62 protein-coding genes (1 of these 62 running past the window's edge) are annotated in these 55,910 nt (G+C 60.2%); 37 read left to right on the top strand and 25 right to left on the bottom strand.

Annotation, left to right across the window (positions count from 1 at the left end):
* The 3 genes in view from NCN06_RS05055 to NCN06_RS05045 are tightly spaced (at most 5 nt apart) and all read left to right on the top strand, a layout consistent with a single transcriptional unit that may run on beyond the window.
* Positions 1–221: the end of a Ycf66 family protein gene (locus NCN06_RS05055; RefSeq protein WP_226398625.1), read on the top strand. Its footprint begins 694 nt before the window's first position; the window shows 221 of its 915 coding nt (coding positions 695–915); its start codon lies off the left edge, out of view; the stop codon is at positions 219–221.
* A gap of 5 nt (positions 222–226) precedes the next feature.
* Positions 227–757, top strand: coding sequence for a TolB family protein (locus tag NCN06_RS05050; protein ID WP_115022505.1), 531 nt, complete (start codon positions 227–229; stop codon positions 755–757).
* Positions 754–1,230 carry a TolB family protein gene (locus tag NCN06_RS05045; protein ID WP_226398626.1) on the top strand — a complete coding sequence of 159 codons (477 nt, stop codon included), beginning with the start codon at positions 754–756 and terminating at the stop codon, positions 1,228–1,230. Before NCN06_RS05050 ends, NCN06_RS05045 begins: the two co-directional genes overlap by 4 nt.
* On the opposite strand, the gene NCN06_RS05040 is transcribed toward NCN06_RS05045, so the two are convergent.
* From NCN06_RS05040 to NCN06_RS05030, 3 genes are read right to left on the bottom strand one after another with little or no spacing between them, the layout of a single operon-like run.
* Positions 1,231–1,431, bottom strand: coding sequence for a CAB/ELIP/HLIP family chlorophyll-binding protein (locus NCN06_RS05040; protein WP_115022509.1), 201 nt, complete (start codon positions 1,429–1,431; stop codon positions 1,231–1,233).
* Positions 1,432–1,440: 9 nt separating this feature from the next.
* A complete protein-coding gene (locus tag NCN06_RS05035) occupies positions 1,441–3,417 on the bottom strand; it encodes an ABC transporter ATP-binding protein/permease (protein WP_115022511.1) in 1,977 nt (658 codons plus the stop codon).
* A 55-nt stretch (positions 3,418–3,472) separates the two neighbouring features.
* Positions 3,473–3,814 carry a histidine triad nucleotide-binding protein gene (locus NCN06_RS05030; RefSeq protein ID WP_115022512.1) on the bottom strand — a complete coding sequence of 114 codons (342 nt, stop codon included), beginning with the start codon at positions 3,812–3,814 and terminating at the stop codon, positions 3,473–3,475.
* 75 nt (positions 3,815–3,889) lie between these two features.
* Here NCN06_RS05030 and NCN06_RS05025 point away from each other — a divergent pair, with 75 nt between their 5' ends.
* Entirely contained in the window at positions 3,890–5,437 is a 1,548-nt protein-coding gene (locus NCN06_RS05025) for a YifB family Mg chelatase-like AAA ATPase (protein ID WP_226398627.1), read from the top strand.
* On the opposite strand, the gene NCN06_RS05020 is transcribed toward NCN06_RS05025, so the two are convergent.
* The 4 genes from NCN06_RS05020 to def all read right to left on the bottom strand — a co-directional run bounded on the left by NCN06_RS05020 (position 5,431) and on the right by def (position 7,086).
* Positions 5,431–5,580 carry a hypothetical protein gene (locus NCN06_RS05020; RefSeq protein WP_166017731.1) on the bottom strand — a complete coding sequence of 50 codons (150 nt, stop codon included), beginning with the start codon at positions 5,578–5,580 and terminating at the stop codon, positions 5,431–5,433. The genes NCN06_RS05025 and NCN06_RS05020 overlap by 7 nt on opposite strands.
* 85 nt (positions 5,581–5,665) lie before the next feature.
* On the bottom strand, positions 5,666–6,229 hold the full coding sequence (locus NCN06_RS05015) for a DUF3747 domain-containing protein (RefSeq protein ID WP_226398628.1): 564 nt from the start codon (positions 6,227–6,229) through the stop codon (positions 5,666–5,668).
* A 50-nt stretch (positions 6,230–6,279) separates the two neighbouring features.
* Entirely contained in the window at positions 6,280–6,477 is a 198-nt protein-coding gene (locus NCN06_RS05010) for a hypothetical protein (RefSeq protein ID WP_115022517.1), read from the bottom strand.
* 3 nt (positions 6,478–6,480) lie between these two features.
* On the bottom strand, positions 6,481–7,086 hold the full coding sequence (gene def / locus NCN06_RS05005; protein WP_250398716.1) for a peptide deformylase: 606 nt from the start codon (positions 7,084–7,086) through the stop codon (positions 6,481–6,483).
* A 49-nt stretch (positions 7,087–7,135) separates the two neighbouring features.
* Here def and NCN06_RS05000 point away from each other — a divergent pair, with 49 nt between their 5' ends.
* The 3 genes from NCN06_RS05000 to NCN06_RS04990 all read left to right on the top strand — a co-directional run bounded on the left by NCN06_RS05000 (position 7,136) and on the right by NCN06_RS04990 (position 9,798).
* Positions 7,136–9,049 (top strand): S9 family peptidase, encoded by a 1,914-nt coding sequence (locus tag NCN06_RS05000; protein WP_226398630.1) that lies wholly within the window; start codon positions 7,136–7,138, stop codon positions 9,047–9,049.
* Positions 9,050–9,143: 94 nt separating this feature from the next.
* Positions 9,144–9,482, top strand: coding sequence for an MscL family protein (locus NCN06_RS04995; protein ID WP_166018066.1), 339 nt, complete (start codon positions 9,144–9,146; stop codon positions 9,480–9,482).
* A gap of 142 nt (positions 9,483–9,624) precedes the next feature.
* On the top strand, positions 9,625–9,798 hold the full coding sequence (locus NCN06_RS04990; protein WP_166017727.1) for a hypothetical protein: 174 nt from the start codon (positions 9,625–9,627) through the stop codon (positions 9,796–9,798).
* Between the two features lie 6 nt (positions 9,799–9,804).
* Here the strand turns inward: NCN06_RS04990 and NCN06_RS04985 are convergent, their stop codons facing one another.
* From NCN06_RS04985 to NCN06_RS04965, 5 genes are read right to left on the bottom strand one after another with little or no spacing between them, the layout of a single operon-like run.
* Positions 9,805–11,085, bottom strand: coding sequence for a SufS family cysteine desulfurase (locus NCN06_RS04985; RefSeq protein WP_166017726.1), 1,281 nt, complete (start codon positions 11,083–11,085; stop codon positions 9,805–9,807).
* Positions 11,082–12,260, bottom strand: coding sequence for a Fe-S cluster assembly protein SufD (gene sufD, locus NCN06_RS04980; protein WP_166017725.1), 1,179 nt, complete (start codon positions 12,258–12,260; stop codon positions 11,082–11,084). Before sufD ends, NCN06_RS04985 begins: the two co-directional genes overlap by 4 nt.
* Before the next feature lie 2 nt (positions 12,261–12,262).
* A complete protein-coding gene (sufC, locus tag NCN06_RS04975; RefSeq protein WP_166017724.1) occupies positions 12,263–13,051 on the bottom strand; it encodes a Fe-S cluster assembly ATPase SufC in 789 nt (262 codons plus the stop codon).
* A 42-nt stretch (positions 13,052–13,093) separates the two neighbouring features.
* Complete coding sequence (gene sufB, locus NCN06_RS04970; RefSeq protein WP_115022526.1) at positions 13,094–14,533, bottom strand: Fe-S cluster assembly protein SufB; 1,440 nt, start codon at positions 14,531–14,533, stop codon at positions 13,094–13,096.
* Between the two features lie 5 nt (positions 14,534–14,538).
* Positions 14,539–14,895, bottom strand: coding sequence for a ferredoxin-thioredoxin reductase catalytic domain-containing protein (locus NCN06_RS04965; RefSeq protein WP_115022527.1), 357 nt, complete (start codon positions 14,893–14,895; stop codon positions 14,539–14,541).
* 158 nt (positions 14,896–15,053) lie between these two features.
* Here NCN06_RS04965 and NCN06_RS04960 point away from each other — a divergent pair, with 158 nt between their 5' ends.
* The 9 genes from NCN06_RS04960 (at position 15,054) to NCN06_RS04920 (ending at position 23,162) form a co-directional block, all read left to right on the top strand.
* Positions 15,054–15,698: a helix-turn-helix transcriptional regulator gene (locus NCN06_RS04960; RefSeq protein WP_226398632.1), complete on the top strand. Its 645-nt coding sequence runs from the start codon at positions 15,054–15,056 to the stop codon at positions 15,696–15,698.
* Positions 15,698–16,036 (top strand): NDH complex assembly factor CRR9, encoded by a 339-nt coding sequence (locus tag NCN06_RS04955; protein WP_166017722.1) that lies wholly within the window; start codon positions 15,698–15,700, stop codon positions 16,034–16,036. Before NCN06_RS04960 ends, NCN06_RS04955 begins: the two co-directional genes overlap by 1 nt.
* A gap of 62 nt (positions 16,037–16,098) precedes the next feature.
* Positions 16,099–16,698: a phycobiliprotein lyase gene (locus NCN06_RS04950; protein WP_226398633.1), complete on the top strand. Its 600-nt coding sequence runs from the start codon at positions 16,099–16,101 to the stop codon at positions 16,696–16,698.
* A 108-nt stretch (positions 16,699–16,806) separates the two neighbouring features.
* Entirely contained in the window at positions 16,807–17,577 is a 771-nt protein-coding gene (locus NCN06_RS04945) for a phycobilisome rod-core linker polypeptide (protein WP_502988827.1), read from the top strand.
* A 184-nt stretch (positions 17,578–17,761) separates the two neighbouring features.
* Complete coding sequence (locus NCN06_RS04940) at positions 17,762–18,841, top strand: DUF4912 domain-containing protein (protein WP_166017719.1); 1,080 nt, start codon at positions 17,762–17,764, stop codon at positions 18,839–18,841.
* A gap of 41 nt (positions 18,842–18,882) precedes the next feature.
* Positions 18,883–19,038: a DUF8677 family protein gene (locus NCN06_RS04935; RefSeq protein ID WP_255606307.1), complete on the top strand. Its 156-nt coding sequence runs from the start codon at positions 18,883–18,885 to the stop codon at positions 19,036–19,038.
* Positions 19,039–19,078: 40 nt separating this feature from the next.
* Positions 19,079–20,479: a phospholipase D-like domain-containing protein gene (locus tag NCN06_RS04930; RefSeq protein WP_226398635.1), complete on the top strand. Its 1,401-nt coding sequence runs from the start codon at positions 19,079–19,081 to the stop codon at positions 20,477–20,479.
* Positions 20,480–20,510: 31 nt separating this feature from the next.
* Entirely contained in the window at positions 20,511–22,565 is a 2,055-nt protein-coding gene (locus NCN06_RS04925; protein ID WP_250398715.1) for a tetratricopeptide repeat protein, read from the top strand.
* A gap of 225 nt (positions 22,566–22,790) precedes the next feature.
* The gene (locus NCN06_RS04920) at positions 22,791–23,162 is read left to right on the top strand and encodes a hypothetical protein (RefSeq protein ID WP_226398637.1); all 372 of its coding nucleotides are present in this window, start codon (positions 22,791–22,793) and stop codon (positions 23,160–23,162) included.
* A gap of 270 nt (positions 23,163–23,432) precedes the next feature.
* Here the strand turns inward: NCN06_RS04920 and NCN06_RS04915 are convergent, their stop codons facing one another.
* Entirely contained in the window at positions 23,433–23,903 is a 471-nt protein-coding gene (locus NCN06_RS04915; RefSeq protein WP_250398714.1) for a hypothetical protein, read from the bottom strand.
* On the opposite strand from NCN06_RS04915, the gene NCN06_RS04910 reads away from it, so the two are divergent.
* Complete coding sequence (locus NCN06_RS04910) at positions 23,896–25,554, top strand: alpha-D-glucose phosphate-specific phosphoglucomutase (RefSeq protein WP_226398640.1); 1,659 nt, start codon at positions 23,896–23,898, stop codon at positions 25,552–25,554. The genes NCN06_RS04915 and NCN06_RS04910 overlap by 8 nt on opposite strands.
* Positions 25,555–25,647: 93 nt before the next feature.
* Here NCN06_RS04910 and NCN06_RS04905 read toward each other — a convergent pair whose 3' ends face one another.
* The 3 genes from NCN06_RS04905 to NCN06_RS04895 are packed head-to-tail and all read right to left on the bottom strand — an operon-like array spanning position 25,648 to position 30,455.
* Positions 25,648–25,941 (bottom strand): hypothetical protein, encoded by a 294-nt coding sequence (locus NCN06_RS04905; RefSeq protein ID WP_226398641.1) that lies wholly within the window; start codon positions 25,939–25,941, stop codon positions 25,648–25,650.
* A complete protein-coding gene (locus NCN06_RS04900; RefSeq protein ID WP_226398642.1) occupies positions 25,941–29,372 on the bottom strand; it encodes an efflux RND transporter permease subunit in 3,432 nt (1,143 codons plus the stop codon). The genes NCN06_RS04905 and NCN06_RS04900 overlap by 1 nt, the downstream gene beginning before the upstream one ends.
* A gap of 9 nt (positions 29,373–29,381) precedes the next feature.
* Positions 29,382–30,455: an efflux RND transporter periplasmic adaptor subunit gene (locus NCN06_RS04895; RefSeq protein ID WP_226398643.1), complete on the bottom strand. Its 1,074-nt coding sequence runs from the start codon at positions 30,453–30,455 to the stop codon at positions 29,382–29,384.
* Positions 30,456–30,611: 156 nt separating this feature from the next.
* On the opposite strand from NCN06_RS04895, the gene NCN06_RS04890 reads away from it, so the two are divergent.
* Complete coding sequence (locus NCN06_RS04890; RefSeq protein ID WP_166017710.1) at positions 30,612–32,777, top strand: AAA family ATPase; 2,166 nt, start codon at positions 30,612–30,614, stop codon at positions 32,775–32,777.
* A gap of 48 nt (positions 32,778–32,825) precedes the next feature.
* On the opposite strand, the gene NCN06_RS04885 is transcribed toward NCN06_RS04890, so the two are convergent.
* Both NCN06_RS04885 and NCN06_RS04880 read right to left on the bottom strand, forming a co-directional pair.
* A complete protein-coding gene (locus tag NCN06_RS04885; RefSeq protein WP_226398644.1) occupies positions 32,826–33,467 on the bottom strand; it encodes an alpha/beta hydrolase in 642 nt (213 codons plus the stop codon).
* A 185-nt stretch (positions 33,468–33,652) separates the two neighbouring features.
* A complete protein-coding gene (locus NCN06_RS04880) occupies positions 33,653–34,150 on the bottom strand; it encodes a thymidylate synthase (RefSeq protein ID WP_226398645.1) in 498 nt (165 codons plus the stop codon).
* A gap of 108 nt (positions 34,151–34,258) precedes the next feature.
* Here NCN06_RS04880 and bcp point away from each other — a divergent pair, with 108 nt between their 5' ends.
* The gene (gene bcp / locus NCN06_RS04875; RefSeq protein ID WP_226398646.1) at positions 34,259–34,726 is read left to right on the top strand and encodes a thioredoxin-dependent thiol peroxidase; all 468 of its coding nucleotides are present in this window, start codon (positions 34,259–34,261) and stop codon (positions 34,724–34,726) included.
* On the opposite strand, the gene NCN06_RS04870 is transcribed toward bcp, so the two are convergent.
* Complete coding sequence (locus NCN06_RS04870) at positions 34,704–35,429, bottom strand: type III pantothenate kinase (protein ID WP_226398647.1); 726 nt, start codon at positions 35,427–35,429, stop codon at positions 34,704–34,706. The two genes, bcp and NCN06_RS04870, sit on opposite strands and share 23 nt — an antisense overlap.
* Positions 35,430–36,197, bottom strand: a complete 768-nt coding sequence (locus tag NCN06_RS04865; protein WP_115022657.1) for a phosphoadenylyl-sulfate reductase — start codon at positions 36,195–36,197, stop codon at positions 35,430–35,432.
* A gap of 67 nt (positions 36,198–36,264) precedes the next feature.
* Between NCN06_RS04865 and NCN06_RS04860 the strand changes: the two genes are divergently transcribed.
* Genes NCN06_RS04860 through NCN06_RS04835 form a run of 6 tightly spaced genes read left to right on the top strand, consistent with a single transcriptional unit; the run spans position 36,265 to position 44,206 of the window.
* On the top strand, positions 36,265–37,410 hold the full coding sequence (locus NCN06_RS04860; protein ID WP_226398648.1) for an NAD(P)/FAD-dependent oxidoreductase: 1,146 nt from the start codon (positions 36,265–36,267) through the stop codon (positions 37,408–37,410).
* Positions 37,407–39,083 (top strand): GTPase HflX, encoded by a 1,677-nt coding sequence (gene hflX / locus NCN06_RS04855; RefSeq protein WP_226423350.1) that lies wholly within the window; start codon positions 37,407–37,409, stop codon positions 39,081–39,083. Before NCN06_RS04860 ends, hflX begins: the two co-directional genes overlap by 4 nt.
* Positions 39,071–40,888 carry an SLC13 family permease gene (locus NCN06_RS04850; protein ID WP_226423352.1) on the top strand — a complete coding sequence of 606 codons (1,818 nt, stop codon included), beginning with the start codon at positions 39,071–39,073 and terminating at the stop codon, positions 40,886–40,888. The genes hflX and NCN06_RS04850 overlap by 13 nt, the downstream gene beginning before the upstream one ends.
* Positions 40,889–40,917: 29 nt before the next feature.
* Complete coding sequence (locus tag NCN06_RS04845; RefSeq protein WP_226423353.1) at positions 40,918–42,333, top strand: TrkH family potassium uptake protein; 1,416 nt, start codon at positions 40,918–40,920, stop codon at positions 42,331–42,333.
* A 24-nt stretch (positions 42,334–42,357) separates the two neighbouring features.
* Positions 42,358–43,062: a potassium channel family protein gene (locus tag NCN06_RS04840; protein ID WP_115022567.1), complete on the top strand. Its 705-nt coding sequence runs from the start codon at positions 42,358–42,360 to the stop codon at positions 43,060–43,062.
* 4 nt (positions 43,063–43,066) lie between these two features.
* Complete coding sequence (locus NCN06_RS04835; RefSeq protein ID WP_226398650.1) at positions 43,067–44,206, top strand: anhydro-N-acetylmuramic acid kinase; 1,140 nt, start codon at positions 43,067–43,069, stop codon at positions 44,204–44,206.
* 16 nt (positions 44,207–44,222) lie between these two features.
* On the opposite strand, the gene NCN06_RS04830 is transcribed toward NCN06_RS04835, so the two are convergent.
* The gene (locus NCN06_RS04830) at positions 44,223–44,516 is read right to left on the bottom strand and encodes a ribbon-helix-helix domain-containing protein (protein WP_115022570.1); all 294 of its coding nucleotides are present in this window, start codon (positions 44,514–44,516) and stop codon (positions 44,223–44,225) included.
* Positions 44,517–44,621: 105 nt separating this feature from the next.
* Between NCN06_RS04830 and NCN06_RS04825 the strand changes: the two genes are divergently transcribed.
* Together NCN06_RS04825 and NCN06_RS04820 are read left to right on the top strand one after the other, a co-directional pair.
* Positions 44,622–44,921, top strand: a complete 300-nt coding sequence (locus NCN06_RS04825) for a DUF8682 family protein (protein ID WP_226423355.1) — start codon at positions 44,622–44,624, stop codon at positions 44,919–44,921.
* A 47-nt stretch (positions 44,922–44,968) separates the two neighbouring features.
* Entirely contained in the window at positions 44,969–45,199 is a 231-nt protein-coding gene (locus NCN06_RS04820) for a DUF8665 family protein (protein ID WP_226398651.1), read from the top strand.
* On the opposite strand, the gene NCN06_RS04815 is transcribed toward NCN06_RS04820, so the two are convergent.
* Positions 45,177–45,353 carry a hypothetical protein gene (locus tag NCN06_RS04815; protein ID WP_226398652.1) on the bottom strand — a complete coding sequence of 59 codons (177 nt, stop codon included), beginning with the start codon at positions 45,351–45,353 and terminating at the stop codon, positions 45,177–45,179. The two genes, NCN06_RS04820 and NCN06_RS04815, sit on opposite strands and share 23 nt — an antisense overlap.
* 70 nt (positions 45,354–45,423) lie before the next feature.
* On the opposite strand from NCN06_RS04815, the gene NCN06_RS04810 reads away from it, so the two are divergent.
* Both NCN06_RS04810 and NCN06_RS04805 read left to right on the top strand, forming a co-directional pair.
* Positions 45,424–47,148, top strand: a complete 1,725-nt coding sequence (locus NCN06_RS04810; protein WP_350223180.1) for an ABC-F family ATP-binding cassette domain-containing protein — start codon at positions 45,424–45,426, stop codon at positions 47,146–47,148.
* 119 nt (positions 47,149–47,267) lie between these two features.
* Positions 47,268–47,450: a DUF8642 family protein gene (locus tag NCN06_RS04805; protein WP_502988826.1), complete on the top strand. Its 183-nt coding sequence runs from the start codon at positions 47,268–47,270 to the stop codon at positions 47,448–47,450.
* A 10-nt stretch (positions 47,451–47,460) separates the two neighbouring features.
* Here the strand turns inward: NCN06_RS04805 and NCN06_RS04800 are convergent, their stop codons facing one another.
* Positions 47,461–48,594: a trypsin-like peptidase domain-containing protein gene (locus NCN06_RS04800; RefSeq protein WP_250398712.1), complete on the bottom strand. Its 1,134-nt coding sequence runs from the start codon at positions 48,592–48,594 to the stop codon at positions 47,461–47,463.
* Positions 48,595–48,734: 140 nt separating this feature from the next.
* Between NCN06_RS04800 and NCN06_RS04795 the strand changes: the two genes are divergently transcribed.
* From NCN06_RS04795 to NCN06_RS04760, 8 genes are all read left to right on the top strand, one after another.
* A complete protein-coding gene (locus tag NCN06_RS04795) occupies positions 48,735–49,007 on the top strand; it encodes a DUF2973 domain-containing protein (RefSeq protein ID WP_115022579.1) in 273 nt (90 codons plus the stop codon).
* 33 nt (positions 49,008–49,040) lie between these two features.
* Positions 49,041–49,424, top strand: coding sequence for a DUF8663 family protein (locus tag NCN06_RS04790; RefSeq protein WP_115022581.1), 384 nt, complete (start codon positions 49,041–49,043; stop codon positions 49,422–49,424).
* 220 nt (positions 49,425–49,644) lie between these two features.
* Positions 49,645–52,149, top strand: a complete 2,505-nt coding sequence (gene hrpB / locus NCN06_RS04785; RefSeq protein ID WP_250398711.1) for an ATP-dependent helicase HrpB — start codon at positions 49,645–49,647, stop codon at positions 52,147–52,149.
* Between the two features lie 96 nt (positions 52,150–52,245).
* On the top strand, positions 52,246–52,386 hold the full coding sequence (locus NCN06_RS04780; RefSeq protein ID WP_115022585.1) for a CAB/ELIP/HLIP family chlorophyll-binding protein: 141 nt from the start codon (positions 52,246–52,248) through the stop codon (positions 52,384–52,386).
* A 111-nt stretch (positions 52,387–52,497) separates the two neighbouring features.
* A complete protein-coding gene (locus NCN06_RS04775; protein ID WP_170952086.1) occupies positions 52,498–52,674 on the top strand; it encodes a hypothetical protein in 177 nt (58 codons plus the stop codon).
* A complete protein-coding gene (gene xseA / locus NCN06_RS04770) occupies positions 52,664–53,827 on the top strand; it encodes an exodeoxyribonuclease VII large subunit (RefSeq protein ID WP_226423361.1) in 1,164 nt (387 codons plus the stop codon). Before NCN06_RS04775 ends, xseA begins: the two co-directional genes overlap by 11 nt.
* Positions 53,827–54,096 (top strand): exodeoxyribonuclease VII small subunit, encoded by a 270-nt coding sequence (gene xseB / locus NCN06_RS04765; protein WP_226398659.1) that lies wholly within the window; start codon positions 53,827–53,829, stop codon positions 54,094–54,096. Before xseA ends, xseB begins: the two co-directional genes overlap by 1 nt.
* Positions 54,089–54,442, top strand: a complete 354-nt coding sequence (locus tag NCN06_RS04760) for a DUF2834 domain-containing protein (RefSeq protein ID WP_226398660.1) — start codon at positions 54,089–54,091, stop codon at positions 54,440–54,442. Before xseB ends, NCN06_RS04760 begins: the two co-directional genes overlap by 8 nt.
* Here the strand turns inward: NCN06_RS04760 and NCN06_RS04755 are convergent.
* Together NCN06_RS04755 and NCN06_RS04750 are read right to left on the bottom strand one after the other, a co-directional pair.
* Positions 54,418–54,768, bottom strand: coding sequence for a hypothetical protein (locus NCN06_RS04755; protein ID WP_166017687.1), 351 nt, complete (start codon positions 54,766–54,768; stop codon positions 54,418–54,420). The genes NCN06_RS04760 and NCN06_RS04755 overlap by 25 nt on opposite strands.
* 53 nt (positions 54,769–54,821) lie before the next feature.
* Positions 54,822–55,754, bottom strand: a complete 933-nt coding sequence (locus NCN06_RS04750) for a YihY/virulence factor BrkB family protein (protein ID WP_226398664.1) — start codon at positions 55,752–55,754, stop codon at positions 54,822–54,824.
* Positions 55,755–55,910 lie beyond the last annotated feature (156 nt).

The raw sequence follows: 55,910 nt of genomic DNA, 5'->3' as shown, positions 1-55,910 counted from the left end.
CCGCCCCGTCCGGCGCTGAGGATGCCGCCTTCAGTCCCAGCCGCAGCGCATCACTGAACCGGGGACGTCCCGGAGCCAACCCGGTTGCGACAACAGAGTCGAGGCGTTCTGCTGAACCGCCGCTGGCCTCGAATCGCCCGACCAGTAGCCGTCAACCCCCCCGCAGCTCAAGGCCGTCTTCCGGCAGCCCTCGGGACAACAGCTCCCGCTTTGACGACTGAGCCACTTGCGTCGCCCGCTGCTCCTTCTCCTGGCCAGCCTGGCGCTGATGGGCTGCAACGGTCGCCAAGAACGGGCCGGTGGAGCCCTGTTCGGCAGCAGTCAGCAGGCACCCGCCCTGAGTGGCAGTGGTGAATGGTTGGCGGTCGTGAGCGATCGCCGCGGCAGACCCACGGTGCAGCTGCGCCGCCTCAGCGACGGATCCGTGGTGTCCGTTCCGCAGCTGAGCCGTCATCAGCCCCACAGCTCCCCCTCCCTCAGCTGGAACGGTCGCTACCTGGCCGTCATCACCCAGCGTGGTCGCCGCAGACTCGCGGTGGTGACCGACCGCCTGAATGGACGAATGCATCCCCTGCCGCTGCCGGGGGGACGGGACCCGGTGCTGCTCAGCCTCGCGCCAGATGCACAGCAAATCGCTCTCCAGGTGACAGATCAGGGCCGGTGGCGCGTGGAACTGCTGGATCTGAGTGAAGTACTCGAACCAGACCGTCCACCGGGCCAGAGCCTCTCCACGCCAACACTGTCGTCAGAGCCATGATCCGCGTTGCTCTGATCTGCAGCCTGGTGCTGATGACGGGCTGCAGCAGTCCCAGACCCACACCCCGGCCCGATCTCAACGGCCTTCTGCGCCAGTCGGTGAACAGTCGCCGGGATCCATCCCTGGGGGGACGCTGGTTAGCCAGCCTTGGCCAACGCAATGGGCGGGAACGGGTCGAACTGATCGACCTTCGCAACCGCAGCCCTGTCCCGCTGCCAGGCCTCAACCGTGCTGACGCCCAACCCATCAGCGTCAGCGTCAGTGCGGATGGGCAGCGCTTGGCCGTCGTCCAGCAACGCGATGGCCGCACGGAACTGGTGCTCTATCGCCGCAACGTGGGCGCAACACAACGGCTGCCTCTGGATCCACCGGGCGTGCCCCGCAGTGTCAGCCTGGACGGAGCAGGCCGGCGTCTGGCGGTGCAGGTGAGCCGAAACGGACGCTGGGATGTGGATCTGATTCGTCTGCCCTGATCAGGGCAGCAACCCCGCCCAGTGCAGAAAGGTGTCGCGGCTGAGGGCCTCGATCAAGAGCACCGCGACAAAACCGACCATGGCGAAACGGCCGTTCACGCGCTCGGCATACCCACTCCAACCGAATGCCGGTACGTCGTTGGTGGTGGCGGACGTCTCCGGAACAGACGTGGAATCAGGCGTCTCGCTTGTGGAGGTCATCCGGCCGGTTCAGGAACGTTCGAAGTCATAGCTGGTCGCCGGGATCAGCCGCCAGTCGCGATCTCCACTCAACTCGAGAACGGTGTCATGGAACTCCTTCAAGGTCGGCCGGTGACCAACGCTGATGAAAGCCACCTCGCGTTCGCGCAGCAGCGCATAAAGACGGGATTCAGTGTCAACATCCAAGGCACTGGTGGCTTCATCAAGCACCACGACCTTGGGGGAATTCAGCAACAACCTGGCAAACGCCAGCCGCTGCTGTTCTCCCAGAGAGAGCAACCGCGGCCAGTCCTGCTTGATATCGAGGTCGGGGTAACGCTGCAGCAATTTCGCGAGCATCACCTGATCCAGAACGGCCCGCAGCTGTTCATCGCTGAAACGAGCCTGATCCAATGGGTAACAGAGCTGTTCGCGGAGCGATCCCAGAGCCATATAAGGCTTCTGCGGAATGAACAGAAGGTCCCCCTGCCCTGGGGAATACACAGTGCCTGTCGGTGATCCCCATAACCCACTCACAACCCGCAGCAATGAGGTCTTGCCACAGCCAGAGGGCCCGACCACAAGCAAGCCTTCAGAAGTGTCGAGCGAAAAGCTGAGATCGCGCACCAGCACGTTGTCGGTCCGCGGTGTTTTGACCGTGACCCCTTGAAGCGCCAAACGGTCGGACGGCACAATCCGCGGAGCGAAATCACTCCACTCCTCACGATCCAGGTTCGAGATATTCGACTGGAAACCTTCCAGCCGGTTAATTGATGCCGAGAATCGGGCCAGCGCTTCGATATTGTAGACAATGAAGAAGAGCGATCCCTCAACCAGGTTGTAAGCAACATTCGCCTGAGCGAAGCCGCCGTAATCCATCTCACCCGCCAGAATCGGCGCAGCAAGAATCAGATAAGGGATGAAATTACTGGCGTAGATGCTGGAACGCTGCAGCACACGCAGCAACACCTCCCAGACGATCAGAAGATTGAAGTTCTCAACAACAGTGGCCAAGCGACGCGTCACCTCCTTGGCTTCCTGCTGTTCACCTGCATAGAAAGCAATCGATTCGGCGTTATCCCTTACCCGAACAAGGCCATAGCGGTAATCCGCTTCGAAACGCAACTGAAAATTGTTCAGACGCACCAGCTTACGACCGGCAACAATCATCAAGACCGAAATAGCAGCGGCATAGGCCAACAGAGCGAAAGTCAAGCCCTCACTCACCGAATAAAGGATGAGGATATTGAGAGAAAAGGTGAGAATCGAATCAAAGATATTGAGTGCGAAGCCAAGGGCTTGAGCCGTGAAATCACGAACATCCTCTGAAATGCGCTGATCAGGGTTATCGACGTTGGTGGCCGCCTCATCGTTGGGGTTGAGGACGTAATACGCCCGATCCCGGAGGTAGTCGTCCACCAAACTCAGCGACAACCATTCCCGCCAGAACAGACCCAGCTTCTGGGTGAAATAAAACTGCAGACTGCGAATCGGCAGGGCAACCGCAAAACAAGCGCCATAGACCCAGAGATTGCGGTAGGACGCATCCCCGTCCTTGGAGATCAACGCATTGGTGAGATCCCTAGCGATGAATGTGATGCCGGCATTGATGCCGTTCACACTCAACAGCATCAGGATGATCAAACCGAGAAACAGCCAAGGCAGCCAGCGGCGGTGCCGCAGCTGGCCCCGCACGGAGGCGAACACCACAGCCCCCAGCACGAACAGGGCACTGATGCCCGTCCCCCATCCACGGGACCAGAGCATGGCCAGGGAGGACTGGACGCCACCGAGGTACTGACCGGTCAACTGCGGCAGCAGCCACGACAGGCCGTTCATCAGCCCGGTGACCAGGAACAGCACGATCCCGGCCACACAGAACAGCAGGCTCACCAGAAGTCCGATGAACTGCCAACCGTTGTCTTCGGTGTATGGAAAGAAGTAGGGCTGCGAAAGTCGACGCAGCTTGGCGGCCTGATCCCGCAGGTTCTGAAGCTGGTGGGTCATGCCACTGCTGAACTGTGCTCAGTCTGGCGGCCATTGCGCTGCTTCGCCGTCAGCATCAGCCGGGGGGCCAAGCCAGAGAACGCCCACCGATCACATGCACATGAAGGTGAAACACCGTCTGACCAGCACCGGCACCGCTGTTGATCACCGTGCGGAAGTCGTCCAGCCCCTCCTGTTTGGCGACCCGAGCAGCGACCAGCAGCAGATGGCCCAGCAGGGGAGCATCCTCTGCAGCACCGGAGCGCAGGCTCTCAATCGGCTTGCGGGGAATCACCAGCACATGAACCGGTGCCTGGGGGGCGACATCCCGAAAGGCCAGGCACTGCTCATCGCTATAGACCTCATCGCACGGGATCTCGCCGCGAAGGATCTTCCCGAAGATCGTGTCGTCTGCCATGGGCCTTAAGAACGAAGGAACAGCCATACCGGTGTGACAGCAAGGGCATGAATCTCCTGCGTCACCCACTTCAGAATGCTGGCACGTTGTCTCAGTGCATCCCTACAAGGTCTGGAGGCCAGGCCTGTGGTGGTGGAAGTGGATCTCGCCCCAGGCCTGCCGGGCGTCCAGCTGGTGGGCCTGCCAGACAAGGCCATTCAGGAGTCGCGGGAGCGCGTCCGCTCCGCCCTGCGCAACAGCGGCTTCCGCGGCCCCCTGGTTCGCGTGGTGATCAACCTGGCTCCGGCCGATCTACGCAAGGAAGGCCCCTCCTTTGATCTCCCGATTGCCTTGGCGCTGTTGGTGGCCAGCGGGCAGCTCGCCCGCCCTCAGCTGGAAGGCCTCTGGTGTGCTGGCGAATTGGGTCTCGACGGCAGCCTCAGGCCCTGTCGCGGGGTGATCGCCCTCGCCGACCAGGCCCATCAGCAGCAGGCCCGAGCCCTGGTGATCCCTCCCGCCAATGCCAGCGAAGCCAGCTTGATTGAGGGGCTGCCAATCCACACCGCGCCCAACCTGCGGGAGCTGGTTCTGCAACTCAAAGGAGAGCAACCCTGGCCCGTCATCGGTTGCAGCGGCTCCCGAGCATCAGGCCGCATCAACAGCCCGGAGCCCTTGCCATCCATTGAGACAAGCCTGGCTTCACGGGGCTTGGCCCTTTCCGCTGCAGGCGGCCACCATCTCCTTCTGGTGGGTCCCCCCGGCTGCGGCAAGACCCGCCTGGCCCATCACTTGCCACACCTGCTGCCGCCCCTGAGCCGGAAGGAAGCGCTCACCATCACACGCATCCATTCGATCGCCGGACATCTCCATGACATCGATCAACTGAAGCAGCAACGCCCCTTTCGATCGCCCCATCACAGTTGCTCCGCAGCCGCCTTGCTGGGGGGAGGACGCTCGCCCCGTCCCGGCGAACTCAGCCTGGCCCACGGTGGTGTGCTCTTTCTCGATGAGCTAGCGGAATTTCCGCGAACAGTGCTGGATCAGTTGCGGCAGCCCCTGGAGGAAGGCGCCGTACAGATCAGCCGCTCCCAGCACAGCACTGTCTTCCCCGCCTTGATCACCTTGGTGGCAGCCACCAATCCCTGCCCCTGCGGATGGCATGGCGATCGCGACCATGGCTGTCGCTGCAGCATCAGCCAGCGCCAGCGGTACTGGCAGCGGCTCTCAGGCCCGCTCCTGGATCGGCTCGACCTACAACTGCGGCTCGAACGGCGCTCCGCCAAGGAGATGGCGAACGTGCTGAATCCTCACGGCCCGTCGAAAGTCACCGAGTCCTGGTGCAGCCCAACACGGATTCAACGGGCCCGCCAGCGGATGCAGAGCCGCAATCCCGCCGGCTGCCGCAATGGCCGACTGTCGGCAAAAGCGCTGCGGCAGAGCGGAGCAATCGAGACTGCGGCGCTGGATCTATGGGAACAATTGATCCAACAACGCGGCCTGAGCACCCGCAGCAGTCTTCAGCTGTTGCGGGTGGCACGGACCATTGCTGATCTGAACGATCAGTCATCTGTTAACCGCAATGCCGTGGCGGAAGCGAGCTGCTACCGCTGCACCGATCTGCTGAGGGGACCTGAACCTCAGTAGTTGCGCGCCCGCTTGTCCGGTGTATCCCGGTAGGGCTGGGTGCCGATCGGCGGGGGCTGGAGATGGCGGTCGTTGAGCGACCCCAGCGCATGGGTCATCGCTTCACCAAACCACTCAAACCATTGCACAACTGTGGTTTTCATCACGGCCTCCTGGGTCTTCCTTCAGTGTGAATTCACTGACAGGTCTCGACAACAGGTGTTTTGACCGGTTTAGTCCCCTCTCAGCTCAGGGAGTCGGTGCGCTGTCTCGATAGACGTAGAGATGGCCCAGGCTTTTCTTGCCGTAGGCCCGTCGCTTCAGGGTCCACCCCGGCTCAAGCTTCAGCTGAACAAAGCCACTGGCGGCCCCGCCGGCCCGGGCGACGAGCAGGGTTGGCTGGGAGGGATTGCGGGTCGGTGTCGCCAGCAACTCAATATCACTGCCGCTGTTCACCACGCTGAGCCGATAACGGGTGCCAAGGTCATCACCACCGATGCGCAGGGAATAGCCGTTGCCGTCGATGTAACGGTTGCAGACCCCGGTGAAATCAAACTTGGACAGCAGGGGATCCACCATCGCCGGCGAGCCAGCACCCACCGCAAAACACGGGCGTTTCGTGGTCCGCTGTTCGTAGATGTTCAACTGCGAGCGTTGCCCCTGGCCGATGGGAGCCGACACCAGAACAAAGTTGCTCATCTCCACGGGCACCGCCGTGAACAGAGAGCCCTGGGCCAAGGCCACTGGTACCGAGGTCGCTGCGAGAGCTAGGCCAGCAGCAGCCACGGTTCGAAAGCGTGCCATCACGTCCATGGAGGAACTGAGCGGATCGTAAAAGTGATGCCTGAATCGGTCGCCCCCGATCAGGCCGGTTTATTGAGGCGTATGGCGACCAGCAGGGTGCCAACGGTTGCGGGGGCCGCAAGGGCCAAGATCCAACTGGTGGCTTTGACCCCGAGGTCGGGATCGCCATAGGCCAGTTCGAAGACACAACCTGTGCTGGCAATGCCAAGAACACAGGCAAGGGCCAGGAAAACGCCGGCCAAGGGTTTCATTGGCATGGCTCAGGCGACGCTCCGAACATGTTGGCGCTCGAAGCCCTTCTCCTGGAGCTCTTTCTGCAGACCGTCTTCATCGGTGACGCGATCGACGAACAACACGCCATTGAGATGGTCCATCTCATGCTGAATGCAGCGGGCCATCAAGCCATCGGCTTTCATCTTGCGGGGCCGACCCATCTCATCGCGAAAGCTCACTTCAATCGCCGTTGGGCGCACCACATCGAGATACACCCCAGGAATGCTGAGGCAGCCCTCCTCATAGGTATCGAGCCCGGCACTGGCCGCACTGATTTCCGGATTGATCAACACCAGAGGCGGTGTGGCCGCATTCTCCAAGTCGAGATCAATCACGAGCAGCTGCTGATGGATCCCCACCTGAGGTGCCGCCAGACCGATGCCCTTAGCGGTGTACATGCTGCGCAGCATGTCGCGGGCTAGCTCCCGCACCTGCTCATTCACCTTGCCGATGCGACGCGCCGACTTTCGCAGGACTTCATCGCCCAGGGTGTAAATCTCCAACGGCGGAGTTTCAAGGGCGGTTTTGGGGACCAGCATCGTGTCCCGCGACTTGTCGGCCTGACGGGCCAACTCTGCAAAGCTTCCTGCCAAGGCCAACGCCGCGTTGATTCAGCATGGTAAGCGGCCTAATTCAGCCGCCATGGGAGCCGTTCCGTTATCCGCGCAGCATGCCGTCGGCCGTTTGCCGGGGCTCAAGGAACCGGTACTGGTCAGTGGACCAGATGCAACGGTGTGGCTGATCTGGCTGGAGCAACGTCCCCAGGAACGGGGCCGCACCACAGCCTTGATTCGCCGTTTCGGCGATTCCGAAGCGGACCCTCTGGAGCTGACGCCGGCCCCCAGCAACCTGCGCAGTCGCGTGCATGACTACGGCGGCGGGGTGCTCGCCACTGCTGTGGAGCAGGACAGGCTGATCCTGACCTGGATCGACAGCGGCTGCGTCTGGCGTCAGGACTGGCGCCTGCCAAAGACCAACACAGACCATCCCACCCCCCTGGCAGCAGCCGAACGGCTCAGCCGGGAGGGCAACTGGGAGCTGGCGGATGGCGTGCTCGATCTACCCAGGCAGCGCTGGATCGGAATCCGTGAAGTCGAGGGCCGTGACGAGCTGGTGAGCCTGGCGTTGAGCGGGGCCGATCAGAACCCGTTGCTGCTGCACCAACCGGCGGACTTTGCCGGCTATGGCTGCTTGAGCCCCGATGGCCAGCGCTTCGCCTGGGTGGAATGGCAGCAACCCGCCATGCCCTGGGACAGCAGCAGTCTGTGGTGCGCGGGGTTCAGCGACACGGGCGGGCTGCTCCAGCCCCGTCAGTTAGCCGGGGGCGACGGCGTCTCGGTGTTTCAACCCCAGTGGCTGTCCGACGGACAGTTGCTTGTGGCGGAAGACAGCACGGGTTGGTGGAATCTGATGCTCCAACCCAGCGCCGATGCCGACTGGGAAAGGCCCTGGCCGATGGCCGCTGAAACAGCCATGCCCCAATGGATCTATGGAATGAGCACCACGGCTTGGGATGGCGAACAGCTGATTGCAGCCGTGTGCAGCCGCGGGGCCTGGTCATTTCAACGGCTCAGTCTGGATGGAAGCGTGCAGCCGTTGCCGCAGCCCTTTGATGATCTGGCGGGATTGAGCGCCTGCCAAGGCCGCGCCGTGGCCGTGGCCAGCAACGGCACCAGCGTGGCCGGACTGCTGGAACTCGACCTGCGACCAACCACCCCAATCTGGAGCCACAGCCCTGCCATACCAGCCCCCTTGGCGGCAGAAGAGATCAGCGTGGCCGAACCGCTGTGGTTCAACGGCCACCAATGGGAACGCACCCATGCCTGGTACTACCCCCCCAGCGGCAAACCACCAGGGGCAGCCCCACTGCTGGTGAAAAGCCACAGCGGACCAACGGCCATGGCCCGCCGCGGCCTCAGCCTGGCGATCCAGTACTGGACCTCCCGTGGCTGGGGCGTGGTGGATGTGAATTACGGCGGCTCAACGGGGTTCGGCCGGGATTACCGGGAGCGGCTGAACGGTGGCTGGGGGGTGGTGGATGTGGCCGACTGCGCCGCAGCAGCCCGGGCCTTGATCGACTCCGGTCGCGCTGATCCCGACAAGATCGCCATCGAAGGTGGGAGTGCTGGCGGGTTCACCACCCTGGCGGCTCTGTGTTTTACCGATGTGTTCCAGGCCGGTGCCTGCCGCTATGCGGTGTGTGATCTCACCGCCATGGCCGAAGACACCCACCGGTTTGAGGCGCGCTACTGCGATGGTCTGGTGGGGGCATGGCCAACGGAACGTCATCTCTATGAGAAGCGATCGCCCCTGCTACATGCGGATCAAATCCGCTGTCCGGTGCTGTTCTTCCAGGGGTTAAAAGACAAGGTGGTGCCTCCGGAACAGACCGAGCGCATGGCCGAAGCCCTGCGCAGCAACGGCATACCGGTGGAGGTGCAGCTCTTCGATGACGAAGGCCATGGCTTCCGCAACCAAGCCACACAAATCCAGGTTCTGGAAGAAACCGAAGCCTTTTTTCGGCGTCAACTGGGCCTGGCGGAGCAGCGGAAGTGAAGACCAGAGGTCATCATCAAATCACGACAGATCGAGACAAATAAGCAACAAATACAAACTTCCCATAGGATCAAAAGATATCAATGTTCAGATCATGCTTCAACGTTGGCGCCGAGAATTTATCGAGTTCTTCTTCACCAAGGGCAGTGCTCTGACGGTCGCAATTGCATTCATTGTGGGGCAACAATTCACAAGAATCGTTGATTCAGTCACTAAAGACCTCTTGATGCCACTCCTGAACCCCTTTGTTCCCAAGGGCAGCTTCGAAGATCTCAAAATCAACTATTTCGGCGGCGCAATCGAGATTGGGAAGCTAGTTGACACCATCGTCGAAGCCCTCTTGGTGGCCTGGATGCTGTTCCTCATCCTCAAGGCGATCAAACGGATTGAGCGGCAAACCTCAGCATCCACCGAAGAATCAGGGCTGAGCTAGCAGATGGTTACAACCCACACAACCGGGTTCAGCAAATGTGATGGCTTAAGCGAGCAACCAACAGGAACGTTCAACCTGTGCCCCATGGAACGGATGAAACTGCATCGGGCCTGAGATGGTGTCCAAAGCTTCCTGAGTATTAATGCGGATCCTGCGTTATCGCGGCAACAGCTACGCCAGCCCTGAACCGATTAACGCAGCACCCCGTGCCGGCGTGCGGTCTTACCGCTGGGTGCAGTACACCATCCAGAGCGGCAACGTCGTCCCCCTGGAGCAACGCGAAGGCATTTCGAACGATCAGCAGCTGGCCGCCTGAGTCGGCTCAGCTGTGTTCGCGCAGGAAGGCGACCGTGGAGGCGAGCTCCTCGCTGAAGCGGTCGATCTCTTCAAAGGTGCTGGTGAAGCTCAGGCTGGCCCGGGCTGAAGCCGTGACGTCATACAAACGGTGCAAGGGCTGACAGCAGTGGTGACCACTGCGGATGCAGATTCCAGACGCATCAATCAGCGCGGCAATGTCATTGGCATGCACGCCATCCACAAGGAATGTGGCCAGGGCACCGCGGTCGGGCTGCTGATCCGGCGTCGGCCCCAAGACCCGCACACCATCAATGGCCTGCAGCCTGTTGAACAGATGCCGGGTGAGCTGAGCCTCCCAGGCCTGAATCGCCTCCAGACCAACTGCCTGCAGATAACGAATTGCGGCACCCATGCCCACCGCTTCTCCAATGGCAGGGGTTCCAGCTTCGAACTTGTGGGGCAGCACCGCCCAGGTGCTGTGATCCAGGTAGACGTCCTGGATCATCTCCCCACCACCGAGGAAGGGAGGCATCGCCTCCAGCAGAGACTCCCGCGCCCAGAGAAAGCCCATGCCGGTGGGCCCGCAGAGCTTGTGGGACGAGCCGACAAGAAAGTCGGCCTCCATCGCTGCCACATCAATCGGCTTGTGGGCCAGGCTCTGGCAAGCATCAACGAGCACGCAGGCGCCAACGGCATGGGCCGCCGGGATCACCTGATCAAGGGGATTGCAGCAGCCGAGTGCATTGCTGATGTGCACCAGGCTCACCAGCCGGGTGCGCTGGCTGAGCTGGGCCTGGAAATCGTCCAAATCCAGCTCACCGGATTCGGTGATGCCGACATGACGCAGCACACAACCGGTGCGCTGGGCCAGGAGCTGCCATGGCACCAGATTGCTGTGGTGCTCCATCACGGTGAGGAGAATTTCGTCCCCCTCCTTCAGGTTTGCGTCACCCCAAGTGCGCGCCACGAGGTTGATCGCTTCACTGGCATTACGGGTAAAGACGATCTCCCGGGCAGTAGCGGCACCCACGAAGGCCGCAGTCGTGCTGCGGGCTGCCTCAAAAGCATCGGTGGCGCGGGCACTGAGCTGGTGGGCGCCGCGATGCACGTTGGCGTTGTCGCAGCTGTAGTACTGCTGCAGCGCCTCCAGCACCTGGCGGGGCTTCTGACTGGTGGCGGCGTGATCGAGATATATCAGCGGCCGGCCATCGGGAGCCAACTGCTCAAGAATCGGGAAGTCGGAACGATATCGAGAGGATAAATCCACGAAATCCGCACCAGATCGTGCTTTTGCGGTGATTGTCATGGAGCAAGGCTGCCCATCACGCGCTCCAGGGGACGCCAAGCCTGCGCAGCAGCAGGAAGCTGCTCGATCACCTCCTGGCAGGCCCCGCGCAACAGCAGCGCGGTCGCCTCCGCCGCGGCGATCCCACGACTCTGGAGATAGAACAACTGATCGTCTTGGAGTTGAGACACGGTGGCGCCGTGGGCGCAGCGCACATCGTCCGCCACGATTTCCAGCTCGGGCTTGGTGTCGACCCGTGCGCGATCAGACAGCAGCAGGTTGCGGCTCAACTGCGCTGCATTGGTGCGCTGGGCATCGCGGGGAACACTGATAGCACCGTTGAAAATCGCGTGGGATTGGCCACCGGCCAGGCATTTCTGCAACTGATCCAACTCCCCTTCAGGCCCGTCGAAACGCACCGCGGTATGGGTGGCCAGCTGCTGTTCGGCGCCAGTCACCACCAAACCCTTGAGCACGGTCTGCGCTTGTCCATCCACCTGCACCACCCGGGGCTCCACCCGTCCAAAGCTCCAGCCCTGAACGACCGAGGTGAGGGCATAGGAGCTGCGGGGCTCCTGCTCAACCGCCAAATGCGCCATCAACGACGAAGCGCCATCAGCCGTGGCCAGCACCCCATGCCGAAGTTGCGCCTCCTGCCCCAAATGCACTTCCAGCAGGTGGCTGTGGGCGGACGCACCCTCCGCCAACAACACCTGCAGCAACTCAAGCTCCGCCTTTTCCTCGAGCAGAAGTAGCACCCGGGTGGCGTTCAACCCGGCACCCGCCGCGAGGACCAGTTCCAGCGAACCCACGCGCCCCCGCACCCTGAGGGCCAGGATCTGCTGCGCTTTGGCGTGGTTGAACTCCACCGGCCAGGCCTGGGCGCAACCGCAGCAATCAAGTGTGTGGCCGAGGGCCTGCTTCAGCTCATCAGCATTGAGAACCGTGATCCCCTCCGGGAGGAGCTGCCCTGCCAAGGGATCGTCAGAACCGTTGAGCACCAGACGGGTCACCCCCTCCACGCTGGGCGGCAGTGGTGCTGAAATCGTTGACGCGCTGGTCGGCAACGCCGACACAGCCGCAAGACGCTTGAGGTCGGTGAGTCGCCAGGACTCTTCCCGGCGGCTGGGCAGACCGAGGTGCTCCAACGCGGCGCGACCGCGCTCCTGCACCGGCGCCAGCACGCTGCTCCCCATGATCAAGCAGCCCCCTGAGTGGCCAGCTCCTGATCCACCCAGTCGTATCCGGTCTGCTCCAACTCAAGGGCCAGTTCCCGTCCGCCAGTGCGCAGGATCTGGCCCGCAGCCATCACATGGACATAGTCCGGGGTGATCTCATCAAGAAGACGCTGGTAGTGAGTGATCAACAGCGTGGCGTTGTCTTCCGTCGCCAATTGGTTCACTCCACCGGCAACGATGCGCAGGGCGTCGATATCGAGACCCGAATCGGTTTCATCGAGAATCGCCACCACAGGCTCAAGCAACGCCATCTGCAGGATCTCGTTGCGCTTTTTCTCACCACCGGAGAACCCTTCATTCACACTCCGCTCGAGAAAGGCGGGGTCCATCTGCACCACCTTGAGCTTGTCGTGCACGTGATCCTCAAAGGCAAACGTGTCGAGCTCCTCCTCCCCCTCTTTCTCCCGCCGAGCATTGGTGGACACCCGCAGGAACTCCAGGTTGCTAACGCCGGGGATCTCAACCGGGTACTGAAATCCGAGAAAAACCCCCAAACGCGCCCGTTCTTCGGGCTCTAGATCAAACAGATCCTGACCGCGGTAGCGAACGGTGCCGGCAGTGACTCGATACGCCGGATGCCCAGCCAACACCTTGGAGAGCGTGCTCTTGCCACTGCCGTTGCGGCCCATCACGGCATGGATCTCACCAGCCCGCACCTGCAGATTCACCCCCTTGAGGATGGGCTTGTCCTCCACGGAGGCATGCAGGTCTTGGATGTCGAGCAGCAGCTCAGCGTCAGGGCGAATCACGGAAGAAGGCGTTGAAAAACAGAGACAGGGTGGAGACAGGGATCAGCCCACGGATCCCTCGAGTTTGAGGGCCAACAATTTGTCAGCCTCAGCAGCGAACTCCATGGGCAGCTGGTTGAAGACGTCGCGGCAGAAGCCACTGACCATCATTGAGACGGCTTCTTCAAAACCGATGCCACGGCTCTGGAGATAGAAGAGCTGGTCTTCGGAGATGCGACAGGTGCTGGCCTCGTGCTCGATGGCCGCCTGCGGCTGCTGAGAACGGATGTAGGGGTACGTGTTCGCAGCAGCCTGATCGCCAATCAGCATCGAATCGCACTGGCTGTAGTTACGAGCTCCCTTGGCATTGGGCCCCATTTGCACAAGGCCTCGGTAGCTGTTGCTGGAGCGTCCGGCGCTGATGCCTTTGCTCACGATCGTGGAGCGGGTGCGCGGTCCGACATGGACCATCTTCGTTCCGGTATCGGCCTGCTGGCAGTTGTTGGTGAGTGCAACGGAATAGAACTCACCTACTGAATCAGCACCCTGCAGCACACAGCTGGGGTACTTCCAGGTGATGGCCGAACCGGTCTCCACCTGGGTCCAGCTGATGCGGCTGCGGTCACCACGGCACTGGCCGCGCTTGGTCACGAAGTTGTAGATCCCGCCGACACCGTTTTCATCGCCGGCATACCAATTCTGAACCGTGGAGTACTTAATGGAGGCATCCTCAAGGGTCACCAGTTCAACCACCGCAGCGTGGAGCTGGTTGGTGTCAAACATCGGGGCGGTGCAGCCCTCGAGGTAACTCACCGAGGCACCTTCTTCGGCCACGATCAGGGTCCGCTCGAACTGACCGGTGTCCCCGGAATTGATCCTGAAATAGGTGGACAACTCCATCGGGCACTCCACCCCCTTCGGGATGAAGACGAAGGATCCGTCGCTGAACACCGCTGAATTCAGGGCGGCGAAGTAGTTGTCGTTGCTGGAAACAACGGTGCCGAGGTAACGCTCGATCAGCTCGGGGTGCTCTTTCACCGCTTCACTGAAAGAACAGAACACCACGCCGTGTTCCGCCAACTTCTCTTTGTAGGTGGTGGCGATCGACACGCTGTCGAAAACAGCATCAACAGCAACATTGCTGAGGCGCTTCTGTTCGCTCAACGGGATGCCGAGCTTGTCGAAGGTTTCCAGGAGCTTCGGATCCACCTCATCAAGGCTGGCCTTCTTGTCCTGCTGCTTGGGCGCGGCGTAATAAACGATGTCTTGGTAGTCGATCTCGGGATAACCGAGAGCAGCCCAATCAGGCTCCTCCAGGGTGAGCCAGTGGCGGAAGGCCTTAAGCCGAAACTGCAGCAGGAACTCCGGCTCTTCCTTCTTGGCCGAAATCAGACGAACGACCTCCTCGCTGAGACCCTTGGCGATCTTGTCGGTCTCGATCTCGGTGACAAAGCCGTACTTGTACGGCTGACTGACGAGATCCCGTGTGGAGGTACTGGTCATTCAGTTCAGCCGACGGTGGCGTTAATCGTTTCAGTGGAGATGGACTGCGTCTTGTCAGGGCAGGCGAAAGGATTGTCCTCAGTGAGGAAGAGCATGCAGTGGCATTCCTTGCGTTCACGCATCGGAACACAGGGGCAGTTCCAAAAGGCCTGGGAGACCTCGGCCTCTTTGTCGTCGTAGTGCCGGCATGGGCACAGAGCGCCTCCCAGGTCGTCCTTGTGACGCGCGAGACCTTTCAGAACAACAGCGGTGACACTGGGATCAGCACAGAAATAGGTGCCTGTCCGCTGCGCATAGGTTTGAGCGAACTTGCGGATCACCTCCAGGCTTTCTGCTGTCGGCTCTTGAGGGGCGTCGGACATGGAAGTGGAGGGAGCGGCGAATTACGAAACCCCGCGGTTTCCTTATCGGAAGCCTAGGCCAACAGGCCTCCGGTCAGCGGGCTTCCCATTGTGACCTGCAACCCGGCCGACATTCCGAGGCAATTCGATGGCATCGTGTGGGAAGGTTTGGCTTCTTCATGAGCGCCTCGGCTCCTGCCAGCACCCGCGACGCCGTGCTCTCCCTGCTGATGGAGCGCGGAGAGGAAGACGCTGGCAATCTGGCCGGCACCGTGGGCATTTCCGTGCAGGCCATGCGCCGGCACCTGCGCTCTCTTGCCGAAAGTGGCTTGGTGTGCGCCAGCAGCAACTCCAGCGGCCCAGGGCGTCCCAGTAACCGCTGGTGTCTCACCGACCAGGGACGGGCCCAGTTTCCAGACGGCAGTGACCGCTTCGCCCTGGGGCTACTGGATTCGATGCGCAGCCATCTGCCCGAAGCGACCGTGCGTCAGCTGCTGAACCAGCAGGCCGAGTCGAAAGCCAGCCAATACCGAGAAAGCCTGGGCAATGCCTCCCTTGAGGCTCGCCTCGAACATCTGGCACGGCTGCGGCGCGACGAGGGCTACGTCACCGTTTGCAGCAGAGACGACGACGGCGTCAGCTGGCGACTCGAAGAGGCCCACTGTTCGGTGCAACGCATCGCCGAGGAATTTCCTGCGGTATGCGACCAAGAATTACTACTGATCCGGCAGACCGTGCCGGACTGTCGAGTCGAACGCGTGCATTGGCGGCTCGAGGGAGGTCACGCCTGCGGCTTCCGGATCACTCCACTTGCCGAGGGCTGATGGCCATCGACCGGGCGACGATTGAACAGATCGATGCCACCTTGCTGCCACAGCTGGATCGGCATCACCTGCGGGTTCTAAGCCACTGTCTGGACAGCTTTCAGGCGATGGCAGAACGCGAGGCCACAGGCGCGATCCCCGACGAAGACCAACAGCGCCTCTGGTGCAGGCAGCAACCTGTCGTTGCGGACGACCCCGCCTTTCTCGAGACCCTGCTTGAGCAGCTCAGGGCGGCCGCCGACCAGCTCGATCAGCTGGCGATTGAGCTGGGCAAGCCACCCTTGGCGCTGACCCTCGACGATCTGATCAACTCCGCCGAAGCCCGCTGCCGTGGCTGACATGGCTGTCGTGACAGTCGTCGACGAGCTGCCATCATCAATTCATCTGTTTAACGCGGGCGATGCTTGATATCTCGGACGCCCTCAGCTTCTTTCGCCTGAGCTGTGGCCGGTGGACTTCGCAGCGCAGCCAGCATCATCTGCTGCATCGCCGAGCCGAAGCCGGAGCCTCCTTCATCGTCGTGGAGGAACTGCTGAAGGGAGACGAGCGACTCGCGGAGATCGCCGAGCGCAACAACGAGAGCGTTGAGCGAATCGTCGGCGGCTGCTGGGTGCGCTGGAGCGGATCAATGGCCTGGGACCGCGCAGGTGAATCCCACGAAGACCAGACCATGTTCGGACTGATCCCCGAGGACGAGACGGGGCGACGCGGACTATTGCTGCGGGATCGCGGCTACGCCGAAAAAGCGCCGGTAGCCGGCCAGTTCCGCATGGACGAGGAAAACGGCCTAATCCTCACCACCGATTACGAAATGATGAGCTCCCTCGAGCGCTTCTGGTTCGCGGGACCGAACCTGCGGCTGCGCACCAGCACGGTTCAGGGGCTCTCCAACAACGCCTCCTTCTGCATGGAGACCAGGCAGCTGGATGACGCGCCGGAGTCCAGCCATAGCGCTCAAACTGCCATCAGCGCAGCAGGCCTCGCCCCCTTCGGCTGGTAAGCAGAAATACTTAGAAGAAGTATTACGGCATGTAATCGCTGCAACACCTGCTGAAGGGGGCAAGACCGAGCACTTCTACGATCCCGGACAGTGGATGTTGTAGCTCGCGTGGCCATTCCTCTTCTGGAGTACGCACCGATCACCCAGAACTCCCTCAGGAGTGGTGTTCCAAACATTCGCATTGGCTCCGAGGAAGGATCGAGGGCCTACTCCATTGAGATTGCCGACGACCGGGACAACTTCGACACGGTGGTTGAGAGCGGCTACCGCCAAATCTTTTTCCACGCCTTCGAGACAGATCGGGACGTCAACCTTGAGTCCCAGCTCAAGGATGGCCAAATCACCGTTCGTGATTTCATCCGCGGCCTGGTGCTCTCCGACACCTTCAAGCGCACCTTCTACGGCTTCAACAGCAACTACAAGGTTGTCCGCCACCTTTGCGAGCGGATCCTTGGTCGCAAAGTCAACGGGAAAGGCGAGGAGCTGTCTTGGTCGATCGTGATTGCGACCAAGGGTCTCGAGGGCCTGGTTGACGTTCTCCTCGACAGCACCGAATACCTCGACACCTTCGGCTACGACACTGTTCCCTACCAGCGGAACCGTGTGCTTCCCGGCCGCGAGCTCGGTGACACTCCCTTCAACATCACCACCCCTCGCTACGACGAGTACTACCGCGGAATCCTGGGCTTCCCTCAGCTCATCTTCACCGGTGGTCCTGCCAAGAAATTGCCGGAACGCGCAAAGATCCGGAAGGGTGGTTCCCCTCAGGACTACATGGCCTGGGTCAGCGAAATCGGCAGTCCACGTCGGGTGGGTGGGAGCACCAGTGCCGACATCGACTACCTGGCAAAGGTTCCTTATCGCACCCTCGGCCGCTGAGTCCGGAGCCAAGCACAATCAAAAAAGCGGGGCTGAAGCCCCGCTTTTTTTGTGTGAGAGACAGTGATCCCCGGGATCGGAGCCCAACAAGTGGTCAGGATCCACTGACCCTTGGGCCATTGCCGGCTCGAAAAGGAATTTTTCGGATCACAATGATCCCAAACGAAACCTGGAGTTTTTAGACGTGTCTCAAACACTGTCATCACTGGCACGTCTCACCCTTCGTCAACTGCGTCAGATCGCCAGTGATCTGGGAGTGCCGCTCTACAGCCGCAAGAGCAAAGAGACACTTGTCGACGAAGTTGCCCAGCGTCAGCAAAAGCGCGGTGGAGACCTGAAAGCCATCGAAGCGGAGCTCAACGCACCGGCCGTGAGCACGAGCGACACCCGCGTTGTGTTTCTGCCCCGTGATCCCCAATGGGCCTACGTGTTCTGGGAAATCTCGGAAGCCGATCGCAAGGTTGCCCAGAAGGATGGAGCCAGCCGTCTTTGCCTCCGCCTGTCTGACGTTACCGGCATGCAGGACGGCAACGCACATCCACATACTCTCCAGGAAGTGCCGGTCGACAGCCACAGCACCGAGTGGTACCTGCCTGTACCTCTCTGCGACCGGGATTACCGCGTCGAACTGGGTTACCGCATCGGCACGACCTGGATGTCTCTGGCCTTCTCTTCGGTGGCGCGCGTTCCTGCTCTCCACCCCAGCGAACAGATTCTTGACCAGTTCGTTCCCTTCAGCCTCGATGCTGCCCCAGCAGCACCAGCAACAACGACGACTCCCGTCTCACCAAGTGAGTCGAGCAACAGTGGGCTACACGAGCGGCTCTACCAAAGCGCGACTGTTCAATTCCGCCGGCGCCGGGTCGGCTCCGAAGAATTCCAGGAAGGTTTCGATACCTCTGGCGAAAGCACCGGGTTGAACGACTCTGGTGTTGGTCTCTGGGCCAGCGGCCGCAACGAGTCCGGCCTGGGTGGCGTGGCACCTCGCCAACGCTCCTTCTGGCTGGTGGCCGACGCCGAACTGATCGTGTACGGCGCCACCGACCCTTCGGCCCGCCTCACCATCGGAGGCGAGGAGGTTCCTCTCTCCACCGATGGCACCTTCCGGATTCAGGTCCCCTTCCGGGATGGTGAACAGATGTATGCCATCGAGGCCACAGCCTCTGATGGAGAGCAGAAGCGCAACATCACGCTCAATTTCAAGCGTGAGACCCCTGAAGACAACAGCAACCCCGCCAGCGAAGCTCGCGCCGAGTGGTTCTGAATCCTTCTGATCCCAAAGCTCCAGCCTCCCTGCGCTGGTTCGTGGCCATCACCCCCCTCGCGGGGGCGATGGTTTTCCCATTGGTCGTGCCCTTGGTCATGACACGGGTGAGTATCGGAGCAGGTGTTGGTGTGGCCCTCGTACTGAGTGGCATCTGGTTTGTTGCGATGCTGAAGACATCGGAGATGCCCCACTAAAACCAGGGGAACTCTGATCAAGACAAAGGGCTTGATCGGGATGCTGAAGAGCAAGTTGGCATTGATGGCAGCGGCTCTTCTCTGCAGTGGCTGCAGCCAGGCGGGGTCGGTTGTGGGCGAAAGCCCAGCGGCTCTTGCACTGCCCAACAAGATCGATGTGGTCTTCAACCACAACGCCACATCGCGCTACAGATCACCCCTGACTGGGGCCTGGCGCAATGGTGACGACCTGGAGCAATGGCTGATTACAGCCATTGATGCCTCCAACCAGGAGGTGCTGGTGGCCGTTCAAGAGCTCAGCCTGCCAAGGATTGCCCAAGCACTGATCGCGGCGAAACAACGCGGTGTTCTTGTTCAGGTGATCCTTGAGAACAACTACAGCACCGCCTGGAGCGAACAACGGCCGAGCCGATTGAACCAGCGCGAACGGAAGCGTTGGCATCAGTTAAACCAGCTGGCTGATAGCGATGGGGATGGGACCACCAGCCCGGAAGAAGCCTTCCAAGGAGATGCCGTGGCCTTACTCAAAGCGGCGCATATTCCACTGCTTGACGACACAGAAGACGGCAGCAGCGGTAGCGGCCTAATGCACCACAAGTTTCTGGTGATCGACCAAACATCGGTGATCACCGGAAGTGCCAATCTCACCAGTTCCGGCCTGCACGGCGATTCGGGCAAACCATCCAGCCGCGGCAATGTGAATCACCTGCTTCGGTTCAACAGCCCTGGGCTGGCATCTGTGTTCAGCCAGGAATTCGCCCGGATGTGGGGAGATGGACCGGGCGGCGAGAACGACAGTCGCTTTGGCCTGCAGAAAGCAAGCGAGGGCTCTCAAACCGTGCGGGTCGGCAACACCCAGGTGGACGTGCTGTTCTCACCTCATCCCAAAAGAAATCAGGGGCACGGGCTCAACCTGCTGGCGAAGCAGTTGAACAAGGCAAGACAACGCGTCGACATGGCCCTGTTTGTGTTCTCCGCACAGCAATTAACGAACGTGCTGCGGGAACAGATCAAACAAGGCGTAGAGATCAGGCTGGTCGCAGATCCTGGTTTTGCCAGCCGCCCTTTCTCTGAAGTTCTCGATCTGCTGGGCGTCACCCTTCCGGATCACACCTGCAAGGTGGAAGCGAGCAACCAGCCGCTGGATCAAGCCCTTGAAGGCATCGGCACCCCGCGCCTCGCCCGCGGCGACAAGCTCCACCACAAGTTCGCCGTGATCGATAACAAAACGGTTATCACAGGTTCGTTCAATTGGTCGCCCTCTGCGGCACACACCAACGACGAAACCTTGCTGGTGATTCACTCAGCCCAACTCGCCAAACACTTCAACCGAGAGATGGATCGCCTCTGGAACACCGCCGAACTGGGAATCACACCGCACCTCCAACGCAAACTTGATCGTCAAAAAATCCGATGCGGAGATGGGGCAATAAGAAGGTGAAAAGCACTGGCTTAGCTCTAAACTCAAACAAGTGCAAAGAGATGAAGTGGCTGGATTTGGAGGAGCAGCAGATGGAAAAGCAAGTAAATCCTCAAAAAAGCCGCAGCTAAATTTTCAGAAATGGTTCAACCAAGCCATTTATTTTCACAAAACAGGCCGGCTCAGGGAAGCCGAGTCGATCTACAAGAAAATGATCGCCGCAGGAACATCCGACCCTGCGGTATTTTGCAATCTTGGTATCCTTTGCAAGAACAGCGGCAGAATCGAAGAAGCCCTTGAAAACTATGAACAAGCCTTAGATTTCGAACCGGACGACCCCCAGATCTACAGCAATATCGGAAATTTATACCGGGGCATTGGAAAACTTGATCAAGCACTTCAATTCACACTGAAGTCACTCGATCTTGACCACGACTCATCAACTATTCAGATGAATCTGGGCTGCATTTACCGAGACCTCGGAAAAACAGACGAAGCCTTAATAGCCACAGTCAAGGCCATCGAGTTCGATGAAGGCAACATCGAAGCGCTGCAGAACCTGAAAAGCCTTGCCAGCGACATCAAGATCAACGCATTAAACAGACACTACGCCACAAAAGCTTACGAAATACTGATCAATCGTGATGACTTTTCCCACCGCAAACTGTGCCCACTGTTCGTTCAAGACCACCTTGAAGACATCCAAACAGCCGCCAAATCAGCCCCCATCATCTCAGACCAAAATCAAGCTTTTCATCGCCTTGCATCAGACTGGAGATTCAGAAAATCGCTGGCATTACTGATACCACCCCATCAGGAGATTGAGGAATTCCTCACTCGCCTAAGAAAGGAATTCCTGGTACACATCAAAACCAACAGCTCCATACCCCCACAACTCAAACCCCTCCTAGAGGCGCTAGCCACACAATGCTTCCTCAATGAATACGTCTATTGGCAGTCAGAGAGTGAACAACAATGGATCAATGATCTGATCTCTTACACGAAGAACAACACAGAGGTGGTCAATGAATATTTGCCCATGATAGGCTGCTATATACCAATCCATGTCATCACCAATCAAGGGGAAATAAGTAGGTATCCCATCAACAGCGAGGAGAGCAAAGCCTTCATCGACACACAATTCAAAGAGGTTCAGAAAGAGGAGGCTATCAAAGCCCGCCTCAGCTACAGCGAAGAAATAAACGATGAGGTCTCACGTGTAGTGCAGCAAATGTACGAAGAAAATCCCTACCCGCGATACCAATATGCAGACCACACGCCTCCCCATTTCGCAAAACAAACGATTGAGTTCATATCCCTCGAAACAACAATTTCAAACCCCTTATTCACGAATGAGCTCTCATCACCCAACTCCAACCCAAAGATTCTGATCGCCGGATGCGGAACGGGAAACCAAATCATCAATGCCAGCCGCTATAAAAATGCGCAAATCACTGCCATTGATATCAGTAACAACAGCCTGGCCTACGCAACAAGGAAATCACAGGCGTACCAAATGAACAATATTCGGCTTCAACAACTCGACATTCTGGACGCCAATCAGCTTCAGGATGTCTATGACGTGATTGAGTGCAGCGGAGTCCTGCATCACATGCAAGACCCCGCTAAGGGGCTAGCAGCACTCAACAGCAAGCTCAAACCAGGCGGCTATATCAAGATTGGCCTGTACAGCAAACTTTCCAGACAGAAAGTCTCAGCCGCACGAGAGTTAATCTCAAAACTGAGCATTCAAAGCACGCCGAAAGGCATCAGAGATTTTCGCAAGCAAGTCTTTGACGACGATCAGCACGAGCTAAAAGATCTATCCATTCTTGCGAATGACTTCTATTCACTCTCCGAGTGTCGCGACCTTTGCTTTCACGTTCAGGAGCATCAGTTCACCACCGAGACTCTGGAAAAACTTTTAGAAGCCGAAAAATTAGTGTTTTATGGATTCATGCTTCCGGAAGAAATCAAGAGGGCTTACCAGAGTCGTTTTCCAGAGGACAGGAATGGCACTTCACTGAGTAATTGGGGAGATTTTGAGAAAGACAATCCATCAACTTTTCAAAGCATGTATCAATTCTGGGCATACAAGCCTCTCTAGACATCTTTTGACGGAGATGATCACATCAAGCCCACCAAGAAATATCCAAACAAGTAATCAACAAAAGAGATTTTATCATCATCCACGAGCAAAGCAAATTGATCTCCCCCCAACAAAAGTGGAGTCAGCGAAGGCTTACAAAATCAAGACATGACCAAATACTCTGTTGCCCTATTGTCAATAAATCTTGGCTTCAACTGCGCAAAAGCACGCCAGAATGATCACATGACTTCGAAAATCACACGCATCCTGCTGCTCCTCGCCATGGCCAGCCCCGCAATTGCGGCAGAGCCCTATGAGCCATGGCCCAGCAAGGACCAGTTGAGAGGTATCGAACATGCTGCCTACGCCTGTTCCCGCGACAACTCAACAGAAACCTGCACGCGCGTTCGGCAGCTGGCAGATCCTCTAATGGATAGTCAAAGGCTGCCTGGGCTTTGCAAAGACGTGCTGTGGACGTTGATGGGCGAAGCCAAGGTCGCCAGCAGCAATGACTTCCGACGCAAAGACGCCATCACCAACACGGCACGGCGCATCCCAAAGGTCTGTGCCGAACCGGTCAAGAAAAAGGAAAAGCCCAAAGCACGTCAGGCCTAAGCCTCTCTAAGGCTCAATCAAAGTCAAAGCTGAACCGCTGACCTTGCATTTACGTGGGCACTTCTCTTCGAATGGCATCTAGGAGCGCCACACTCACGTGGGGGTGCTTCTTGATCTCATCAACAAACATCTGCAAGTCGGCAGCAGTGAAACCTTGACTGGAGATTCGGGAGTCCACCTTTTTGCGGAACGACTCCAGAAGACTTTGTTGATCAGCTTCGAGAGGCTTGGAACCGGGATGGGTGACGTCCATCGAGGAAACAGAGGCAATCAGTCGTATATCGCCGAATCGTCGAGCAAATCAAGCAACGTCTCGGATGTAGCGAGCATCTCCCCCATGCTGAGTTCGCTTTCCTGACCGGCCAGTTCGGAGGCCAACTCACACGCCTTAGAGGAGTGGCCTGAGACATCACAACTGTTGGACAACCGCACGATGGCGTTGGAAAGCTTGCCGCGCAGGCATTCTTCCGAACCTGACTGGTTGATTACAGCATTAGCTGCCGTGACCGCCTCTTGAGACGCCTCAGGCAAAGGCTGGGCCCGCTTCCAACTTTGCGATGCACCCACAGAAGGGGACACGCACGCGGTGCTGACGATCAACAGCAGCAGAAGGCGATGCATGGTCGTCGGCATTGGTGCGTTGCAAAGGGTAGCGATATCAACTGGTCGCGCCCATGGCATCGCAACTGGATTTCCATGTTTAGGTTCCGCATAAAGCCCCCCATCCGACGTGATGACCACCTCGGCCCCTGCGGAACCGACCCAACACCAGGTGCGCCTGGATGTCCCCTTCACCGACCAGAAGCCAGGAACCTCGGGCCTGCGTAAGAGCAGCCGCCAGTTCGAGGAGCCTCATTACCTAGAGAGCTTCATCGAGGCGTCGTTCCGCACTCTGGCGGCCGTGCAAGGAGGGACCCTGGTGCTGGGAGGCGATGGGCGTTACGGCAACCGCCGGGCCATTGATGTGATCCTGCGGATGGGCGCCGCCCATGGTCTGAGCAAGGTGATCGTCACCACCAGCGGCATCCTTTCCACGCCTGCCGCTTCCAACCTGATCCGGCAGCGCCAAGCCATCGGCGGCATCATCCTTTCCGCAAGCCACAACCCCGGCGGTCCAGACGGCGATTTCGGAGTGAAGGTCAATGGATCCAACGGTGGACCCACCCCCGCCTCCTTCACCGATGCCGTCTATGAATGCACCAAGACCCTGGAGCATTACTCGATCGTTGAGGCCTCAGCGATCCCCCTGGATGCACCCGGTCTGCACAGCATCGGTGCCATGCAGGTGGAGGTGATCGACGGCGTCGAAGATTTCGTCACGCTGATGCAGGAGCTGTTCAACTTCGATCAAATCCGCGATCTGATCCGCAGCGACTTCCCGCTGGCCTTTGACGCCATGCATGCCGTCACCGGGCCCTATGCCACCCGCTTGTTCGAAGGGCTTCTGGGTGCACCGGCGGGGAGCGTGCGCAACGGCACACCCCTGGAAGACTTCGGCAACGGTCACCCCGACCCCAACCTCACCTACGCCCACGAGCTGGCTGAACTGCTGCTCGAAAGTGACGACTACCGCTTCGGCGCCGCCTGCGACGGCGATGGCGATCGCAACATGATCCTGGGCCAGCGCTGCTTTGTGAACCCCAGCGACAGTCTCGCCGTACTCACGGCCAACGCCACATCAGCTCCGGCATATGCCAACGGCCTGGCCGGTGTGGCCCGCTCCATGCCAACAAGCGCTGCGGTGGACGTGGTGGCCAAAGAGCTGGGCATTGACTGCTTCGAAACCCCCACCGGCTGGAAATTCTTCGGCAACCTTCTGGACGCCGGAAAGATCACCCTTTGTGGTGAAGAGAGCTTCGGCACTGGCAGTAACCACGTTCGCGAAAAAGACGGGCTCTGGGCCGTACTCTTCTGGCTGCAGATCCTGGCCGAACGCCGCTGCAGCGTCGCCGAGATCATGGCGGAACACTGGAATCGCTTCGGGCGCCACTACTACTCGCGTCACGACTACGAAGCCGTCGCCAGCGACGCCGCCCACGGTCTCTACGACCGCCTGGAGGCCATGTTGCCGAGCCTGATCGGCCAATCCTTTGCCGGACGCGTCATCAGCGAAGCGGACAACTTCAGCTACACCGACCCCGTGGATGGTTCCGTGACCACGGGTCAGGGCCTGCGCATCCTGTTGGACGACGGCAGCCGGGTGGTGGTTCGTTTGTCGGGCACAGGCACCAAAGGAGCCACGATCAGGATCTACCTGGAGAGCTATGTGCCCAGCAGTGGAGACCTCAACCAGAACCCCCAGGTCGCCCTCGCCGACATGATCAGTGCGATCAACAACCTGGCGGAGATCAAGCAACGCACGGGGATGGATGCCCCCACGGTGATCACATGAGGCAGTTAACCACTTGAAGCTTGCGATCACCTGAAGCGGCTCAACCAAAAAGCCACCCGCTGGGTGGCTTTTTTGCTGGCTCTTATTGATTCCTCAGCGACGACGACCACGATGGGAGTTGTAATGCCGGTAGGCCGGATCGGTGGCATCTTCCTGCAGCTGACGCATCGTCTCAATCGCAAACCCACCCAAGCCTCCTGAGGTGATCACCATCAAATAGAAGAGACGCAAGCGGCCAACATCGATCTCGGCCGGGCTGTTGTCGATCAACACCTTGAGGAAATAGGCAACAGCCAAACCAAGGCCAGCGCCAATGGCCACAGCAATCAAAACACGCATGCCACTGAAGGACTTGCGCTGATTCACCTCAAGCTTCGGCTCAGACATCAACTTGGTTGCGGGGTGGGAGTAGCGCCATCCTCAGGAGGCTTGGCTTCGTCTTGTCCCAACAAGGTCTTCATCACCACGTAGAAGACAGGAACCACCAGGGTTGAGAGGAAGGTGGCCACCAGCAGACCCCCGAACACCACCAAACCCAGGGACGACTGACTCTGGGCACCAGCACCACTGGCCAACATCAACGGCAAGAAACCGGTGAGGGAGGAGATCGCCGTCATCAGAATGGGCCGCAAGCGCGACTTGGCCGAGAACGTGGCAGCTTCCAGGGCGGAGGCTCCTTCTCCCATCTTCTGGTTAGCCAAGTCGACAATCAGAATCGCGTTGCCGCCTGCAAGACCAATCAACATCACCAGTCCCACCTGGGCATAGATGTTGAGCACCTGACCGGCCGCCCCTAGGAACACAAGCGCTCCCAGCAGGGCCGTGGGCACCGTCAGCAAGATGATGATCGGATCGGTGTAGCTCTCGTACTGGGCGGAGAGCACAAGGAACACAGCCAGGATGCCCAGGGCGAAGATCACAACGGCCAGGGATCCGGCCTTCACTTCCTCTCGGGAGATTCCGGTCCAGTCGAAGCCGAGGCCTTGGTAACTACCCGTGTTGAAGATCTGCTTCATCGCCCCGATCGCCTGACCCGAGCTATTGCCCTCCTTGGGGGTGCCGTCAATCTTGATCGAGCGGTAGAGGTTGAAGTGAGGAATGACGCTCGGGCCCACCGTCTGCTTCACCGTGAAGAATTCCGAGAGTGGAATCTGTTCACCCTGGGCATTGGCGACGTAGATGGCTGACAGCCGCTGTGGGGTGGCCCGGCTCACCTCATCCGCCTGCACATAAACCCGCCGCACCTTGCCTTCCTGGAAGGTGTCGTTCACGTAGGCACCACCGAAGTTGACACTGAAGGCCGACATGGCTGAACCGAAGTCGACACCGAGGGAGGCCATCTGCTCCCGGTCAACATCGATCTTGTATTGCGGAGCCTGCGGCGAGAACAACGAATAGACCTGATTCAGGACGGGATCGGTGTTCGCCGTCTGAATGATCTGCTGGGCAGACCCGAAAAATTCATTCAGCGAATACACACCGCTGCTTTGGTCAAGCAGCTGGAACTCGAAGCCGCCACCGGTGCCGTAGCCGGGAATCGACGGGGGTTCGACCACAAACACCCGACCGCCATCAATAGCGCCGTACAACTTGGCGTTGAGGCGCTTCACCACAGCACCCACGGTGTGGTCATTACCGGGACGTTCATCCCAATGCTTCATGCCAATGAAGAACAGACCCTTGTTGGGGGCGTTGCCATCGAGGCTGGCGCCACTGAAGAGAGCAGCCGATGAGATGTCTTCTTCCGAGCGCATCACTTCGGCCACCTCACGGTTGATCTCCAGGGTTTTCGCGTTGGAGACCCCATCAGGAGCCTGCACGAAACCGATGGCGTAACCCTGGTCTTCAATCGGCACAAAACCACCAGGAATGCGGGTGAAGGCAAAACCGGTGAGCAGGATGCCGGCAGCCAGAGCCGCCATCACAATCGGACGAGCCTTCAGCACGCCATCGAGGATCGTGGCGTAGCGCTTCTCAAAGCCGCCGTAGAGGCGATTGAAGTTGATGAAGATCAGGGGAACGAAGTAGCCAACACCGCCACCGATGGCGGTGAACAACACCACAGGGATCGGATTGGTGAAGATCACCCCGGTGGTGATCACGCCCACTGCAGCTCCACCAGCGGTGAAGGGAAGACGCAGGGGCAGACCGGTGATCTTGCCGGCGATGAAGCCGATCACGGCACCGATCACCGTGGGAATCAGGGCGGCGGCGGCTCCATTGCCAGCACTGAGAAGGCCGTAGATGAAACCAAGGACAACCCCGGCCGTGGCGTACTGATTGCGGCTGAGCTCCTTGGTCTCGCGGGACAGCAGCAGGGCCGAGAGCATCGGCGAGAACGTCAGCGCGTTGAAGGTGGAGATGCCGATCGAAAAGAGGATCGTGGCGGCGAACTGCTTGTAGATCGTGCCGGTAGCACCGGGGAAAAACAGCACCGGCAGGAACACCGCCATCTTCACTAGGGAAGTGGCGATCACAGCCCCAAACAGCTCATCCATGGTTTCCATGGCGGCCTGCACGGAGGTCATGCCCTCAGCCTTCTTGGCTGAGGTGTCTTCCACCACCGTGATGGCATCGTCAACCACAAGGCCGGTCGCCAGCACCAAACCAAACAGTGTGAGCTGGTTGAGCGAGAAACCGAAGGCCAGCACCAAAGCGAAGGTGCCGATCAACGCCACTGGAATCGCAATGGCGGGAACAAGCGTGGCCTTCCAGTTCTGAAGGAACAGGAACAGAATCAGCACCACCAGAATCACCGCATCCCGCAGGGAGTTGGTCACACCTTTGATCGACTGGTTGATGAAGTCGGTGGTGTCGTAGATCTTCTGCACCCCGAGGCCGACCGGCAGGGTTTTCTCGAACTCACCGAGCACGTCCTTGACGCCGTTGGAGACCTCAATGGCGTTACTGCCGGAGAGCTGGTAGATGGCAATACCCACCGAAGGCGTGCCGTTGAGATCCATGGCATCGATGCCGTAGGTCTCACCTCCGAGCTCCACCCGGCCCACATCCTTGAGCCGCACCAGACCACCGGCATCGGTGGTTCTCAGAATGATGTTCTCAAATTCCTGGGTGCTGGTCAGACGTCCCTGCAGCTGAACGGTGAAGGTGAACTCCTGACCTTCAGGAGCAGGGGCACCGCCAATCTGGCCAGCAGGCACCAGACGGTTCTGACTGCGCAGCTGATTGACCACATCTGTGGCCGAGAGATTATTGGCCGTCAGTTTCTCCGGATCCAGCCAGAGCCGGAAGGCGATCTTTCTGTTGCCGAAGTAAGTGACGTCGCCGACGCCCTTCACCCGCTTGACGTTGTCGGTGAGGTTCTTATCGAGATATCCACTGATCGTCTCCACCGAGTATTCGGTCTTGGAGGGGTCTTCGTTGACGAAGTTGTAGACGAGCAGAATCGAGTTGGAGGCCTTGTTGACCGTCACACCCGACTTGCGCACCTCCTCGGGCAACTGCGGCTCCGCCAGGGAGACGCGGTTCTGAACATTCACCTGGTTGATGTTGCCGTCGGTGCCGCTTGCAAATGACACCGAGATCGAACTCACACCATCCGACGAGCTGTTGGAGGTGATGAAGTCCATGTTCTCCACCCCATTGATCTGCTGCTCGAGAACGGAGGTCACCCCCTGCTCAACAGCAACCGCATCTGCGCCCACGTAGGTGGACTGCACCTTCACCGTTGGCGGAGCAATGTCTGGAAGGTTTTCGATCGGAAGGATCGGAATCGCGATCAAACCGACGATCACGATCAACAGGCTGCAGACCGTGCTGAGAACAGGCCTGGTAATGAAGTTATTGGATGCAGACATCGTTCAACCTCAGTTCGCCTTGGCGGGTTGCACCTGCACGGGCATGCCGTGTTTCAGGTTGAGCAGATTGGTGGTGACCACCATCTGGTTGGCTTCAAGGCCTTTGGTGATCGGGTAGAGCTGGTTCTCCAATTCGCCCACCGTGACCGGCGTTTGCAGGGCGAACTTGGCGTCAGCGGGCAGCTTGCCGGCCTTGATTCCCTTCTCCAGGGTTTCAATATCAGCCTTGCCGGGGTTCTCCTTGAGCTCCTCAAACGTGCCGAGGCGGAACACGAAGCTCTGGCCTGACGTCTGGGTAACGGCTGCAAAAGGAACGGCAAGTTCTTCTTCAGCCTTGATCTGAACCCGGGTGCGAAGACGTTGACCATCCCGCAGTTTTCCATCCTCATTTGGGAAGACCGCCTTCACCAGCAATCCCTGGGTCTGCTTATTGACTCGGGGGTCGATCGAGCCCACCTCTCCGGTGGCAAGCAGGTCGTAACTACCCGGCGCACTGAGCAGCACCGGCTGCCCAAGGGCCAGACGAGAGGAGAAGACTGCGGGCACCTCGACCCGTGCTTCGAGTTCGTTGTTTTGCACCAGGCTGGTGAACACCTGGCCTTGCTGAATCACATCGCCAACCTTCACGTTCACATCAGCGACCGTGCCAGCAGAAGGAGAAGTCAAGTTGCTGTAATCAAGCTCGGCCTTCGCCGAGATGTACTGGGTGCGATAACGATCCAATTCCTTCTGTGATGCAGCTCCTGTCTCAGTCAAATATTTGTAGCGCTCGTAGTTGGCTCTAGCGGTTTCGGCTTTGGCCTTTTTCTCGACTTGATCAAGCACCACCAGCAATTCACCGGCTTCGACTTCATCACCCTGGCGAATCTTCAACTCAAGGATTCGACCTCCCGACTGGGCGGCGAGCTCGACAAGATTGCTGGCTTCCAACGTGCTGACGGTGTCGACACCCTCAGTGAATTCAGCCATCTGGGTCGAGACGGCCTGCACCTTCGGCGGCGGCGGCTTCGGTGCTTCGCTCTTGCAGGAACTGACCGTGATCAGGGCGGCGAGGGTGAGCAGGAGTCGCTGCGGATGACGCACGGCAAAAAGGCTTTCTCGGATTATGCAGCGTTCCTGAGAGCCTGGCCGCACAGGGTTTGCACCTCTGGGAACCGACACGCCCAAAAACGTTCGATTCGGACCAGTTCCAGCGCCGATTGAGAACGTCAGGGACACTGGGTCAACGCCGATTGTCCGTTGGGTCAGGACCTCTTCGCTTTTCACGGTGAGCAGCAACGGCGGCGGCTGGCCCCCCTGGCTGACCGGATGCGCCCTCGCACGCTGGAGGAATTTGAGGGCCAGAGTGGGATCTTGGCGGACGGACGGCTACTGCGTCGCGCCATCAAGGCCGATCGGGTTGGCAACCTGATCCTGCATGGACCGCCAGGGGTCGGCAAAACCACCCTGGCGCGGATCATTGCCAACCACACCCGCGCTCACTTCAGCAGCCTCAATGCCGTTCTCGCAGGCGTAAAGGACCTGCGGATCGAGGTGGATGCTGCACGCCAACGGCTGGAACGGCATGGATTGCGCACGATCCTGTTCATCGATGAGGTGCACCGCTTCAACAGTGCCCAGCAGGATGCGCTGTTGCCATGGGTGGAGAACGGAACCGTCACCCTGATCGGTGCCACCACGGAGAACCCCTATTTCGAAGTCAACAAAGCGCTGGTCAGCCGTTCCCGGCTGTTTCGTCTATTGCCACTGGAGCCGAAGGATTTGCAGCGGCTGCTACAACGCGCCCTTGCTGATGGGGAACGGGGTTACGGCGACCGGTCGATCGTCATCAGCAGCGATGCCACCGACCACCTCGTGGACGTGGCGGGTGGTGACGCCCGCAGCCTTCTCAATGCCCTTGAACTGGCGGTGGAAAGTTCGGAGCCCGATGGCGAGGGGGTGATTCAGATCAATCTGGCCATCGCCGAGGAATCGATCCAACAGCGGGCGGTCCTCTATGACAAGCACGGCGATGCCCACTACGACACCATCAGCGCCTTCATCAAATCGCTGCGGGGCTCAGATGCCGATGCGGCGATGTTCTGGCTGGCGCGCATGGTGGAGGCCGGCGAGAACCCGCGCTTCATTTTCCGCCGGATGCTGATCGCGGCGGGGGAAGACATCGGCCTAGCCGACCCGCAGGCCATTGTTGTGGTGGAAGCCTGTGCCGCTGCCTTCGAACGGGTGGGACTGCCGGAAGGGCTGTATCCGCTAGCCCAGGCCGCCCTTTACCTGGCGGGTACCGAAAAGAGCAACAGCGTTCTGGGCTTCTTTGATGCCCTGAAAACGGTCCGCGCCGCCCGTCAGCAGGACGTGCCCGGGCACTTGCGCGATGCCAACCGAGACGGAGCCGCCTTTGGCGACGGCGCGGGCTACCGCTACCCCCACGCCTATGCCGAACACTGGGTGGAACAGCAATACCTCCCCTCTGCACTGCAAGGGGAAGTGTTCTGGCAACCCGGCCAACTCGGATGGGAAGGGGAACGGCGAGAAAGGATGGCAGAACGCCGGGCAGCCCAACTCGCCGCGGCCGCGGAACTGGCGGCCGACCAGCCCTTGCTGCTCAGCAGCGGACCCGACCGTCCCGGTGTGGACCGCTGGGTGCAACGCCAACTCGGCCAAGAGGGGGAACGCCTTCAGCGGCTGCGCGAGCGACTCTGGCGAGACATCCCCTGGACCCGCAGGGATCGAGTGCTGCTTTTGGGGATGCGTTCGCTGATCTGGGCTATCGATCCCTTGCGGGCCACCCCGGAAGGTGGCGTGACAGTGCTTTGCGACAACGAAGCGGATCGCAACCGATTGGAAGCGCAGCTGGATCTGCTCGAACCGGAGCATCGACCCCAACTGCTGACCGACAACCTCGACACTCTGTCTTCGACCCAAGCCTTCGACTGGATCGGAGGACGGCTCGCCGCAGCAGACCTGCAAAAGCAGAACTGGACGGCGCTACTGGATGCGATCAACCGGCATTCCCTCCCGACGACGGGCTTACGGCTGCTGCTCAGTCGCGCCGAACTGGGTCCCGCCGGTGCTCTGCAGCAGAACGGGGGCGCAGAGGAGCTCTTAGGCCCTGTTGTGGCCCAGGAACAACGCTGGCTCGAGCTCCAACAGCGCCCTGAAGAGCTCTTGGCAAACGCGGGCTGGCAGCTCAGTTGTGACGATTGGCTGGAACCCCTAACCCTGCCGGGGGGAAAAGAGCTGGCCGACCGATGGCTGGCCGAGGGGTCGCCTTACCGGCAGGCCATGGGAGAAATCAAAACCGAGGTGCTGGCGGAATTGCGCCGGACGTTGAATGGCCTGGGCGACGGCGGCCTGCGGCTGCCCATGCGCCATCAACTGATCAAAGGCAACCAAATCAAGCCATAAAAAAACCCCGGCCGAGGCCGGGGCGATGACACAGGGCTCAGGGCCTGATCACCAGAGGGGACGGGCAGGAGCGACGTAAGCGGAACGAGCAGCGGGCTCGGGCAGCACGGAGTTGGCCTGCACGCAAGCGGGCAGGAAGACGTACCAGGACAGCAGGGAGGTGCACTGGGCGTCGCCTTCGCACTTGTCGGGGGCACAGACGTTCTGGATGCCGTCGTAGGTGCCGCAGGTATCAGCCAGGCGGAAGTCCACGGGCAGCTCAGCCATGATGCTGGCGGAGGAGATTTCACCGTCGATGGAGTCGGCGATGATCGCGGAACGCAGGGCCACCACGGAGGTGGACTTCATCTTCCAGTAAGGGAAGTAGGAACGGGTCTGATCCTTCAGGAACTTGACGCCGTCGTCGGAGTACAGGAAGCGGGACACGCCGATGATGTCAACGGCGTAGGTCTTGGTCATACCTTCCTGGATTTCTTCGGCAGTCCAACCGGAGTTGTTGATGCCGGCATCCAGAGCACGATCGGTGACTTCACCGGTGGTCAGGAAGGTCTTGAACTCAGAAGAGGTGGTTGTCCACACAGCACCACCGGTGTTCCAGCGGACGGGACGCTTGGTTCCTGCTTCAGCAGGAACTGCCAGAGCGGCGAGGGAGGCACCGGCCAGAAGGCCAGCGGCGAGACGAGAAAACACGGACGACAAAGAGAGCACGTCAATAAAAAAATAGCTCCCAAAAGAAAAATCGCCAACAAAAACAAGCCTCTGAAAAGGCCAGCACCACACGAATAACAGGAATTTCGCGAGAACAGACTCGCGAGACTCAATATTTCAGGTCGATTTGTACCTTCTCCTCGCCAAAAGAAAGCAGAAATCTCGGGTCAATTCAAGTGAATCCTTTGCCATCCGTCCGGGCAGCGGTCTTCATGCACCAGACGCACGCCATCCCGGTCGCCGCGGCAGTGACGCATCCGAAGGCGACCGCCCCAGCGCTCAACTTCGGCGAGGTAAGCCTCCGTGCCGTGATGAGGCTGAATCCACAGCCGGGTCCGAACGGCATCGCGATCGACCTTTGCCACAAGCTGCGGTCTGGCAGACAGGCCGAGATCCTGCAGGGAGCCTGCGAATTCACCCCAGTAATGGCGCGTCATCTGCGCACGCGTGAAATCCATCAGCAGCGTTTCGGCTTCACTGCGTTGATGCAAGGTGATTTCGCGCTGCAACAGCTGCCGGCTCAAATTCGCCTCATACAGCCGTGGAGCGGCTTGATCCAAAGAGAGACCATGACGCGGTGCGACGAGCGCACTGACTCCCATGGCCAACAGACCTAAAGCAGCCAGGGAACGTCCAATTTGGTCCACCCGAGTCCGCGACACCATGGCCCAACAACTGCAGGTTGGTTGCAAGGTAGGCAGCACAAACAGTCTTGTCCGGAACCGGGCTTGTCCTGAACGCCGTACGCTGCCGCCACTGCCAAAGCACAGTCTGTGAGCCTGCAAATCGGCGACGCCGCCCCCGACTTCAGCCTTCCCGATCAGAACGGTGAACCCGTCAGCCTTGCTTCACTGCGCGGGAAGAAGGTTGTCTTGTACTTCTATCCGAAAGATGACACCCCTGGGTGCACCAAGGAAGCCTGCAACTTCCGCGATCGCTGGGATCAACTGAAGGCCAACAACATCACCGTTCTGGGCATCAGCAAGGACGGAGCCACATCCCACAGCAAATTTATCAACAAATACGAGCTCCCCTTCACGCTGCTGACCGATGTGGAGCCCTGTGCGGTAGCCAGCCTCTATGAGAGCTACGGACTGAAAAAATTCATGGGGCGCGAATACATGGGAATGATGCGTCACACCTATTTGATTGATGAAGCCGGAAAAATCGAACGGATTTATCTCAAGGTCAAAGCGGCCACCATGGCCGACACATTGATCAGCGATCTCGAACTGAGCTGATGCCTGCGGCCAGATCCAACAGAGCCTGCAGCTGAAGATCGGTCTCCATCTGCAGCAATTCCGTTGCATGGGCCCAGTGCGTCTTGATCAGCTCAGCGTCACCACCGCAGATCCAAAGCAACCCTTGCGAATGCTGCTGGGCAAGTGCGATGGCGGCCAGCAACCCTTGCAACACACCCCGCTGCATGGCCGCCGCCGTTTCTTGGGGAAAGATGTCTTTTGGGAAGGCCTCTTGAGGACTCTCCAGCGTTGCTGGAAGGCCAACAGTTCCTTCCGCCATGGCCCTGAGCTGCAGGCGATAGCCCGGTAGCAACTGCCCTCCACCAAAACAGCCATCCGCACCAACCTTGGTGAAGCTCAACACGGTGCCTGCATCCACCAAAAGCAGCCCCCTGGAACAGTCGAGCTGTTGCTCCTGACTACGTCGCCAGGCCATCCATGCCCCGAGCGCTCGATCCACACCCAACCAAGGAGGTGCCTTCGGCAATGGAACATCCTCCAGACGAATGCGCAGGTCCTGGTGAGCCCTGAGCTGCTCGGGCACCGGCCCCACCGCCGCCCAGATCGGAGGATCTGTGCCGATTCGACCAGGGTCTGGATCACCGTGATCAATACGAACTCCCTGTTCAGTCCGCTGGGCCCAATGCCAGCGACTGTTGCCAATCAGCAGAGCGCGGCCGCTACTCCGTTCAAACGCCTTCACTCAGATGCCTTCACCCATCAACCCTTCAACAGCGTCCTGGGGCAGATGGATTCCACACTCTTGCTTTAGCCCCCCAAAGCGGGTGTCGCGGCCACTCAGATCTCCTACATCAGGGCCACTGGAATGCCAGTCCCCCACTGTGGAATAGCCCTGCTCGAACAATGGATGCTGAGGGAGATTGTTTGATTGCATGTAGTAATAGACATCACGCTGGGTCCACTCGAGAAGTGGTCTCAATGACCAGCGCTCCCGAATCGGGTCCAAGGCCGTCATCGAGCGACGGTGATCGGTCTGACCACGCCGCACGCCGCTGGCCCAGCAGCGCGTATGGAGGTCATTAAGCGCTTGCTCCAGAGGTTCAACCTTGCGGATCCGGTGATAGGTCTCCAGGTCTTCGACACGGCCAGACTCCCAGAGCTGACCATGCAGGGCCTCCATTCGAGCCGGGGACATCTCGCTCTGACGAACTACCAGACGAATCTTGAGCTGATCGGTGAGTTGGTGGGCATAGGAGTAAGTCTCCGGGGGCAAATAACCGGTATCAATCCAGATCACCGGAACAGCGTCACCTCCGGGAAGTGTGCTCAGCATGTGCAGGAGCACAGCCGACTGAATACCAAAACTGGTCGTCAGAGCAAATCGGTCGCCGAATTGATCCAGCCCCCAGGCCAGACGCTCCTGCGGCTCCATGGTCTCAAGCAGCTTGCGCCCATCGCGCAAGTCGTTTTGCACCGCCATGGGCACCATTGCGTCGGGGGCCTCCGTCATCACGCCATCCTCCCCTGTCGTGGGACCGGCTGTGCTTCCTATCGTTCTCAAACCAGCGGTTTCTTTCATGCGTTCACCCTCGTCCACGTCGGATGCCGTGGTGATCGTTGGTGGTGGATTCGGGGGACTTTTCACAGCTCTTGCACTTCAGCGTCGGCAGCCCGGCTGCCCCATCGTTCTGATCGAACCTCGGGATCATTTTCTGTTTCAACCGCTGCTGTACGAACTACTCAGCGATGAACTTCAAACCTGGGAGGTGGCCCCCCGTTATGACCAGCTGCTGAATAACAGCATCTGCTGGATCCAAGACACCGTTGTTGGCATCGATCAAACCAGCCAAACCATCGAACTCGATTCGGGAGGCCGATTGGGCTGGGCCCAACTGGTGCTGGCGACAGGCTCGAAAGTCAATGATTTCGGCATCCCCGGCGTGCAGGAGCACAGCTCTGGTTTCCGTGATCTCAGCGATGTAGGCCGGCTGAAGCAATGGCTCAACACTCAGCTCAAGCAGCGTGATGGAGACGCAGGGCTAATCATCGTTGGAGCTGGACCCACCGGAGTGGAACTGGCTTGCAAGCTCGCGGATCTGATCGAAGGAGCCGCCAGCATTCGCTTGGTGGAAATGGGCGATGAAATCCTGCCCAGCAGCACGGCGTTCAATCGGGAGAAAGCCCAGGCAGCGCTGGAACGCAAAGGGGTCGTGGTGCAGCTGAACACGAGCGTGAGCGAAGTGCAGGCCAATAGTGCCGTTCTGGCAGATGGCGTGGTTTTACGTCATGCGGGATTGATCTGGACTGCAGGGAGTAGACCCTCCATCCCAGCCATCTCGCCTACACCAGTGCTGGAGAGGGGACGCCTGGCCGTCGACGATGACCTGCGCTTGGTGGGCAGCGCCAATACTTTTGCCCTGGGGGATCTCTCAGCGCGGGCGGACAGCCCATGGCCCGCCAGCGCCCAAGTGGCCATGCAGCAGGGGGATGCCACTGCCGCAGCCATCGCAAGCCTGCGGATGGGGGAAGAGCCGCAACCCTTCCAGTTTGAGGATCGTGGCGAAATGCTCAGCCTCGGGGTCGGCGACGCCACACTGACTGGCATGGGATTCACCCTGGCCGGACCACTGGCATTTCAGTTGCGACGGGCCACGTACCTGACCCGCCTACCGGGACTGTCCCTGGGACTGCGCTCCGCCGGCGCCTGGTTGCTGAGCCGTTGAAGCAATCCCACCTGGGAGGGCGCTGCCGCGGTCTGCGCCCCAGCCAGCAACGCCAGCTGGAGCGCCTTAGTCATCGGCGTCATCCCGAGGGCTGCGGAGCCGATCTGCTGAGCCTCGAACGACTGGCGGATCTCGTTCTGGATCTCGAGATGCCGCTGCATCTGGTGCTCGACGGCCGTGGCCTTTGCCGGCTGCTCTGGTTGGGCCCCCTCACCGGCAGCGATTCACCGCTGCAGCACCTGCCAGCAACACCGCGGCGGAGCAGCGGTGGCTGGCGCCTGATCAGCTGCCCCTTCGCCCGCAAAGGGCTTCACCAGGATCCCCGCGACGCTGTTGTCGCTCTCGACATCGCCCCGAGGCACTGGCTGCGCTTTGCACCGTGCCCCTCGGCCGATGGCGGGCGCCCGGCAGAACTACTCATTCCTGATCCACTGCAGCCCGATGGGTGGAGAGAGTTCGAACAGGGCGACCTGCGTGACCTTTGCTCCCTCACACCAGACGAACCCCAAGCCGCAACCATCCGAGCCGCCACCGGAGAGGAGCGGGTGCTCCTGCTCACGCTCACCAGCGGAGATGGGCAGCGCGACCAGCGTGAATTAGCTGAACTGGAGGGACTGGTGCGCAGTGCCGGCGCCCAGCCCGTGGCTCTGACCAGCCAGCGTCGGGGCCAAGCCAATCCCCAGACGGTCTGGGGCTCCGGGAAACTTCAGGAAGCCGCCCTCGAGATCCGTCGTTGCCAAGCCTCACTGGTGATCACAGACCGGGAGCTGACCCCAGTGCAGGCACGCAATCTGGAACGACTGCTGAGCTGCCCGGTCTCTGACCGCAGTGAGCTGATCCTCGACATCTTTGCCCAGCGGGCCGGCAGTGCTGCAGGGCGCCTCCAGGTGGAACTAGCCCAACTGCGCTACCGGCTGCCACGCCTACTGGGACGGGGCAGCAGCCTGTCGCGTCAGGGCGGCGGCATCGGCACGCGCGGGCCAGGGGAAACACAACTGGAAAAAGACCGTCGAGCCATCAGCCGACGCATCGAACGGCTGCTGCGGGATCAGCGCCAGCTCCAATCCCACCGCAGCCGATTGCGAGATCAGCGGCGTGGTCTGCCGCGGGTGGCCCTGGTCGGTTACACAAACGCCGGCAAATCCAGCCTGCTCAATGCCTTATGTGGCAAACGGGCGAGCGATCGCGTGCTGGCAGAGAACAAATTGTTCGCCACGCTGGACCCCACCACGCGCAAACTCGACCTCCCCTGCCCTGGGGCGCGCCCCCAACGGCTGCTGCTCACCGACACAGTGGGCTTCATTCGCGATCTCCCTGCCCCACTGGTAGAAGCCTTCCGCGCAACTCTGGAGGAGGCACTGCACGCGGATGTGCTGTTGCTAGTGCTGGACCTGGCTGACCCCGACTGGCAAGGCCACCTGGACACCGTGCATCGCTTGCTCGATGACCTCGGCAGCACCGCCCTGCGCAGGGTGATCGCCAATCAGATCGACCGTTGCGAGGCAACCGCCATCGAAGCGATTCATCAGCGGGAGCCCGATGCACTGTTCCTCTCAGCCGTGCGGGGGGATGGGCTGCAAGGCCTGCAGCAGTGGATGCGCGAGCAATTTTTTGATCCCAGGGCAGAATCCCCGCAATTGACGACCGGCGACTCGCCGCCATGGCAGAGCTGAGCAACGCTCTTCAGAACCCTCAGGCGTTGATCACGCTGGCCGTGCTGGGTCTGGCGGTGGTGTTGTTCATCACCGGGGTAATTGCACCGGAGCTCACAGGATTGCTGAGCCTGAGCTTGTTGATCGCGACTGGGGTGCTCAACCCACAGGAGGCCCTGGCGGGGTTCGGCAGTCCTGCACTGATCACCCTGTTGGGACTGTTTCCTGTCTCCGCAGCACTCTTCAAAAGTGGTGCGCTGGATCGACTGCGGGCCCTGATCGCATCAGAACGGATCCGTTCCTCACGCCGCCTGATCGCCCTGATGGCCTTTGTCATCGCCCCGGTTTCGGGAGTGGTTCCCAATACTCCAGTGGTGGCATCCCTGCTTCCCGTGGTCGAGGGCTGGTGCCAGCGGCGCGGTATTTCTCCATCCCGGGTGCTACTGCCGTTGTCGTTTTCCACGGTTCTGGGGGGCACCCTGACCCTGCTGGGCAGCTCTGTGAATCTGCTGGTGAGCGACATCAGCCAGCAACTGGGCTACGGCTCCCTTGATCTGTTCAGCTTCACCCTGATCAGCCTGCCGGTCTGGCTGGCAGGGGCCATTTATCTGGTGTTGGCTCCAAGGGTGCTGCTGCCGGACCGAGGTGCCAGCACGGATGACCTCGAGGGCAGCCCCAAGACCAGCAGCTACTGCACGGAAGTGCGCATCCCACCCGAGTCGGAGCTGGTGGGCAGCTCTCTCCTGAACAGTCGATTGCAACGTCGTTTCGACGTTGACGTGCTGGAACTGCAGCGCGGTGGAGAGCGACTCCTGCCACCCCTGGCGGACCGTCGTCTTGAGGCCGGCGATCATCTGCTGTTGCGGGTCACACGCCTTGATCTGCTGCGGCTCCAGCAGGATCACACGGTTCAGCTCACAACCCAGGGGCAGAACGCTGGTTTCAGCCTGAACACCGAAGAGGCCAGTGGACAGAAAACCGTGGAGGTTTTATTGCCTGCTGGCTCCACCCTGGCCGGTGCAAGTCTGCGGGAACTGCGGTTCCGGCAGCGCCACAACGCCACTGTTCTCGCCCTGCGCCGCGGCCAAGAGACCGTCCAAGAACGCCTGGGGCAAGTCATCCTGCGGGAAGGCGATGTGCTGCTGCTGCAAGCACCGATCGACTCCATCCGTGGTCTGCAGGCCAGCAATGACCTGTTGGTCCTGGATCGACTGGAAGACGACCTCCCCACAGTTCGACGCAAGCCCGTGGCGGTCAGCATTGCCCTCGCGATGCTGCTGCTGCCCAGTCTGACCCCGATCCCCCTGGTGGCCGCTGTGCTGTTGGCCATGGTGAGCGTGGTCGCCACCGGCTGCCTGCGCCTCGGAGAACTGCAGCGCTCGATCCGCCTGGACGTGATTCTGCTGCTGGGATCCCTCACCAGTTTCAGTGTTGCCATGCAGAACACGGGACTGGCCGACGCCCTGGCTCTGGTGCTCCAGCAGGGGCTGGAGGGCTGGCCGAGCTACTCCGCACTGATGGTGATCTTCATCGGCACAACACTTTTAACCCAGGTGATGAGCAATGCCGCCTCGGTGGCCCTATTGGCGCCCGTAGCAGTGCAACTGGCTCCCTCCCTGCAGCTCTCTCCCACTGCACTGCTAATCACGGTGCTGTTTGGAGCCAGTCAGTCCTTTCTTACCCCCGTTGGATATCAGACCAATTTGATGGTGTTCGGTCCGGGCCGTTATCGCTTTCTTGATGTCACACGGTACGGACTTGGCCTAACCGTGATCATGACCATTCTGGTGCCGGCCTTGATCCTCTGGCATTACGGCGGATCCTGAACAACACTGGTCAGATCTCGCACACGCCTGTGCCGATCGGAAGAGCCATCGAACGCAGCCAGGGCTGGCATCGTCGGCTCACGGTTCCCCAGTTCACCGTGGTGACCGGTTTGCTGGTGGTACTGATCGGCACGCTGCTTCTGGCCACTCCGCTGTGCTCCTCGAGCAGCGTGGGGCTTTGGGAAGCTCTGTTCACAGCCACGTCCGCCATCACCGTGACGGGGCTCTCGATCATCGACATCGGCACGGACCTGACGACCTTCGGCCAGGCGGTACTGGCCTTGATGATCCTGGCCGGGGGCCTTGGCCTGATGGCCATCACCACATTTCTGCAGGGATTTGTGGTGCAGGGAACAGCATTGCGTCGTCGCCTGGACCGGGGCCAGGCCCTCGACGAATTCGGCGTAGGAGGCGTGGGACGCACCTTTCGTGGCATTGCCCTGACGGCGACGCTGGTGATCCTGATGGGCGCGGTGATCCTGTACCACTTCGGCTTCGATGACATTCCCAACAACAGCGAACGTCTCTGGGCCGCCGTGTTCCACAGCATTTCGGCCTACAACAACGCCGGGTTTGGGCTCTGGTCCGACAGCCTCGAGCGCTACCGGAGCAATGGTGTGGTGAATGCCGTCGTGATGCTGCTGATCGTGACCGGTGGCCTGGGTTGGCGGGTGACCAGCGATATGAGCACACAGCTCCTGCGAAGACGGCGAGGACGACGTCGACTGAGCCTGCACTCCCGCCTTGTGCTCCGCACCACCATGCTGCTCATCGCCTTCGGGGCAGGCGGTTTAGCCCTTACGGAATGGTTGAACCAGGGCGAAATCTTCACGGGCATGCCCTTGCCTGAGCGTTGGCTGACGGCTCTATTTGAATCCGTAACGGCTCGCACGGCCGGCTTCACCACCGTTCCGCTCTCACTCGAGAACGTCACCGAATCCAGCCTGCTATTGCTGATGGTGCTGATGTTCATTGGGGCCAGTCCCGGCGGCACCGGTGGAGGAATCAAGACCACCACCGTGGCTGCCTTGATGGCGGCCACGCGATCCACCCTGCGAGGCCGTGAGGCCGTGGTGATCCGCAACCGAACCATCAGCGACAAGGTCGTGTTGCGGGCCGTGGGCATCACGGTGGGCTCACTGCTGTTCGTGATGACCATGGCTCTGCTGATCAGCATCGCCAGCAATTTGAACGGCAAGGATTCGTTCACGTTTATGGAAATGCTGTTCACCTGCGTCTCCGCCTTTGCCACGGTGGGGCTGGATCTCGGGGTAACCGTTGAACTTCCCCGTTTCGGCCAGGCTGTTCTGATGGTGGGAATGTTTGTAGGACGACTGGGAATCCTGCTTCTATTGAGTGCGATCTGGGAAGCGATGACCCAGGAACAAATTCAGATGAATCGCCAGAATCGAATCGGTTATCCCAGCGAGGATCTGTATGTCTGAGGACTATCAGCGGGGGATAGAGCGATGAAGGAGTGGTGGCAGTGGAGCCCGATCCAGGGCAGCGATCGCCTCGGCTTCGCGATCATCGGCGTCGGCCGTTTCGGCATCGCCGTTTGCCGCGAACTGCTCCAGAACGGAGCCGACGTTCTGGCCGTGGACCGCTCGGAACGGGCGGTCGATGAACTGCGTCAGGTGGAGCCCAGCGTGGAAGCCCGCGTTGTCGACTGCACCGACGAAGAAGCTCTGCGGGAAGCTGGCGTGCTTGAGATGGGCACTGTGGTGGTGGCGATCAGTGAACCGATCGAAGCCAGCATCACCGCGACGTTGATCGCCAAAGACAGTGAGGGAAGCCGGGTGCGCCAGGTGATCGCCAGGGCGACGAGCGACCTCCACGAAAAAATGCTGAAACGGGTTGGGGCAGACCGGGTGATCTTCCCCTCGCGGATGCAGGGAGAACGCCTGGGTCTTGAACTGGTTCGCCCCAACTTGATGGAGCGCTTGGCCCTGGATGAACAGCACTGCATCGAGGAGATCAAGGTTCCAGAACCGTTTGTGGGGCGGTCGCTCCGAGATCTGAATCTGCGCAAGAACTTCCGGGTCAATGTGCTGGCGGCCGGGCCGCAAAGCAGCTTGATGGTGAACCCACCGGCATCCCATGTGCTCGAGGAGGGTCACCTTCTGGTGGTAATGGGGCTGGTGGACGACCTGCAACGCCTGCCAAAAATCTGAGCCAATGCACTGCCTCGGGCTGATGAGCGGGACCAGTGCCGATGGTGTCGATGCCGTGCTGGCGCGCTTCGACGGCCCTGCCCAACGTCCGCAGTGGTCCTTGATTCGCCACCACCATCAGCCCTACCCGCCCCAGCTGCAGCAGCAGGTGGTGGCCGCCGGCCAGGGAGCAGCAATGCCCGCATCCCTCTGGCTGGAGCTGGCGGAAACGATCACAGAAGCGCAGGCAAACGCAGTCATGGCATGCGATCCCGAAGGGAAAGCCGAAGTGATCGGCTGCCATGGTCAGACCGTCTGGCATCGTCCGCCGGCCCAGGGGAGGCGGGGTTCGAGCTGGCAGATGCTGCAGGCGCCGCTCCTGGCCCATCTGCTCCAGCGGCCTGTGATCCATGACTTCCGCGCCGCTGATCTGGCCCTCGGTGGGCAAGGAGCACCCCTCGTTCCTCGGCCGGATGCGGCGCTTTTGGGGAGCACCGAGGGCTGGCGGGCGCTGCTGAACCTTGGCGGAATTGCCAACCTCACCCTGATCCCCCCATGCAGTGGCGCGGAGCGCCATGCCTCGGTCTTGGGATGGGACTGCGGACCAGCGAACAGCCTGATCGACCTCGGCATGCGCCACTTCACCGCTGGGGCCCAAAGCTTCGACAAGGGAGGAGCGATGGCAGCGCAGGGCCAAGCGGATGAGGCCCGGATCCAGCGCTGGCTCCAGGAGGATTATTTCCAGATGGCACCGCCGAAATCCACCGGACGGGAGTGCTTCGGGCGAGAGGATCTCAACCGACGGCTGGATCAGCTCGATGGAGCCTCAGCGGCCGATACCATCGCGACCCTGACGGCCTTCTCCGCAGCCATCGTCGCCCAGGATCTGGAGCATCTGCGCCAGACACGCGGCATCGCACCGATCGAACTGATCACCGCTGGAGGTGGAAGCCAAAACCCGGTGTTGATCAACGAGTTGCGCCGGCGCTGCCGTGGTGCCCAGGTGGATGAGAGCAGCACTCTCGGGGTACCGGCAGAGGCGAGAGAGGCCCTGGTCTTCGCGCTGCTGGCCTGGTGGCACCAGCAGAACCACCCCGGCAACGTGCCTGCCGTCACAGGGGCTAGTCGCGAAACCGTGCTTGGCGTACTGGTGCCTCCAGCTTGATCGGAGCGGCCTAGGCCTAGCCAGGCCGGTGCAGGCGCAAGCGCCGGGGTGCTCCCCGCAGACGGCGTGGCTGCTGTGATTCCAGTGCCGACCGGAGGCGCTCCTCGCGTGTTGGGGCGGGAGCAGACGCCTCCAGAGCCTTCTCGTGGCGCTGCACCCCCTGCTGGATCAGCACCCGCGCCATGTTGCTCACCGTGCGGGATTCCAGCTCGGCCATGGCGGTCAAGCGCTCACAAAGATCCTCAGGCAGAACCACCTGAATTCTTGGGGACTTGGGCTTCCCACTGGATGAGGTCTGACGGGTGGGCACGACCGGATCCCCAGAAAGAGGCTCAGTTAGTGAAAAGTGTACAGAGGTGGTCAAGGGTAGTATCCATGACTATGGTGGGGGCACTGGTCCTCCTCGGAGAACCCCATGACACAAGCCGCATCCCGCTCCCGTCGCAGCCCTGCCGGATCACGCAGTCGGTCGCGACGCCCCCGTCGCAGCGCCGAAAACAGCGATGTCCTGGTGTCAGCGGTGATCAGCACCTACCTTTTGACCCACCTGCACCATGTGCTGCAGCGGGCTGAATACGGTGCCTCCCAGGAAGGGCGTAACACCCAGGCAGCTAACTACGCCCAACTGCGCAAGGTGCTCTGCATGGATGCCCGCAGCATGGAAGATGCTTCTGCCCTGGGGCAGCTCGATGACGGCATCGAACAGGCCGCCTGACAAGGCCTTCGGTCCTGAATAGCGTTTGAACAGTTGCTTAAACCGCGATGTCTTCCAACGCCGCATCGCTGTACGCCCGCATCAGCAGCAATCCTGATCAGACGCAGGCGCTGTTCCGCCAAGCCCTCCAGGACCCCAACGGCGCCATGGACAGCATCTGCAATCTGGGCAACGAACTGGGCCTGCCAGTCACAGCCCAAGAGGTGCGCGAGCATCTGGCAAGCCTGAACGATGAAGACAGCAACCGCTGGGTGGTTAAAGCGAGGGGCGGTCTTTGAAGTTGGGCGAGACGGACTTCAATAAAGCCTGGGGCTCGACGCGCTGCCGGCGTTCGTAGCCACCACCTCCGGCCCAACTGAAGAACAGCACATAACTCACGATCGCCAGGCCTGCGGCCACCACAAGAGCGGCCAGCTGCTCCAGTTTCAGCATGGCGAGCACCCTCCGGAAACCTTCCCCAGTGTGCCGACAGGGATGATGGGGGGAAGGACGCCTTCCGCCGGTGCTGCGACTCGAAAACGTCAGCAAGATCTATCCCACTGGGGAAGTGCTTCGCGCGGTGACCTGGGAGGTGAAACCCGGAGACCGGATCGGACTGGTGGGGGTGAACGGCGCCGGCAAATCCACCCAGATGCGTCTGATCGCCGGACACGAGGAACCGACCAGCGGCCAGGTGGTGCGTCAGGGAGAACCCCGCATCGCCTATCTCCAGCAGGAATTCGATGTGGATCTGGAGCGCACAGTGCGCCAGGAGCTGTTCCAAGCCTTTGGTGAAGCCGCCGAAGTGATGAACCGCCAACAGCAGGTGGAAGAGGCGATGGGGTCGGAACGCGCTGCTGAAGATCCCGATCATCTGGATCAGCTGATCCAACAACTGGGACAGCTGCAGAGCCGTTTCGAAGCACTGCATGGCTACGAACTCGACGCCCGGATCGACAAGCTCCTGCCCACGATCGGCTTCACCCCCGAGGGCGCTGAGCTGCAGGTGAAGGACTATTCCGGGGGCTGGCAGATGCGGATCGCCCTGGGGAAAATTTTGCTTCAGGAGCCGGATCTGCTGCTGCTGGATGAACCGACCAACCATCTGGATGTCGAGACCATCCAGTGGCTGGAAACCTACCTGCTGGAGCAGAGCGCTGCCCTCGTCGTCATCAGCCACGACCGCACCTTCCTCGACCGGGTCTGCAATCAAATTGTCTCCACCGAAAGGGGGGTGTCCCGCAGCTATCTGGGGAACTACACCGCCCACCTGGAGCAGAAACAAATGGAACGGGAGGCCACGCAGGCGGCCTTCGAACGCCAGCAGAAAGACATCGCCACCCAACAGGCCTATATCGATCGTTTTCGCGCCAGCGCTACCCGCAGCACCCAGGCCAAAAGCCGTGAGAAGCAACTGGACAAGGTGGAACGGGTGGAGGCACCGATCGAATCTGTGGCAGGGCCGAGTTTCCAGTTCCCGCCCGCTCCGCGCTCAGGCGCACAGGTTGCCCTGATCGACAACGTCACCCACAGCTATGGAGACAAGATTCTGTTTCTGGGGGCTGAACTGGAGGTGGAGCGGGGCGACCGCATCGCCTTCGTGGGTCCCAACGGTGCGGGTAAGTCCACCCTGCTGCGCCTGGTCATGGGGGTGGAACCTCCCGATGAAGGCAGTGCCCGACTGGGGGAGCACAACGTCATTGCGGGCTACTTCGAACAGAACCAAGCCGAAGCTCTGGATCTCTCCAAGACCGTGATTGACACGATGTACGAAGCGGTCCCCGATTGGACCCAGACCCAGGTTCGTTCGCTGCTGGGCAGTTTCTGCTTCAGCAACGACTCAGTGTTCAAAGAGGTCGGGAAGCTCAGCGGAGGCGAGAAAGCCCGTCTGGCACTGGCGCTAATGCTACTGACCCCCTGCAATCTTCTGGTCTTGGATGAGCCCACCAATCACCTCGACATCCCGGCCAAGCAGATGCTCGAGGACGCCTTAATGGCCTACGAAGGAGCCGCGCTACTGGTCTCCCACGACCGCTATTTCATCTCCCGCGTGGCCAACAGGATCGTCGAACTGCGGGAGGGTGAACTGGTGATGTACCGGGGGGATTACAACTACTACCTCGAGAAAAAAGAGGAGGAAAGGGCTGAAGCCAAGGAGAAAGAACTGGCCATGGAGCGAGAGGCCAAGCGAAAAGCCAATAAGGAAAAGCAGAAAGCTCGAGATGCCCGGCGCAAAAAGGCGGCTTGACGAGCATCGAGCCACCCCACCGAAAACTTCACACACCCTTAGGCAGGAAGACTTATTTCTCTTTACCTGGTGTTTTCGTCTGCATAGGCTGACAAAACTGATCCCCAGCCCCGATGAGAATGGTTTCCGGCCCAGGCAACACCGAACACGTTGGCGGTTCATCAGCCCAAGGCGCGGAAACCCACGAGCAGACCTGGGACGCCGTGGAAACCTATTTCCAGTGCATCACCACCTGTTCGCTCGACGACGGCGAATGCATCACCCAATGCGTGGAACAACTAAGGGACTCCGACGACGTCTGACGTCGAGACTTCAGCTTGAGGTCAAGGCCGACAGATCGACCGGCTTGACTTCGATCATGACCTGGTCCTCACCGCGACGCACCCCCAACACAACCGTGGCTCCCACACCGCGGCGATCGATGGCACTGACCACGGCTGCAGGGTCAGCAACAGTCTTGCCATCAAAACTCGTGATTACGTCATCCACCTTGAGCCCGGCGCGGTCCGCTGGCCCCCCAGGCTGGACAGAGCGAATGACCGCTCCTGCTGGCACCTGGGATGTCGGCGTGGGCCGGGGCACCGGAGAAAGACGAATGCCGATCACCGGATGACGGGCCTTGCCCAGGGTCACCAGCTGTTCCGCAATGGCACGGGCGCGATTGCTGGGAATGGCAAAACCAAGCCCCGCCCCTGGCCCTGATCGGACCAGGGTGTTGATCCCGATCACCTCCCCATCGGCATTGAGGAGCGGCCCGCCGGAATTACCGGGATTAATCGCCGCGTCGGTCTGAATCAGATCCAGACGCTTGCCCGAAATCCCAAGCTGAGCAACGTTGCGGTTGAGGTTGCTGATGATTCCTAATGTCACCGTGCTCTCCAGGCCAAAGGGGTTGCCAACGGCAATCGCCCAGTCGCCAACGCTGAGCCGATCAGAATCGCCTAAATCAGCGACTGGCCAGGGTCCAGCCCCCTCCAGACGCACCACCGCGAGATCCGTAAGGCTGTCTTTGCCCACCACCCGGGCAGGCACCCTTCTCCCGTCGGAAAGCCCCACGGTGAGTTGATCCGCCCCCTCCACAACATGGGCATTGGTCAGGAGCAGACCCCTGGCATCGAAAATGACCCCACTCCCCTGGCCGCGCTGAACTCTGGCCCGCGGTGCTGTGGAGCGTGGAATGCCAAAGAAATGGCGAAACAGGGGGTCCCGCATCAGGGCTGGCGGCACCCCCGCAGCACCGGACTGATTCACGGTCCGAGCTGTCTCCAGAGTGACCACTGCTGGACCACTGCGCTTGACAGCGGCGGCCACAAACGAGTCGCGACGGATCGCTGGCCGCGCCTCAGCCTCCTGAGGGCCAACGATGAACGGGATCGATCCAACACCGGCCAACAACAACCCTCCTGCCAGAGCGGAGGCGACGAGCGAGCGGGACTGAGAGGTCATCACAGCTGCAGGGCGATCGGCTGACTGGACGCTACGCAGAGCAGACGCAAAAAAAGCCACCAGCGATGTCAAAGCTGTGACCGCGTGCAAGCGGGATCCCGATAGCGTGAGAATGAAGAGATTCAGTTGGGTGGAGGGTCATGCTCGGTTCACTGTTTCCGCTGCTCTACGGCGCGTTGTTTGTGGCCCTGCTCTGGCAGGCCTTCCGCGTTATGAGCAAGGGTTTTCGTGCTGCGAGTGGTCCGATCAGCAGTGGCCCCAGCAGCGATCCCATCGACCGCACTGGCCAGGTCACCATCCACCCGGAACTGCTGGACAGCGAGGGACGCATTACAGAAGAAGACCTGCTGACGGTGCGCTTCGGCGGTGACGATGACGAGACCTCGACGGCCGCTGGACCCGGCACTGAATAAATTGGGCGCTTGGAGTCGACAGGGGTCGCCTGAGTGGATCAGAGAACACGCATCGTTGCCGCGGTCATCAAGGGCATCAAGCTGCCCCCCCGGTTTCGGCTTCGGCTGATGAAAGAAGATCCGGTTCGCTTGGAATTGAGCCTGACTCCCGCTTACGGAAAGGACCCCATCACCGTGGGACTTGTCGAATCTCTTGATCTGGTGGCCCGTCGTGACCGGGAAGGCAGGATCCCCCGCGACCTTCAGGGCACCTGGGACTGGACCGTCCGTCACGGCCAGGTGAGCACCGGTGGCTGGAACCCTTATCTCAAGGAGGCGCTGCAAACCATGTTCGAGACCGGCCTTCCGGCGATCGTGTTCGAAGAACTCACCGGCGAGGAGTACCACCCCGTTGATGGAACACGCCACGTGCGTTGATCGAGGCACAGCGTGTGTAAAGGCGTGCGAATGAATGCAGCGAGGCGAAAACCAAGGGGCTAGACCGGAATCAATTCGGCCTTTAAGAAAGTCTTTATGGCCTCCCTCGTTGTTTCCATCGGGCCCCTTGTGCGGTTGCTGGCCGCTGTTGGCGCCATCAGCAGCCTGCTTCTGTTGGGCCTGATGAATCTCGTCCCATGAATCGAGCGGCAGCACCGGTTTGAGCCAGTTCCCGATCGACGCCCTGCTGGCGCGGATCTGCTCTGAAGTTCGCCCGGGACAAACAGTTCTGCTGCAGGCGCCACCCGGGGCAGGTAAGACCACACGGGTTCCCTTAGCGCTGATCGGGGCCCTGACGGAAGGACCGGGGGTCTTCGCAGGGAAGCAAAAAATCTGGATGATTGAGCCGCGGCGGCTGGCCACCAAGGCCGCCGCCGCCCGCCTCGCCACGAGCCTCGGAGAAGACGTGGGTGGCCGCATCGGCTATGCCGTACGCGGGGAACAGAAACGATCCAGCCGCACCCAGGTGGAGGTGATCACCGACGGCCTCTTCCTGCGGCGCCTGCAGAGCGACCCCTCACTGGATGGGGTGGGCTGCGTAATTTTCGATGAATTTCATGAGAGGGGGCGTGATGCGGATCTGGCCCTCGCGCTGCTGCGAGAAGCGCGTCCGCTGCTGAATCCAGACCTGGCGTTGATGTTGATGTCCGCCACGCTGGATCTGTCCGACCTGAGAGAACGCCTGCCCGAAGCGACAGTGCTGGAAAGCCCAGGCCGCTGTTACCCGGTGGAGACCCATCACCAAGCGCCACGACCGGACGAACCCCTGCCTCGACAGGTGTTACGCGCCATTGAGCACCATGCCCTCGAGCAACCTCAGGGAAGCGGTGTACTGGTCTTCCTGCCTGGACTGGCGGAGATTGAACGCTGCAGGCAGACCCTGACCGAAGCAGCGGCTCTGCAGAACTGGCGCATTCAAGTGCTGCATGGGCAACTCCCACTGCAACAACAGAGTTCAGCCCTCCAGCGCTGCGATCCGAACCAGGACGGCAGCATCATCCTGGCCAGTGCCATTGCCGAAAGCTCCCTCACAATCGATGGTGTGCGGCTGGTGATTGACAGCGGCCTCAGCCGTCAACTGCGCTACGACCCCAACACCCAAATGGAAGGCCTGGAGACGACAGCCTCCAGCCTGGCCAGTGCGGAGCAGCGCAGGGGCCGAGCCGGCCGCCAATGCCCAGGCAGCTGCATCCGCCTCTGGTCACCCGCGGAGCAACAGCGACGACCACGCTTCCACCCCCCCGAACTACTGCTGGCGGATCCCCAGCCCGTATTGATGGAACTGGCCCAGTGGGGCGCTGGACTGGGCGAAGAACTGCCATGGCTGGACCCACCACCTGCAGCCGCCATGCAGAAGGGACAGCACGGCCTGCAACAGCTCGGCCTGCTGGAGCAAGACGGCCGCATCAGCAGGCGGGGACGGTTGATCGGCGGCCTGGGCGTTCACCCCCGTCTCGGCATGCTGCTGCTGGAGGCCCATGAGCAGGGCGCCCCCCAGCTGGGGTGTGATTTGGCAGCAATCCTCAGCGAAAGGGATCCCTTCGATCGCCGCCAAATCGGTAGCGATCTCGAGGCCCGGCTCAACAGCATCCAGCGCCATCCATCACTGCGAACGCTCAGCCAGCAGCTCCACCGCCAACTGAAGCGACTTGGCCCTTCACCCCAGAACCAGGGATCGTCCGTCAGCGCCGGCGATCTGATCCTGGCGGCCTTTCCGGAATGGCTAGCGCAAGAGCGACCGGACCAGACCGGTCGCTATCAGTTGCGCCAGGGACGCGGCGCCGTGCTGCTTCCCTGGGATCCGCTTCAGGGGAGCCCGGCCCTGGCTGTCGCCAGGGTCGACGTGGGCGACAGAGACACCCGCATCCAGATGGCAGTGGCCCTGAGCCAGAGCACCCTGCTGACCATCGCTGAGCAAGACGGCCATTGGCAGGACTTCGTCAGCTGGGATCCTGAACGCCAGAGGATCCGCGCCGAACGACTGCTGAAACTGGGTGAATTGGTGGTGCGCCGCACGCCACAGCCTTCGCCAGCAGCGCCGCTATGCCGGAGCCTGCTCATCGAACAGCTGCAGAAGAACTCCAGCCTTGACGCACTGCCCTGGACCGACAGCACCCACCAGCTGCGCCAACGGCTGGAATGGATGCATCAGCAGGTGGGCAGCCCATGGCCGGCCAGGGATCTCACGACGCTGCTGGAGCAGGCTGACATCTGGCTTGGTCCAACCCTGGAGGGCTGCCTGGGTTGGGGCGACATCAGCACAGCAGCACTGGAAGAAGCGCTCTGGGGCGATCTGGACTGGAGCCTCAGACAACAGCTGGATGCGCTTTTGCCGCGTCGCGTCCCGATCCCAGCCGGCCGGCAGGCCACACTGCTTTACACAGGGGACGAGGTCATCCTTGCCGTGAAATTGCAGGAGATGTTCGGATGTGACGACGGGCCCCACGTGCTGGATGGTCGTATCCCCGTCACCCTGGAACTGCTCTCACCGGCAGGACGTCCCCTGCAACGCACCCGGGATCTCAAAGGCTTCTGGCAAGGCAGCTATCAGGACGTGCGCCGCGAGATGCGAGGGCGCTACCCCAAGCACCCCTGGCCCGACGACCCCGGCCAGGCACTGCCGACCGCACGCACGAAACGCAGGTCAAGTGGAGGGCAGGCGTAAACAATGGAAATGGATCCCCCTTCGTGTAGCCGTTAGCACTCGCAACAAAACTCCAACCTTTGTTACATTGTTACCAAACCAAATCGGTTCTTCCTCATGTCTGACAACGCACGCTTCGGCTTCGTCAACTTCGCTGAAACCTGGAACGGTCGTCTGGCCATGATGGGCATCGTGATCGGTCTCGGCACCGAGCTCCTGACCGGCCAGGGCATCCTGTCCCAGATCGGCCTCGGCTGATTTCCGCACCGCGGAACTAGAAAACCCCTCGGCTCACCGGGGGGTTTTTTGTTGCCTCGGTATCGGCCAGCGCTGATGCATCAAAGTGGGTGCATTCCACTGAGTCAGTCGTTGGCACCGCTCTACGTACAGAACAGACGCGATGGATCAAGGCTGCTCAGCAGCGCCTTGGTGATCTGCACGATCGGCGCCACTCAGATTCACCAGCACTGGGGCGTTCTTGTCACCAGCATTTCGGCCATTGTCTGCATCTACTGGGGTTACGCCTACAGCCGCCTTGAGCGTTGATCGCCTTCCGACTTACTCCGTTGCTGAACTGAACACAGCCATCGGAAGCCTGCTTGAACGCGGCTTTGCGCCGCGTTTTTTGTTAGAGGCAACAGTCTCGCGGCCTCAACTCAAGAAAGGCCACCTCTGGCTGACCCTCACCGACGGCGCCGCCAGCATTTCGGGCGTGGTGTGGGCTTCGAAACTGGCCCAGCTGAGCTACCAACCCGAGGACGGTGACGGCGTCACTGTGGTGGGCAAGCTGAATTTCTGGGCAGCGAGGGCCAGCCTCACCGTTCAGGCGCTGGACATCCGCCCAAGCCTGAGCACCGTGCTGAGGGACTTTGAACGGGTGCGTCAGCTGCTGGAAGAGCAGGGAGTGATTGACCCCAGCCGTCAGCGACGGCTACCGAGCCAACCTTCAACCATTGCGGTGCTCACAAGTGTGCCCAGTTCCGCCCTGGCTGACATGCTGCGCACCGCCGCTGAACGCTGGCCGCTGACGCAACTCATCGTGGTGCCGATTCCAGTGCAGGGAGCAGTGGCCTCCAAGATTGTCCGCACGCTGGAAGGTCTGGCCGAACGATCGGTTGATCTAGGGATTCAAGCCCTGGTGCTGGCGCGCGGCGGCGGAAGCCGGGAGGACCTGGCGGTATTCGATGACGAAGCGCTCTGCCGCATGCTGGCGCGCTACCCCGTACCTGTGGTGACGGGACTCGGCCACGAAGACGATCTGACCGTCGCAGATCTGGTTGCAGACCATCGCGCAGCCACCCCCACGGCGGCAATCGTGGCGCTCCTGCCCGACCGCGATGCTGCACGCCAGGGGCTTGTACAACGCCAAAGCCGATTGAGGGACGCATTGCTGGGGCGAATCCTTCGCGAACGTCAAAGGCTCCAGGATCGGGCCTTTGTGTTACGGCAACAATCTCCTCTCGAGCGGATCAGGCGCCATCGCCAGGAGCTGGCGCAGAAACAACTGTTGCTAAAAGCGCTGTCTCCAGAACGCTGGCTGAAACGGGGCCTCGCCCTGGTCAGCAATGCTTCCGGCGATGCCATCCCGGACCTTCAATCCGTCAAGATCGGAGATCAGCTCAGCATTCGGATGAGCGACGGAAAGCTTGACGCCCGGGTCGATCAGATCCAACGCAGTTCCCCAAAAACCACCTCCTGATGAGCAAGTGCCAACCCAGCAAAGAGTTACGCGATCGCATGGAAGGCTGGCGCAGCGATGCCGCTGGCCTCAACTACGAAGAAGCCATGCAGGCCCTTGATCTGCTGCTCGCTGAGCTACAGAACGACAGTGTGCCCCTGGCGGAATTGCAGCAACGGGTTCTCCACGGTGAGATTTACCTCAGCCGTTGCCAGACCCTGCTCGACAGCGTCGAACAGTCGACTGTCGAACTCGACCCCACAACCCTTGAACCCACGAACAATGCGTAAGGCACTGCCCTGGATCTATCTCCTCCTTGCAATTTTGGGAGCCATCCTGCCGTGGAAAGCCAATCTGGAGTTCATTGCTGAAGGTGGCGGTCAGGCCTTCGATTTGGCTCGGTTCATCGCCGATGCGAACAGCACAGCGGCCTCACGCTCATTGAGCGCTGACCTACTGGTGGGGGCCAGTGCGGTCACCCTGTGGATCTGCGTAGAGGGTCCACGCCAGAAGATCAAAGGCTGGTGGCTGGCCATTCCTCTGAGCTTTGGAGTGGCCTTTGCCTGTGCGGCACCGTTCTTTCTGTTTCTTCGGGAACGGCAGCTGCAGGGTCAGGAATCGGAATCCACGTCCTGAGCGATCACATCAATCGTGAGATCTCTCGCGGGTGTGGACTGAGCAGCTGAAACTCCAGTGTTGTCTGCAGCGGTGGGGTAAGGCGTCCCGCAAAACGAGCAAACGCCAGCGCCCTTCAGACCAGTAGCCCCACAAGCAGTGCAGGTGATCATTCTCGACTGCAACAGCTTCCAGCCAATCCACCCCAGACCTGACAGGATCAAGGGAAGCGCCAAGAGCGTGAGCAGCAGACCGCCTGCGAGATCGAGCAAAAGACGACCAGCCGCTGTTGGCACCAGCAACAGCAAGACAACTGCAATCCACAACACTGCTGGCGGTCGATTCATTTGCCTCAACGGAAATGGTCCGTTGGATCAGCTTCGCAGAGACTTATCGAAGTTCAAGGCGCCAGGTTGTTCGGTTCCCCGAGCCGAGGTTTGGCCAGACGAACTGCGGCTAATTCCACACTCAAACACTGACCAAAATAAAGAATCACACCCACCAACCAAACCCAAAGCGTTAACACCAGAACACCCCCGATCACCCCATAAGCCTGATAGCGATTACCAAGAGAAACGATACTTAAGCTCAGAATTTTGTTGAGCAAAGCCAATCCAAAACCAATCAACAATGAGCCAGGAATCAAAGGCGCTCTAGGAACTCGCCGGCTGGGCAAGGCCATCTGAAGCAGCAGGGCCATCAAAGACAAGATCAATGCTGGAACGAGAATTCGCCCAAGGGGAAGAATGGGACTGGATTGCACAAGAGCCATCAACCCAGGAATAAAACCATCCAGAACGCCAAGGATGTCTTCCGGAAGCTGTCTGATACTGAGAACCAACTGCTGAAAGACGATCAGAATCGATATAGCAAAGACAGTCAAAAAAGCTTCAACACGCGTTTTACAGAACTGCACCACTTGTTGCCACCAAGGCAAGTCAATCGCCGGGTCCGGGAGAATGTCTGACCAAAGACGATCAGCTCCACGCTGCAATGTTAAGTAGGCATTACTTGCAGTTAGAAGCAAGACAATTACGCCAAGAATTCCTGCACCAAATCCCTGATTCACCAACCCACGCAGGGTGGAATCCACCAGGTTGGTTGCGGAAGGAGGGAGGACCTGGGTAACCGACGCCAAAACATTATCCAAACTATCTGTTTCACCAAACACCCTGGCCGCCACAGACAAAGCGATGAGCAGCAGCGGGAAAAAAGACTGAAGGACAAAATAAGCAAAAGCAGCACTCAGATCCACACATTCAGCGTTATTCCAGCGCTGACAGGCATTCCATATCCGCCCACCTAACTGTCGAACAAGCGAACGTCTTGACACAGATTCGCTCAGAAGACTTCTAAAACCATACAACAAAAAAGCCACCTCGAATGAGGTGGCTTTTTCATGGTTGGTGATGGTGATTGCTACAACAATCAGCCAATCATCAACCTATTAAGAGAATGTTTTACCTGGCATCGAGCTATTTTCTCAGGG

This window comes from Synechococcus sp. MU1648 (assembly GCF_023630615.1).
GTDB lineage: Bacteria > Cyanobacteriota > Cyanobacteriia > PCC-6307 > Cyanobiaceae > Parasynechococcus.
Note: the sequence above shows the minus strand (reverse complement) of the source record. Positions and strands in the feature narration are given on the sequence as shown.

Excerpts from the sequence above, each read along its gene's own strand:
- NCN06_RS04805 (WP_502988826.1), top strand. The coding sequence starts at position 47,268 with ATGGTTTCCGGCCCAGGCAACACCGAACACGTTGGCGGTTCATCAGCC.
- NCN06_RS04955 (WP_166017722.1), top strand. The coding sequence starts at position 15,698 with ATGGCCATCGACCGGGCGACGATTGAACAGATCGATGCCACCTTGCTG.
- NCN06_RS04900 (WP_226398642.1), bottom strand. The coding sequence starts at position 29,372 with ATGTCTGCATCCAATAACTTCATTACCAGGCCTGTTCTCAGCACGGTC.
- NCN06_RS05015 (WP_226398628.1), bottom strand. The coding sequence starts at position 6,229 with ATGGACGTGATGGCACGCTTTCGAACCGTGGCTGCTGCTGGCCTAGCT.
- NCN06_RS04755 (WP_166017687.1), bottom strand. The coding sequence starts at position 54,768 with ATGAATCGACCGCCAGCAGTGTTGTGGATTGCAGTTGTCTTGCTGTTG.
- NCN06_RS05020 (WP_166017731.1), bottom strand. The coding sequence starts at position 5,580 with ATGAAAACCACAGTTGTGCAATGGTTTGAGTGGTTTGGTGAAGCGATG.
- NCN06_RS05025 (WP_226398627.1), top strand. The coding sequence starts at position 3,890 with ATGCTGGCACGTTGTCTCAGTGCATCCCTACAAGGTCTGGAGGCCAGG.
- NCN06_RS05010 (WP_115022517.1), bottom strand. The coding sequence starts at position 6,477 with ATGCCAATGAAACCCTTGGCCGGCGTTTTCCTGGCCCTTGCCTGTGTT.
- NCN06_RS04840 (WP_115022567.1), top strand. The coding sequence starts at position 42,358 with ATGAAGGAGTGGTGGCAGTGGAGCCCGATCCAGGGCAGCGATCGCCTC.
- NCN06_RS04930 (WP_226398635.1), top strand. The coding sequence starts at position 19,079 with ATGCTGAAGAGCAAGTTGGCATTGATGGCAGCGGCTCTTCTCTGCAGT.
- NCN06_RS05030 (WP_115022512.1), bottom strand. The coding sequence starts at position 3,814 with ATGGCAGACGACACGATCTTCGGGAAGATCCTTCGCGGCGAGATCCCG.
- xseB (WP_226398659.1), top strand. The coding sequence starts at position 53,827 with ATGAGCAAGTGCCAACCCAGCAAAGAGTTACGCGATCGCATGGAAGGC.
- NCN06_RS04995 (WP_166018066.1), top strand. The coding sequence starts at position 9,144 with ATGCTTCAACGTTGGCGCCGAGAATTTATCGAGTTCTTCTTCACCAAG.
- NCN06_RS04880 (WP_226398645.1), bottom strand. The coding sequence starts at position 34,150 with ATGGTGTCGCGGACTCGGGTGGACCAAATTGGACGTTCCCTGGCTGCT.
- NCN06_RS04760 (WP_226398660.1), top strand. The coding sequence starts at position 54,089 with ATGCGTAAGGCACTGCCCTGGATCTATCTCCTCCTTGCAATTTTGGGA.
- NCN06_RS04910 (WP_226398640.1), top strand. The coding sequence starts at position 23,896 with ATGACCACCTCGGCCCCTGCGGAACCGACCCAACACCAGGTGCGCCTG.
- NCN06_RS04965 (WP_115022527.1), bottom strand. The coding sequence starts at position 14,895 with ATGTCCGACGCCCCTCAAGAGCCGACAGCAGAAAGCCTGGAGGTGATC.
- NCN06_RS04990 (WP_166017727.1), top strand. The coding sequence starts at position 9,625 with ATGCGGATCCTGCGTTATCGCGGCAACAGCTACGCCAGCCCTGAACCG.
- NCN06_RS04815 (WP_226398652.1), bottom strand. The coding sequence starts at position 45,353 with ATGCTGAAACTGGAGCAGCTGGCCGCTCTTGTGGTGGCCGCAGGCCTG.
- NCN06_RS04825 (WP_226423355.1), top strand. The coding sequence starts at position 44,622 with ATGACACAAGCCGCATCCCGCTCCCGTCGCAGCCCTGCCGGATCACGC.
- NCN06_RS04780 (WP_115022585.1), top strand. The coding sequence starts at position 52,246 with ATGTCTGACAACGCACGCTTCGGCTTCGTCAACTTCGCTGAAACCTGG.
- NCN06_RS04960 (WP_226398632.1), top strand. The coding sequence starts at position 15,054 with ATGAGCGCCTCGGCTCCTGCCAGCACCCGCGACGCCGTGCTCTCCCTG.
- NCN06_RS04985 (WP_166017726.1), bottom strand. The coding sequence starts at position 11,085 with ATGACAATCACCGCAAAAGCACGATCTGGTGCGGATTTCGTGGATTTA.
- NCN06_RS05045 (WP_226398626.1), top strand. The coding sequence starts at position 754 with ATGATCCGCGTTGCTCTGATCTGCAGCCTGGTGCTGATGACGGGCTGC.
- NCN06_RS04795 (WP_115022579.1), top strand. The coding sequence starts at position 48,735 with ATGCTCGGTTCACTGTTTCCGCTGCTCTACGGCGCGTTGTTTGTGGCC.
- NCN06_RS04835 (WP_226398650.1), top strand. The coding sequence starts at position 43,067 with ATGCACTGCCTCGGGCTGATGAGCGGGACCAGTGCCGATGGTGTCGAT.
- NCN06_RS05040 (WP_115022509.1), bottom strand. The coding sequence starts at position 1,431 with ATGACCTCCACAAGCGAGACGCCTGATTCCACGTCTGTTCCGGAGACG.
- NCN06_RS04860 (WP_226398648.1), top strand. The coding sequence starts at position 36,265 with ATGCGTTCACCCTCGTCCACGTCGGATGCCGTGGTGATCGTTGGTGGT.
- NCN06_RS04800 (WP_250398712.1), bottom strand. The coding sequence starts at position 48,594 with ATGACCTCTCAGTCCCGCTCGCTCGTCGCCTCCGCTCTGGCAGGAGGG.
- NCN06_RS05000 (WP_226398630.1), top strand. The coding sequence starts at position 7,136 with ATGGGAGCCGTTCCGTTATCCGCGCAGCATGCCGTCGGCCGTTTGCCG.
- NCN06_RS04905 (WP_226398641.1), bottom strand. The coding sequence starts at position 25,941 with ATGTCTGAGCCGAAGCTTGAGGTGAATCAGCGCAAGTCCTTCAGTGGC.
- NCN06_RS04950 (WP_226398633.1), top strand. The coding sequence starts at position 16,099 with ATGCTTGATATCTCGGACGCCCTCAGCTTCTTTCGCCTGAGCTGTGGC.
- NCN06_RS05035 (WP_115022511.1), bottom strand. The coding sequence starts at position 3,417 with ATGACCCACCAGCTTCAGAACCTGCGGGATCAGGCCGCCAAGCTGCGT.
- NCN06_RS04850 (WP_226423352.1), top strand. The coding sequence starts at position 39,071 with ATGGCAGAGCTGAGCAACGCTCTTCAGAACCCTCAGGCGTTGATCACG.
- sufB (WP_115022526.1), bottom strand. The coding sequence starts at position 14,533 with ATGACCAGTACCTCCACACGGGATCTCGTCAGTCAGCCGTACAAGTAC.
- NCN06_RS04920 (WP_226398637.1), top strand. The coding sequence starts at position 22,791 with ATGACTTCGAAAATCACACGCATCCTGCTGCTCCTCGCCATGGCCAGC.
- NCN06_RS04820 (WP_226398651.1), top strand. The coding sequence starts at position 44,969 with ATGTCTTCCAACGCCGCATCGCTGTACGCCCGCATCAGCAGCAATCCT.
- NCN06_RS04865 (WP_115022657.1), bottom strand. The coding sequence starts at position 36,197 with ATGACGGAGGCCCCCGACGCAATGGTGCCCATGGCGGTGCAAAACGAC.
- sufD (WP_166017725.1), bottom strand. The coding sequence starts at position 12,260 with ATGGGGAGCAGCGTGCTGGCGCCGGTGCAGGAGCGCGGTCGCGCCGCG.